The sequence below is a fragment of the Citrobacter sp. MGH100 genome (genome assembly GCF_001034465.1).
Lineage (GTDB): Bacteria > Pseudomonadota > Gammaproteobacteria > Enterobacterales > Enterobacteriaceae > Citrobacter > Citrobacter youngae.
The window spans coordinates 1-57,671 of sequence record NZ_KQ089806.1 but is presented as its reverse complement, the minus strand read 5'-3'; the positions used below and the strand labels follow the sequence as shown (position 1 = coordinate 57,671).

53 protein-coding genes and 6 tRNA genes (1 of these 59 running past the window's edge) are annotated in these 57,671 nt (G+C 53.3%); 14 read left to right on the top strand and 45 right to left on the bottom strand.

Annotated features, from left to right (window positions below):
- A protein-coding gene (gene yigL / locus SK32_RS23640) for a sugar/pyridoxal phosphate phosphatase YigL (RefSeq protein WP_048214085.1) crosses the window boundary here: on the bottom strand, nucleotides 1-226 show its start. Its footprint begins 575 nt before the window's first position; only the first 226 of its 801 coding nucleotides appear in the window; the start codon lies at nucleotides 224-226; its stop codon lies beyond the left edge, outside the window.
- A 15-nt stretch (nucleotides 227-241) separates the two neighbouring features.
- Complete coding sequence (gene pldB, locus SK32_RS23635) at nucleotides 242-1,258, bottom strand: lysophospholipase L2 (protein WP_048214084.1); 1,017 nt, start codon at nucleotides 1,256-1,258, stop codon at nucleotides 242-244.
- A 110-nt stretch (nucleotides 1,259-1,368) separates the two neighbouring features.
- On the opposite strand from pldB, the gene rhtB reads away from it, so the two are divergent.
- Entirely contained in the window at nucleotides 1,369-1,989 is a 621-nt protein-coding gene (gene rhtB, locus SK32_RS23630; RefSeq protein WP_048214083.1) for a homoserine/homoserine lactone efflux protein, read from the top strand.
- A 45-nt stretch (nucleotides 1,990-2,034) separates the two neighbouring features.
- Here the strand turns inward: rhtB and rhtC are convergent, their stop codons facing one another.
- From rhtC to pldA, 3 genes are all read right to left on the bottom strand, one after another.
- A complete protein-coding gene (gene rhtC, locus SK32_RS23625) occupies nucleotides 2,035-2,655 on the bottom strand; it encodes a threonine export protein RhtC (protein WP_048214082.1) in 621 nt (206 codons plus the stop codon).
- Nucleotides 2,656-2,718: 63 nt separating this feature from the next.
- A complete protein-coding gene (recQ, locus tag SK32_RS23620) occupies nucleotides 2,719-4,548 on the bottom strand; it encodes an ATP-dependent DNA helicase RecQ (RefSeq protein WP_048214081.1) in 1,830 nt (609 codons plus the stop codon).
- An 88-nt stretch (nucleotides 4,549-4,636) separates the two neighbouring features.
- On the bottom strand, nucleotides 4,637-5,506 hold the full coding sequence (gene pldA, locus SK32_RS23615; RefSeq protein ID WP_048214080.1) for a phospholipase A: 870 nt from the start codon (nucleotides 5,504-5,506) through the stop codon (nucleotides 4,637-4,639).
- A 289-nt stretch (nucleotides 5,507-5,795) separates the two neighbouring features.
- On the opposite strand from pldA, the gene yigI reads away from it, so the two are divergent.
- Together yigI and rarD are read left to right on the top strand one after the other, a co-directional pair.
- A complete protein-coding gene (gene yigI, locus SK32_RS23610; protein ID WP_003017917.1) occupies nucleotides 5,796-6,263 on the top strand; it encodes an acyl-CoA thioesterase YigI in 468 nt (155 codons plus the stop codon).
- 51 nt (nucleotides 6,264-6,314) lie between these two features.
- Nucleotides 6,315-7,208 carry an EamA family transporter RarD gene (gene rarD / locus SK32_RS23605; protein ID WP_003841213.1) on the top strand — a complete coding sequence of 298 codons (894 nt, stop codon included), beginning with the start codon at nucleotides 6,315-6,317 and terminating at the stop codon, nucleotides 7,206-7,208.
- A 73-nt stretch (nucleotides 7,209-7,281) separates the two neighbouring features.
- On the opposite strand, the gene corA is transcribed toward rarD, so the two are convergent.
- From corA to lptM, 8 genes are all read right to left on the bottom strand, one after another.
- A complete protein-coding gene (gene corA, locus SK32_RS23600; protein WP_003017920.1) occupies nucleotides 7,282-8,232 on the bottom strand; it encodes a magnesium/cobalt transporter CorA in 951 nt (316 codons plus the stop codon).
- A gap of 154 nt (nucleotides 8,233-8,386) precedes the next feature.
- Nucleotides 8,387-8,443: a YsgD/CorL family protein gene (gene ysgD, locus SK32_RS26565; RefSeq protein ID WP_212723238.1), complete on the bottom strand. Its 57-nt coding sequence runs from the start codon at nucleotides 8,441-8,443 to the stop codon at nucleotides 8,387-8,389.
- 148 nt (nucleotides 8,444-8,591) lie between these two features.
- Nucleotides 8,592-10,754, bottom strand: coding sequence for a DNA helicase II (gene uvrD, locus SK32_RS23595; protein WP_003017922.1), 2,163 nt, complete (start codon nucleotides 10,752-10,754; stop codon nucleotides 8,592-8,594).
- 188 nt (nucleotides 10,755-10,942) lie between these two features.
- Nucleotides 10,943-11,659 (bottom strand): 5-amino-6-(5-phospho-D-ribitylamino)uracil phosphatase YigB, encoded by a 717-nt coding sequence (gene yigB / locus SK32_RS23590; RefSeq protein ID WP_048214079.1) that lies wholly within the window; start codon nucleotides 11,657-11,659, stop codon nucleotides 10,943-10,945.
- Entirely contained in the window at nucleotides 11,659-12,561 is a 903-nt protein-coding gene (gene xerC, locus SK32_RS23585) for a tyrosine recombinase XerC (protein WP_048214078.1), read from the bottom strand. The genes yigB and xerC overlap by 1 nt, the downstream gene beginning before the upstream one ends.
- Entirely contained in the window at nucleotides 12,558-13,265 is a 708-nt protein-coding gene (locus SK32_RS23580; protein ID WP_048214077.1) for a DUF484 domain-containing protein, read from the bottom strand. The genes xerC and SK32_RS23580 overlap by 4 nt, the downstream gene beginning before the upstream one ends.
- Entirely contained in the window at nucleotides 13,262-14,086 is an 825-nt protein-coding gene (dapF, locus tag SK32_RS23575) for a diaminopimelate epimerase (RefSeq protein ID WP_040230073.1), read from the bottom strand. The genes SK32_RS23580 and dapF overlap by 4 nt, the downstream gene beginning before the upstream one ends.
- A gap of 36 nt (nucleotides 14,087-14,122) precedes the next feature.
- The gene (lptM, locus tag SK32_RS23570; protein ID WP_048214076.1) at nucleotides 14,123-14,326 is read right to left on the bottom strand and encodes an LPS translocon maturation chaperone LptM; all 204 of its coding nucleotides are present in this window, start codon (nucleotides 14,324-14,326) and stop codon (nucleotides 14,123-14,125) included.
- 137 nt (nucleotides 14,327-14,463) lie between these two features.
- On the opposite strand from lptM, the gene cyaY reads away from it, so the two are divergent.
- Nucleotides 14,464-14,784 (top strand): iron donor protein CyaY, encoded by a 321-nt coding sequence (cyaY, locus tag SK32_RS23565; RefSeq protein ID WP_003828967.1) that lies wholly within the window; start codon nucleotides 14,464-14,466, stop codon nucleotides 14,782-14,784.
- A gap of 46 nt (nucleotides 14,785-14,830) precedes the next feature.
- Here the strand turns inward: cyaY and cyaA are convergent, their stop codons facing one another.
- Nucleotides 14,831-17,377, bottom strand: a complete 2,547-nt coding sequence (cyaA, locus tag SK32_RS23560) for a class I adenylate cyclase (protein ID WP_048214075.1) — start codon at nucleotides 17,375-17,377, stop codon at nucleotides 14,831-14,833.
- A 389-nt stretch (nucleotides 17,378-17,766) separates the two neighbouring features.
- Between cyaA and hemC the strand changes: the two genes are divergently transcribed.
- The 4 genes from hemC to hemY are packed head-to-tail and all read left to right on the top strand — an operon-like array spanning nucleotide 17,767 to nucleotide 21,850.
- Nucleotides 17,767-18,708, top strand: coding sequence for a hydroxymethylbilane synthase (gene hemC / locus SK32_RS23555; protein ID WP_048214103.1), 942 nt, complete (start codon nucleotides 17,767-17,769; stop codon nucleotides 18,706-18,708).
- Nucleotides 18,705-19,445, top strand: coding sequence for a uroporphyrinogen-III synthase (gene hemD / locus SK32_RS23550; protein WP_048214074.1), 741 nt, complete (start codon nucleotides 18,705-18,707; stop codon nucleotides 19,443-19,445). The genes hemC and hemD overlap by 4 nt, the downstream gene beginning before the upstream one ends.
- Before the next feature lie 21 nt (nucleotides 19,446-19,466).
- On the top strand, nucleotides 19,467-20,648 hold the full coding sequence (gene hemX / locus SK32_RS23545) for a uroporphyrinogen-III C-methyltransferase (RefSeq protein WP_048214073.1): 1,182 nt from the start codon (nucleotides 19,467-19,469) through the stop codon (nucleotides 20,646-20,648).
- A gap of 2 nt (nucleotides 20,649-20,650) precedes the next feature.
- Entirely contained in the window at nucleotides 20,651-21,850 is a 1,200-nt protein-coding gene (hemY, locus tag SK32_RS23540; protein ID WP_048214072.1) for a protoheme IX biogenesis protein HemY, read from the top strand.
- Between the two features lie 455 nt (nucleotides 21,851-22,305).
- On the opposite strand, the gene SK32_RS23535 is transcribed toward hemY, so the two are convergent.
- The 20 genes from SK32_RS23535 to trxA form a co-directional block, all read right to left on the bottom strand.
- A tRNA-Pro gene (locus tag SK32_RS23535) sits at nucleotides 22,306-22,382 on the bottom strand.
- 41 nt (nucleotides 22,383-22,423) lie between these two features.
- Nucleotides 22,424-22,509, bottom strand: a tRNA-Leu gene (locus tag SK32_RS23530).
- Nucleotides 22,510-22,529: 20 nt separating this feature from the next.
- Nucleotides 22,530-22,605 (bottom strand) — tRNA-His (locus SK32_RS23525).
- A gap of 56 nt (nucleotides 22,606-22,661) precedes the next feature.
- A tRNA-Arg gene (locus SK32_RS23520) sits at nucleotides 22,662-22,738 on the bottom strand.
- 102 nt (nucleotides 22,739-22,840) lie between these two features.
- On the bottom strand, nucleotides 22,841-24,226 hold the full coding sequence (gene thrP / locus SK32_RS23515; RefSeq protein ID WP_048214071.1) for a bifunctional threonine/serine APC transporter ThrP: 1,386 nt from the start codon (nucleotides 24,224-24,226) through the stop codon (nucleotides 22,841-22,843).
- Nucleotides 24,227-24,504: 278 nt separating this feature from the next.
- Nucleotides 24,505-25,245, bottom strand: coding sequence for a lipopolysaccharide N-acetylmannosaminouronosyltransferase (gene wecG / locus SK32_RS23510; RefSeq protein WP_048214070.1), 741 nt, complete (start codon nucleotides 25,243-25,245; stop codon nucleotides 24,505-24,507).
- Nucleotides 25,245-26,600, bottom strand: a complete 1,356-nt coding sequence (wzyE, locus tag SK32_RS23505; protein ID WP_048214069.1) for an ECA oligosaccharide polymerase — start codon at nucleotides 26,598-26,600, stop codon at nucleotides 25,245-25,247. The genes wecG and wzyE overlap by 1 nt, the downstream gene beginning before the upstream one ends.
- Nucleotides 26,597-27,676, bottom strand: a complete 1,080-nt coding sequence (locus SK32_RS23500) for a TDP-N-acetylfucosamine:lipid II N-acetylfucosaminyltransferase (RefSeq protein ID WP_048214068.1) — start codon at nucleotides 27,674-27,676, stop codon at nucleotides 26,597-26,599. Before SK32_RS23500 ends, wzyE begins: the two co-directional genes overlap by 4 nt.
- Nucleotides 27,673-28,923: a lipid III flippase WzxE gene (gene wzxE / locus SK32_RS23495; RefSeq protein ID WP_048214067.1), complete on the bottom strand. Its 1,251-nt coding sequence runs from the start codon at nucleotides 28,921-28,923 to the stop codon at nucleotides 27,673-27,675. Before wzxE ends, SK32_RS23500 begins: the two co-directional genes overlap by 4 nt.
- A 1-nt stretch (nucleotide 28,924) precedes the next feature.
- The gene (gene rffA / locus SK32_RS23490; protein ID WP_048214066.1) at nucleotides 28,925-30,055 is read right to left on the bottom strand and encodes a dTDP-4-amino-4,6-dideoxygalactose transaminase; all 1,131 of its coding nucleotides are present in this window, start codon (nucleotides 30,053-30,055) and stop codon (nucleotides 28,925-28,927) included.
- Between the two features lie 4 nt (nucleotides 30,056-30,059).
- On the bottom strand, nucleotides 30,060-30,737 hold the full coding sequence (gene rffC, locus SK32_RS23485; RefSeq protein WP_048214065.1) for a dTDP-4-amino-4,6-dideoxy-D-galactose acyltransferase: 678 nt from the start codon (nucleotides 30,735-30,737) through the stop codon (nucleotides 30,060-30,062).
- Nucleotides 30,715-31,596: a glucose-1-phosphate thymidylyltransferase RfbA gene (gene rfbA, locus SK32_RS23480; protein ID WP_048214064.1), complete on the bottom strand. Its 882-nt coding sequence runs from the start codon at nucleotides 31,594-31,596 to the stop codon at nucleotides 30,715-30,717. Before rfbA ends, rffC begins: the two co-directional genes overlap by 23 nt.
- 33 nt (nucleotides 31,597-31,629) lie before the next feature.
- Complete coding sequence (rffG, locus tag SK32_RS23475; RefSeq protein ID WP_048214063.1) at nucleotides 31,630-32,697, bottom strand: dTDP-glucose 4,6-dehydratase; 1,068 nt, start codon at nucleotides 32,695-32,697, stop codon at nucleotides 31,630-31,632.
- On the bottom strand, nucleotides 32,697-33,959 hold the full coding sequence (wecC, locus tag SK32_RS23470; protein WP_048214062.1) for a UDP-N-acetyl-D-mannosamine dehydrogenase: 1,263 nt from the start codon (nucleotides 33,957-33,959) through the stop codon (nucleotides 32,697-32,699). The genes rffG and wecC overlap by 1 nt, the downstream gene beginning before the upstream one ends.
- Nucleotides 33,956-35,086 carry a non-hydrolyzing UDP-N-acetylglucosamine 2-epimerase gene (wecB, locus tag SK32_RS23465; RefSeq protein ID WP_048214061.1) on the bottom strand — a complete coding sequence of 377 codons (1,131 nt, stop codon included), beginning with the start codon at nucleotides 35,084-35,086 and terminating at the stop codon, nucleotides 33,956-33,958. Before wecB ends, wecC begins: the two co-directional genes overlap by 4 nt.
- 55 nt (nucleotides 35,087-35,141) lie before the next feature.
- A complete protein-coding gene (gene wzzE / locus SK32_RS23460) occupies nucleotides 35,142-36,188 on the bottom strand; it encodes an ECA polysaccharide chain length modulation protein (protein ID WP_048214060.1) in 1,047 nt (348 codons plus the stop codon).
- Nucleotides 36,189-36,200: 12 nt separating this feature from the next.
- On the bottom strand, nucleotides 36,201-37,304 hold the full coding sequence (wecA, locus tag SK32_RS23455; protein ID WP_005133353.1) for a UDP-N-acetylglucosamine--undecaprenyl-phosphate N-acetylglucosaminephosphotransferase: 1,104 nt from the start codon (nucleotides 37,302-37,304) through the stop codon (nucleotides 36,201-36,203).
- A gap of 239 nt (nucleotides 37,305-37,543) precedes the next feature.
- Nucleotides 37,544-38,803 carry a transcription termination factor Rho gene (gene rho, locus SK32_RS23450; protein ID WP_002437993.1) on the bottom strand — a complete coding sequence of 420 codons (1,260 nt, stop codon included), beginning with the start codon at nucleotides 38,801-38,803 and terminating at the stop codon, nucleotides 37,544-37,546.
- Nucleotides 38,804-38,881: 78 nt separating this feature from the next.
- Nucleotides 38,882-38,965, bottom strand: coding sequence for a rho operon leader peptide (locus tag SK32_RS26165; RefSeq protein WP_101743114.1), 84 nt, complete (start codon nucleotides 38,963-38,965; stop codon nucleotides 38,882-38,884).
- A gap of 176 nt (nucleotides 38,966-39,141) precedes the next feature.
- Nucleotides 39,142-39,471 carry a thioredoxin TrxA gene (gene trxA / locus SK32_RS23445; protein WP_001280776.1) on the bottom strand — a complete coding sequence of 110 codons (330 nt, stop codon included), beginning with the start codon at nucleotides 39,469-39,471 and terminating at the stop codon, nucleotides 39,142-39,144.
- Nucleotides 39,472-39,710: 239 nt separating this feature from the next.
- Between trxA and rhlB the strand changes: the two genes are divergently transcribed.
- Nucleotides 39,711-40,979: an ATP-dependent RNA helicase RhlB gene (gene rhlB / locus SK32_RS23440; RefSeq protein WP_048214059.1), complete on the top strand. Its 1,269-nt coding sequence runs from the start codon at nucleotides 39,711-39,713 to the stop codon at nucleotides 40,977-40,979.
- 8 nt (nucleotides 40,980-40,987) lie between these two features.
- Entirely contained in the window at nucleotides 40,988-42,472 is a 1,485-nt protein-coding gene (gene gppA, locus SK32_RS23435) for a guanosine-5'-triphosphate,3'-diphosphate diphosphatase (protein ID WP_048214058.1), read from the top strand.
- Nucleotides 42,473-42,522: 50 nt separating this feature from the next.
- On the opposite strand, the gene rep is transcribed toward gppA, so the two are convergent.
- A complete protein-coding gene (gene rep / locus SK32_RS23430; protein ID WP_048214057.1) occupies nucleotides 42,523-44,544 on the bottom strand; it encodes a DNA helicase Rep in 2,022 nt (673 codons plus the stop codon).
- Between the two features lie 84 nt (nucleotides 44,545-44,628).
- Between rep and ppiC the strand changes: the two genes are divergently transcribed.
- The gene (ppiC, locus tag SK32_RS23425) at nucleotides 44,629-44,910 is read left to right on the top strand and encodes a peptidylprolyl isomerase PpiC (protein ID WP_003017999.1); all 282 of its coding nucleotides are present in this window, start codon (nucleotides 44,629-44,631) and stop codon (nucleotides 44,908-44,910) included.
- Nucleotides 44,911-45,003: 93 nt separating this feature from the next.
- Here ppiC and ilvC read toward each other — a convergent pair whose 3' ends face one another.
- On the bottom strand, nucleotides 45,004-46,479 hold the full coding sequence (gene ilvC / locus SK32_RS23420) for a ketol-acid reductoisomerase (RefSeq protein WP_048214056.1): 1,476 nt from the start codon (nucleotides 46,477-46,479) through the stop codon (nucleotides 45,004-45,006).
- 156 nt (nucleotides 46,480-46,635) lie between these two features.
- On the opposite strand from ilvC, the gene ilvY reads away from it, so the two are divergent.
- On the top strand, nucleotides 46,636-47,526 hold the full coding sequence (gene ilvY / locus SK32_RS23415; RefSeq protein WP_048214055.1) for an HTH-type transcriptional activator IlvY: 891 nt from the start codon (nucleotides 46,636-46,638) through the stop codon (nucleotides 47,524-47,526).
- Between the two features lie 86 nt (nucleotides 47,527-47,612).
- Here the strand turns inward: ilvY and ilvA are convergent, their stop codons facing one another.
- From ilvA to ilvL, 6 genes are all read right to left on the bottom strand, one after another.
- On the bottom strand, nucleotides 47,613-49,157 hold the full coding sequence (ilvA, locus tag SK32_RS23410) for a threonine ammonia-lyase, biosynthetic (protein ID WP_048214102.1): 1,545 nt from the start codon (nucleotides 49,155-49,157) through the stop codon (nucleotides 47,613-47,615).
- A 5-nt stretch (nucleotides 49,158-49,162) separates the two neighbouring features.
- The gene (gene ilvD, locus SK32_RS23405; protein ID WP_048214054.1) at nucleotides 49,163-51,013 is read right to left on the bottom strand and encodes a dihydroxy-acid dehydratase; all 1,851 of its coding nucleotides are present in this window, start codon (nucleotides 51,011-51,013) and stop codon (nucleotides 49,163-49,165) included.
- A 60-nt stretch (nucleotides 51,014-51,073) separates the two neighbouring features.
- Nucleotides 51,074-52,003 carry a branched-chain amino acid transaminase gene (locus tag SK32_RS23400; protein WP_003018014.1) on the bottom strand — a complete coding sequence of 310 codons (930 nt, stop codon included), beginning with the start codon at nucleotides 52,001-52,003 and terminating at the stop codon, nucleotides 51,074-51,076.
- Between the two features lie 17 nt (nucleotides 52,004-52,020).
- On the bottom strand, nucleotides 52,021-52,284 hold the full coding sequence (gene ilvM / locus SK32_RS23395; protein ID WP_003018017.1) for an acetolactate synthase 2 small subunit: 264 nt from the start codon (nucleotides 52,282-52,284) through the stop codon (nucleotides 52,021-52,023).
- A complete protein-coding gene (ilvG, locus tag SK32_RS23390; RefSeq protein WP_048214053.1) occupies nucleotides 52,281-53,927 on the bottom strand; it encodes an acetolactate synthase 2 catalytic subunit in 1,647 nt (548 codons plus the stop codon). Before ilvG ends, ilvM begins: the two co-directional genes overlap by 4 nt.
- A gap of 139 nt (nucleotides 53,928-54,066) precedes the next feature.
- Nucleotides 54,067-54,165 carry an ilv operon leader peptide gene (gene ilvL, locus SK32_RS25545; RefSeq protein ID WP_001311244.1) on the bottom strand — a complete coding sequence of 33 codons (99 nt, stop codon included), beginning with the start codon at nucleotides 54,163-54,165 and terminating at the stop codon, nucleotides 54,067-54,069.
- 352 nt (nucleotides 54,166-54,517) lie between these two features.
- Between ilvL and SK32_RS23385 the strand changes: the two genes are divergently transcribed.
- On the top strand, nucleotides 54,518-56,038 hold the full coding sequence (locus SK32_RS23385; protein ID WP_048214052.1) for a YifB family Mg chelatase-like AAA ATPase: 1,521 nt from the start codon (nucleotides 54,518-54,520) through the stop codon (nucleotides 56,036-56,038).
- Nucleotides 56,039-56,062: 24 nt separating this feature from the next.
- Here SK32_RS23385 and maoP read toward each other — a convergent pair whose 3' ends face one another.
- Entirely contained in the window at nucleotides 56,063-56,401 is a 339-nt protein-coding gene (gene maoP / locus SK32_RS23380) for a macrodomain Ori organization protein MaoP (RefSeq protein ID WP_003018025.1), read from the bottom strand.
- A gap of 106 nt (nucleotides 56,402-56,507) precedes the next feature.
- On the opposite strand from maoP, the gene hdfR reads away from it, so the two are divergent.
- The gene (gene hdfR / locus SK32_RS23375) at nucleotides 56,508-57,353 is read left to right on the top strand and encodes an HTH-type transcriptional regulator HdfR (protein WP_086523519.1); all 846 of its coding nucleotides are present in this window, start codon (nucleotides 56,508-56,510) and stop codon (nucleotides 57,351-57,353) included.
- Between the two features lie 102 nt (nucleotides 57,354-57,455).
- Here the strand turns inward: hdfR and SK32_RS23370 are convergent.
- Together SK32_RS23370 and SK32_RS23365 are read right to left on the bottom strand one after the other, a co-directional pair.
- A tRNA-Trp gene (locus SK32_RS23370) sits at nucleotides 57,456-57,531 on the bottom strand.
- Between the two features lie 52 nt (nucleotides 57,532-57,583).
- A tRNA-Asp gene (locus SK32_RS23365) sits at nucleotides 57,584-57,660 on the bottom strand.
- Nucleotides 57,661-57,671 lie beyond the last annotated feature (11 nt).

The following is a 57,671-nucleotide window of genomic DNA, read 5'->3' as shown; positions in this document are numbered from 1 at the left end:
TCCCGTCAGAATCATGCACCCGCGCGCCGTTGGAGGTGATCATGTAGGTTTTAATGCCGAGGTTATCGCGAATTTGCCCCACATCAACATGATGACGACCGGTGGCAAACACGAAGTGAACACCGCGAGCCGTCAGTAGTTTTAGCGTCTCTTTGGCATAAGGGGACAAAGTATGGTCGGGAGAAAGCAGCGTACCGTCTAAATCAGACGCAACAACCTGATACATAAGAAAATTAAACCTCTAGGCAAAGCGAGTTCCGCTGGATGAGTTATGCCTGTTGAAAAAATCAACAATAGCGTTAAGCGCGACTGAGCGCATGGCGTCCTTTTCAAAAAGGATCTCATGGTACGCGCCTTTTATGACAAGCGGCTGACCTCCTTCTACAGGATGGCCCGCTGCGGCGCGGAGTTCACAAAAACGATCGTGCATGCGGTTATCCACTACACGCTCTTCTTCAGCCTGAATCAGCAGCGTCGGCGTCGCGTCGTCTCCCGCGCCAGCCAAAACCTGTTCGCCCGCCTGAATGCCTTCACGCACCCAGTGATAGGTGGGACCGCCAACGCGCAACCGCGGCTCATCAGCATAGAAGCGTAGGTTACGCCGATAGCGCTGTCGGCTATGGGTTAACGCATTCATGCCGAAGGGCAGCGCCCGCCAGCGCCCGGTTCCCATCGCATAGCCTTCGCGGATGCGCGGATGCCCTTCGGCCCAGTCAAGAATGTGGCGCACCATCCAGTCGGGAAAGCGCATCACAATACCAAACATCGGTGCACAAAGCGCGATGGCATCACACTGATTCGGGTGGCGCTGCAGGAATAACGTGGCAATCGCCCCGCCCATTGAATGCGCCAGGATATAGCGTTTTCTCCACGGGCCGGGTAGCACTTCCTGCTGCCAGAAGGCGGTTAGATCGTCGACATAGTCATTAAAGTTATCGACATGACCGCGATGCGGATCCGAAAGCATTCGCCCGGAACGCCCCTGACCACGGTGATCGATAATGAGCACGTCAAAACCAGAATGAAACAGGTCATACGCCAGTTCAGCGTATTTCACGTAGCTTTCTATGCGTCCAGGACAGACGACGATGACGCGATCGTTTTTTTCTGCATGAAAACACACAAAATGTACGGGGATATCATCCACACCCGTAAATTCCGCTTCTTCCCGCTGACGCCAGAAATCTGTCAGTGGCCCCATGGAAAAAGCAGCAAACGCGTTTTCTCTTGTTTCCCAGTCTTTTTGCTGCTGAAACATCGGGTATCCAGCCTCGCTGACCAAGTAAAATCGTTTTTTTCGCCGTCGCTGATACAACCTAACGGCAGTAGCGTATTGTGGCATAAAAATAGACAATCCGGGAGTTTCTCATGACCTTTGAATGGTGGTTCGCCTACCTGCTGACCTCTATTATTTTGAGCTTGTCTCCGGGCTCAGGCGCAATCAACACCATGACCACCGCCATCAGTCACGGCTATCGTGGCGCCAGCGCCTCTATTGCCGGTTTGCAGACCGGGCTTGGCATTCATATCATTTTGGTAGGTGTGGGGCTGGGAACGCTATTTTCACGTTCGGTGATCGCATTTGAGGTGCTGAAGTGGGCGGGAGCGGCCTATCTGATTTGGCTGGGTATTCAACAATGGCGCGCGGCGGGTGCTATCGATCTGAACACCATGGCGAATACACAATCGCGCAGCCGCCTGTTCAAACGCGCGGTCTTTGTGAATCTGACCAACCCCAAGAGCATTGTTTTTCTTGCCGCCCTGTTCCCGCAGTTTATCCTGCCGCAGGAACCGCAACTGATGCAGTACGTGGTGCTTGGCGTCACGACCATTGTGGTCGATATCATTGTGATGATCGGTTACGCGACGCTGGCCACGCGCATTGCTGGCTGGATTAAAGGGCCAAAGCAAATGAAGGCGCTCAACAAAGTGTTTGGCTCGCTGTTTATGCTGATAGGTGCCCTGCTGGCATCGGCAAGGCATGCCTGATAACGGTGCCGGATGGCGTTAGCGCTTATCCGGCCTGAAGGAAGCTTAGCGCGAAATAATCAGGTGGATACCAAAGCCCGCGAACAACGCGCCAGCAAAACCATCAATCCACTTCGCCAGACGCTGATAGCCACGACGCATTTTCGGCAGCGCAAACAGGCTGGCAACTACGGTAAACCACGCCAGGGTTTCCACGATGATCAGAGCAAAAATCCCCCAACGCGCGCCCGTTCCCACGTTATCGCCAACGAACAATGAGAAGACGGAGCCAAAATAGATAATGGCTTTAGGGTTCGCCAGATTGGTCAGCAGACCTTTCAAGAAGCTGCGTCCGCTCTGCGCCAGTTCAACCTGCGGTGCGGGTGCCGCAACGTCCTGTTTTTTAAACGCGCCGCGCAGCATCTGGTAGCCCATCCAGCACAGATACAGACCCCCACCGACCATAATAATGGTGTGCAGCCAGGCCATTTTTTCGATAATCAGATGCAGGCCGAGCAGTGCCACGCCAGCCCAGACCATGACGCCGCAGGTAATGCCCAGTACCCCCATCATCGCCTCTTTACGCGAACGGCTAACGGCCGTTTGAGAGACAAAGAAAAAATCGGGACCGGGACTCATCAGTGCAACGATATGCACCAACGCAACGGTGAAAAATAGCGTTAACATAAAAATGACTCGCGGGGGAATAGTTCAGTGAGTCACCATCCTGGCACTTTTTTGCCCGGCTGACTACTCTTCGTCGTCACCATCAACGTGTGCGCGAATAAGCGCCATAAACTCTTTACCGAAACGCTCAAGTTTACGCATCCCCACACCGTTGACGCTCAGCATTTCGCTCGCTGAAACTGGCATCTGCTCCGCCATTTCAATCAGCGTGGCGTCGTTGAACACCACGTACGGTGGGATGTTCTCTTCATCGGCAATGGCTTTACGCAGCTTACGCAATTTGGCGAACAGTTTGCGATCGTAATTACCGCCGAAGGATTTCTGCATCGCGCGCGGTTTCAGCGCCACAATACGCGGCACCGCAAGCTGTAGTGGAACTTCACCGCGCAGCACCGGACGCGCGGCTTCGGTTAACTGTAACGCGGAGTGATGAGCAATATTCTGCGTCACCAGTCCAAGATGAATAAGCTGGCGAATAACGCTCACCCAGTGTTCATGGCTTTGCTCACGACCAATGCCGTAGACCGGCAGCTTGTCATGGGCCAGCTCGCGAATACGCTGGTTATTCGCGCCACGCAGAACCTCAACGACATAACCCATACCAAAGCGTTGATTCACACGGTAAATCGTCGACAGCGCTTTGCGCGCATCCATGAGTCCGTCGTACTGTTTTGGCGGATCGAGGCAGATGTCGCAGTTACCGCACGGCTCCTGACGCCCTTCGCCAAAATAATTCAGCAGCACCAGACGACGGCAGGTTTGCGCCTCGGCAAATGCCCCCATCGCATTGAGCTTATGGCGCTCGATATCCAGCAGTTGTCCGGCGGGCTTTTCTTCGAGACAACGGCGTAGCCATGCCATATCAGCCGGATCGTAAAACAGCATTGCTTCCGCAGGCAGGCCGTCACGCCCGGCGCGGCCGGTTTCCTGGTAATAGGATTCGATATTGCGCGGAATGTCGAAATGCACCACGAAGCGTACGTTAGGTTTGTTGATCCCCATACCGAACGCCACGGTCGCCACCACGATTTGCAGATCATCGCGCTGGAATTTCTCCTGCACCTCGGCGCGTACGGCATTTTCCAGCCCGGCATGATAAGCCCCGGCGCTGATGCCCCGGCTTTGCAGACGCGCGGCGGTGTCTTCTACTTTAGCGCGACTATTACAGTAGATAATGCCGGACTTACCGCGCTGCTCTTGCACGTAGCGCATCAGCTGATCGAGCGGCTTAAACTTCTCCATCAACATGTAGCGAATGTTCGGGCGGTCAAAGCTGCTGATCTGAATTAACGGGTCGTTGAGTCCCAGCAGACGCACAATATCCAGCCGGGTGGTTTCATCCGCGGTCGCGGTCAGCGCCACAAACGGCAGGGTTGGGAAACGCTGACGTAACTGGCCCAGCGCCGCGTATTCCGGGCGGAAATCATGTCCCCATTGCGAAATACAGTGCGCTTCATCTACCGCCAGCAGCACCGGGTTCCAGTGCGCCAGGTTTTCAAGGAAGTTATCCAGCATCAGGCGCTCAGGCGCAATGTACAACAGGCGAATCTGTCCGCTGCGACAGCCTGCCATCACCTCAAGCTGCTGCTCGCGACTTTGAGTGGAGTTAAGGCATGCTGCGGCCACGCCGTTGGCCAGCAGCTGATCGACCTGATCTTTCATCAGAGAAATCAGCGGAGAAACAACAACGGTGAGCCCATTGAGCAATAATGCGGGAATCTGATAGCACAGGGATTTACCGCCACCGGTCGGCATAACGACCAGGCAGTCGCGACCGGAGATTACGGTATCAATGATTTCTTCCTGACCCGGGCGAAACTGTTGGTAGCCAAAGGTTTCCTGCAAAACCTGTTTAGCGCCCATTTCCAGATTCAACACTTCCGCCTGCGCCACATTAACCCCATTAGCCTGAAATAAAAACAGGCGCTATTTTCAGCGCCTGAGAGAGAAACTGCAATGATTAAAATACTCTCAATACCTGTCAGAAGATATCGTTAAGCATCACGCCCACACCAACACGGGTCTGATTGAAGTTATAGTCAATCAACGATTCGCCGTAACCGCTGTAAACCTGGGTGTAAAGACGCACATGCTTCGTAATGGGGTAGCTCGCGCCGATTTCAGCACCACCGTAACCGGTATTCCAGTTGTACTGGCCCTTCACACTGATGACCGCGTCACCCAGGTGATAACCCATTTTGAGCTGATAGTAGCCCATATATTTGGTGATGTCGGGGTTATCGTCAGTGCTGCCGATGACGTACCACGGCTTAACTTCCACCAGCCAGTTACCATTTTCAGCCATCAGACGAGTATAAAGACGGTTCCAGCTACGTGAAGTGGGATCGGAGCGGCCGTTGGAGTCATGGTTATAACCCATTTCGACATCACGAAGCGTCCAACCGGCAAAGCGATAGTCGGTGGCGAAACCGAGGAACAATTGCGGTTCGTAGTTGGTTTCGCGAAACGGGGAAGACTCTTCACTGTTCGAAAGCTGCCACCAGGACTTCTGGGTATAGGAACCACCGAGTACCGAATTCGGGCCTAATATCCCGCGCCAGAGCGGAAACGCCAGGCTTAGCTGAAACTTAACCTCATCTTTGCGCGCATTTTCGGACCAGCTATAGCTGCTGATCGCCTCTTTGTTCATGTCGCTGGTATTGGTGTAGATAAGATAGTTGGTGTCATAGGGATAAAGCGTGAAAGGGTTGTCATGCTCCTGCAGCATGTTGGCGATAATACTGCCTCTCACTGCTGGTGCATCATGGATCTCTTTCACTGTCGCTTCCTGCGCATACGCGGTCAACGGCAGCATGACTGCTGGTAGTAACCATCCCAGAATCGCCCGCATCGGTACTGTTCTCCTGAACCAAAATATTGATGAATTGTATAATTTTCTGACAAGTATTCTATACCCTAAATAATTCAAATTGCAGGAAGGCGGCAAGTCTGTAAACCCCAGGAGCTTACTAAAGTAAGTGACTGGGGTGAGCAGACGCTGCCAACGCACATGCAACTTGAAGTATGACGGGTATACATACTTAGCGAGTTCCTCGTTAATCATCCCGTCCTAAAGTAGAAAACAACAAATAATAATCATAATATCAACATTTCATTAACCATTGAGATGTAGGGATCGTATGTCTGCCGTACTTACTGCTGAGGAAGCGCTGAAGTTAGTGGGTGAAATGTTTGTCTATCATATGCCGTTTAACCGGGCGCTGGGACTGGAGCTTGAACGCTATGAGAAAGAATTTGCTCAATTAGCCTTTAATAACCAACCGATGATGGTCGGCAACTGGGCGCAAAGCATTTTGCATGGCGGCGTGATCGCCTCGGCGCTGGACGTCGCCGCCGGACTGGTGTGCGTTGGGAGTACGCTGACTCGCCATGAAACGATCAGCGAAGACGAACTGCGTCAGCGGATGTCACGCATGGGCACCATCGATTTGCGCGTTGATTACCTGCGTCCGGGCAGAGGAAATCGCTTTACCGCCACCAGCAGCCTGCTGCGGGCGGGTAATAAAGTCGCCGTTGCACGCGTGGAACTGCATAACGAAGAACAGCTTTATATTGCCAGCGCAACCGCCACTTATATGGTGGGGTAAGCAGCCAAAAAAAGGTAAACTGCTGTTACATTTCTGCAATGAGTTTTCCCGATGGATGCTAAACAAACGCGGCAGGGCGTGTTACTCGCTCTTGCTGCTTATTTTATTTGGGGTATCGCGCCTGCCTACTTCAAGCTGATTTACTATGTCCCGGCAGATGAGATCCTGACGCACCGCGTCATCTGGTCATTTTTCTTCATGGTGGTGCTGATGAGCATCAGCCGCCAGTGGTCGGGTGTCAAAACATTGCTCCAGACGCCAAAGAAGATCTTCCTGCTGGCGCTCTCGGCGGTGCTCATCGGCGGAAACTGGCTGCTGTTCATTTGGGCGGTCAATAATCACCATATGCTGGAAGCCAGCCTCGGCTATTTTATTAACCCACTGGTGAATATTGTGCTGGGAATGCTTTTCCTCGGCGAACGCTTTCGTCGCATGCAGTGGCTGGCGGTACTATTAGCCGCCTGCGGCGTGCTGGTACAGCTGTGGACCTTTGGATCGCTGCCAATCATCGCGCTGGGACTGGCGTTCAGCTTTGCTTTCTATGGTCTGGTGCGCAAGAAGATTGCGGTCGAAGCACAAACCGGCATGCTGATCGAAACCCTGTGGCTTTTACCCGTTGCAGCCATCTATCTGTTTGGTATTGCGGACAGCCCAACCAGCCATATGGGGCAAAACCCGATGTCGCTCAATCTGCTGCTGATTGCTGCGGGTGTCGTGACCACCATACCGCTGCTGTGCTTTACCGGCGCAGCAACCCGCCTGCGTCTGTCGACGCTGGGTTTTTTCCAGTACATTGGCCCTACGCTGATGTTCCTGCTGGCGGTAACGTTCTACGGTGAAGTACCGGGTGCGGACAAGATGGTCACCTTCGCGTTTATCTGGGTCGCGCTGGCGATTTTCGTGATGGATGCGATTTATACGCAACGACGGGTTCGTCGGAGCTAGGGGATTGCCGGATGGCGCTTCGCTTATCCGGCCTACAAAAGCACATCACCGTAGGCCGGATAAGTCACCGCCATTACAGCCAGTTCTTGCGCTTAAAGTACAGATACGGCGCCAGACCGGCGAGCATCATAAAAACAATCGCCCCAGGATAACCGAAGCTCCAGTGCAGTTCCGGCATGAACTCAAAGTTCATCCCATAGCTGGACGCCACCAGCGTCGGCGGCAGGAACACCACGGAGACCACCGAGAAGATCTTGATGATGCGGTTCTGCTCAATGTTAATAAAGCCCATCGCCGCCTGCATCAGGAAGTTAACCTTCTGGAACAGCGATTCATTGTGCGGCAGCAGAGATTCGATATCGCGCAGGATCTCACGCGCTTGCTCCAGTTGGCTGCCCGGCAAACGCGCTTTACGCACCAGGAAGTTCAGCGCTCGCTGGGTATCCATCAGACACAGGCGTACCTTCCAGCCGATATCTTCCAGTTCCGCCAGCGTCGACAGCGCTTCATCATATTCATCGCCCTGACGCCCTTCCATGATCACACGGCTGAGTTTTTCCAGGTCGCTGTAGATGTTTTCGATCTCATCCGCCAGCTGTTCAATTTTGGTTTCGAACAGGTCGAGCAACAGCTCGTAGGCGTTGCCATCCACCATCGCCTGGTTACGCGCACGCATGCGGTACAGGCGAAAGGCCGGCAGTTCGCGCTCGCGCAGGGTAAACAGACGACCTTCGCGAATAGTAAATGCGACGGTTGAGTTACCCGCGTGATCGTCGGCGTCTTCATAAAAGAAGAAGGAGTGAATGTGCAGACCGTCTTCGTCTTCAAAAAAACGCGCGGATGCTTCGATGTCTTCCAGTTCAGGGCGCGTAGCCAGATTCTGGCCCAAGTCCTTTTGCACACGGTTTCGTTCTTCGTCATCCGGCTCGACTAAATCGACCCAAACCGAACTGGCCAGGTGCTCGATCTCGTCTGCCTCAAGGCGAGTTAAACGATTGTTTTCCAGTTGAAATGCGCTCAGCATGACCGGGACTCCCAATGCAAAAAATTATCGGACAGTTCGGAGGGCACACAGAAACAAATTGGGTTTCAGACCATTAAACAGCCTGACTCAGCGCGACGGGAAAAAACAGAAGGTCGCTGACAACCGCGAAGGCTATCAGCAAAAAGGGATAGCCTTAGGAGTTGATCCTGGATGACAGGATAATGAGCCAGTATCTACTGGGTGTGTCCAAGGCGAATGTCCTCTTAGCGTAATCGTGCGCGCATGTTACGCCAGCAAAATTTTGACGTCAACACGCAACGAAACGCTAGCCTGGATAAATTACCTGCTCATCAGTAAGGCTAGCAGATCGTTACAAAATAATGATATTTTTCTGAAAGTTATACCGTTTCCAGTCGGGCATAGGCCGCCACCAGCCATTTAATCCCCTGCCCCTGGAACGCGACCTGCAAACGACTGTGCTCGCCGCTGCCTTCCAGATTGACAATGGTGCCCTCGCCAAACTTGGCATGGCGCACGCGCTGGCCAAGTTTGTAGCCGGTATCGTTTTCCGCCATTGGCGTGCCCATTCGCTGATGGCTTACCGGGCGGCTGACCGTGGCGCGCAGACGTACCTCTTCAACACACGCTTCCGGCAGTTCACCAATAAAGCGCGACGGGCGATGGTAAACCTCTTTGCCGTACAGACGACGTGTTTCGGCGTAGGTCAGCGTCAGCTTTTGCATCGCGCGGGTCACGCCGACGTAGGCCAGGCGGCGTTCCTCTTCGAGACGTCCGCCTTCGTCCAGCGACATCTGGCTGGGGAACATGCCTTCTTCCATGCCGACGATAAACACCTGCGGGAACTCCAGACCTTTCGCCGAGTGCAGGGTCATCAGCTGAACCGCATCCTGCCAGGTATCCGCCTGCCCTTCGCCCGCCTCCAGCGCGGCGTGAGACAGGAACGCCTGCAGTGGCATTAAGTCTTCATCTTCCTCGTTGTAGCTGAACTGGCGCGTTGCCGTCACCAGTTCGTCTAAGTTTTCGATACGCGTCTGGCCCTTCTCGCCTTTTTCCTGCTCGTACATCATGCGCAGCCCGGAGTCTTTAATCACCCGGTCAGTCTGCACGTGCAGCGGCATATCGGCGGTCTCCTGGGCCAGGGCGTCAATCAATTCCATAAAACGCTGTAAGGCGCTGGCGGCGCGACCCGCAAGGGCTTTTTCCTGCAACAGCTCACGACAAGCCTGCCATAACGTTAGCTGGCGGTCACGTGAGGTCTGGCGCACCACATCTAAAGTACGATCGCCAATCCCGCGCGTCGGTGTATTTACTACGCGCTCAAACGCCGCGTCGTCATTACGGTTAGCGATCAGGCGCAGGTAGGAGAGTGCATCTTTGATTTCCTGGCGTTCGAAGAAGCGCATCCCGCCATAAATACGGTACGGCATGCTGGCCTGTAACAACGCCTCTTCCAGTACGCGCGACTGGGCGTTGCTGCGGTACAGAATAGCGCATTGTTCAAGCGCACCACCGTTGTCCTGCCAGGTCTTGATACGATTGACCACAAAGCGCGCTTCATCGAGTTCGTTGAACGCGCAGTACAGCGAGATCGGTTCGCCGTCGACGCCGTCGGTCCACAGCTTTTTACCCAGACGCCCGTTGTTGTTCTCAATCAGGGCGTTAGCTGCGCTGAGGATATTGTTGGTCGAGCGGTAATTCTGCTCGAGGCGAATGGTTTCTGCGCCCGGGAAATCGGTGAGGAAGCGCTGGATGTTTTCCACCTGCGCCCCGCGCCAGCCGTAGATCGACTGGTCGTCATCACCCACGATCATCACTTTACCGGTATCGCCCGCCAGCAGGCGGATCCAGGCGTATTGAATGTTGTTGGTGTCCTGGAATTCGTCCACCAGGATATTGGTAAAGCGTTCGCGATAGTGCTGCAGGATATGCGGTTTGTTGAGCCACAGTTCATGGGCGCGCAGCAGCAGCTCGGCGAAATCCACCAACCCGGCGCGGTCACACGCTTCCTGATAGGCTTGATAAACCTTCTGCCAGGTTTGTTCAACCGGGTTACCGTAGCTTTGCAGGTGGTGCGGACGCAGCCCTTCGTCTTTCTGGCTATTGATAAACCACATCGCCTGACGCGGCGGCCACTGCTTCTCATCCAGGTTCATCGCCTTGATCAGGCGCTTGAGCAGACGCAACTGGTCTTCGCTGTCGAGGATCTGGAAATCCTGCGGCAGGTTGGCATCCATATGGTGCGCGCGCAGCAGACGGTGCGCCAGACCGTGGAACGTACCCACCCACATACCGCCCTGGCTGGTTCCCATGATCTGACCAATACGGTGGCGCATTTCCGCCGCCGCTTTGTTGGTAAAGGTTACCGCCATAATCGAGTACGGCGAGTTGTTCTCTACCGTCAGTAACCAGGCGATACGGTGCACAAGCACGCGCGTTTTACCACTCCCCGCGCCTGCCAGAACCAACATGTTGCTGCGTGGCGCGGCCACAGCCTGGCGCTGTTCGTCATTGAGGCTATCGAGCAGGTAAGAAACGTCCATTGGCACCGCCGGAATCAACAGGGCCAGTAATACACTAAGCAATTCGAGTTGCAGGAAGGCGGCAAGGGAGTTCATCCCCCGGAGCGTACTTCAGTACGTGACTGGGGTGAACGAGTGCAGCCAACGCATCTGCAACTTGAAGTGCGACGTGTATGGGCCCCTGGGAATTTATACAGAGTTGTTGGTGATTATATCAGCGAGGTCAGAGATGCCAACTGTGAAATTTCGATATGCGGCAGCAAACGGCTGTCAGCGGTGTGCATCAGGTCGGCATTTTCCGGTTTAATCCAGCAAGCCTGCATACCGCAACGGATGGCTCCCGCGACGTCTGTCGTCAGGTCATCGCCCACGTGCAGAATCTCACCCACGGGCATGTTCAGTTTTTCCGCCGCCAGCGCGTACATGTCGCTGAATGGTTTTGATCGTCCGTCGGGACCGGCGCGCAGCACAAACTCAAAGTAATCACCCAGGCCAAACAGTTCCGGCTGCGCGTTACCGTTGGTAATCGCCACCAGCGGCCATTTGCGGGCCAGCGCTTTCAGCGTGTCATGCGTCGTCTGCGGGACTTCAATGCGGCTACGCCATTTGGCAAAATTCATCATCGCCGCATTCGCCCCCATTCTGGCTTCTGCCGCTGACAAACCCGCTTCCAGCATAGCGCGCTCTACGGCACGGTGACGCCATTGGGTAACATCGTGGTAGATTTCCGGCTCGGCGTCGCGAACGGCCTGACGTAAGCGCTGGAGGTCGCTATTTTGCAGCGAACTCAGCGCCGGATGGTAATTCTGTACAAACGCGAGCGCTTCCTGCTCGGTGCGTGTGATAACGGGACGGTTATCGTAAAGAGTGTCATCAAGGTCAAAGGTGAGCGCAGAAATGCGCCCCAAAGGCCGGTAAAAACGCATTATTTCCCCCGTTTGGCGCGCGGATGCGCCGCATCGTACACTGAAGCCAGGTGTTGAAAATCAAGATGGGTATAGATTTGGGTTGTGGAGAGATTGGCATGACCCAATAACTCCTGCACTCCGCGCAGATCGCCGCTCGACTCCAGCATATGCGTCGCAAAGGAGTGGCGTAATTTGTGGGGATGTACGTGGCTGTTCAGCCCCTGCTTGATACCCCATTCAGCAAAGCGTTTCTGCACGTTACGCGCCGAGATGCGTTTGCCCAGTTTTGACAGAAATAGCGCATCGTCATCGCTGCCAAATAGCCCGCGTAGATCCAGCCAGTGCTCAATCCACGCCACCGCATTGCGGCCAATCGGCAGGCGGCGCTCTTTACTGCCCTTGCCCATCACCCACACTTCGCCGGTGTCGAGATCGAGATGTTTAATATCCAGCCCAACCAGTTCAGATAAACGCAGCCCGGCACCGTACATCACTTCCAGCATCGCACGGTCGCGCACGGCGAGGGGATCGTTGAGATCGATATCCAGCAGGCGATTAACGTCGTCGACGTCGATATTTTTGGGTAAATGGCGCGGCGCTTTGGGTGCGGAAACGCTTTTTGCCGGATTGGCGTTCAGCTCGCCCTGACTGACCATCCAGTCGAAGAAACTGCGCAGTGCAGACAGGCGCAAAGCCAGACTCGCCGGTCCCAGCCCTTTACGGCGGCTGCGCACGGCAAAACTACGAACCATGAGCGCATCACACTGCTGCCAGCTTTGCAGACCGGTTTCACCGGCTAACGCGATGATGGCATCAAGCTGACGCTGATAATTAAGCAATGTGATCGGGCTAAGCTGGCGCTCAACGCCCAGATAGCGCAAAAAGCGCGCCACATCCTGAGAAAGGGGTGAATCGGTCATACGCGTTCAATCCAGCGCTCCAGCAGCTCCGGCAACATCAGCGAGATTTCCTGCAGCAATTGCGTGCCTTGCCCCTGCTGGTAATGATTAACATCACGACTGCTAAACAGCATCACGCCAAGGGATCCATCCTGCCCGAGCATCGACATCGCGACTGAGCCTATGGCTTTCGCCTCCGGCATCATCACCAGCAATTCCGGACCATTAAGCGGCCCAAGATAGTGCTGCGACTGACCCAAACGCTGGATACGCAACGGTTCAAAAGCCTGACGGCTTAATGCCAGATGGGTGAATTTTGAGGGCGCGCCAAGTCGCCAGCGATCCGGGAACAAACGAATCGTCGCTCCCGCCAGCCCTAACTCACGCGCCCAGCGATGAAATCGCATCAGCATGTCGTCGAGACTGTTCGCGGACACCAGTCGTCCTTGCAGATTTAACAGTCGATAGAACAGGCTTTCGTTGGCATTCGCTTGTTCCATCAACAGCGCCATGTTCTCTTCCAGCACGTTGATATGATTGCGTGCCCGAGCCATATGCCATTCAACTAAAGAGACCGTGCCCCGCACCGGGTGCGGGACGCGCATCGCTTCAACCGCTTGAGCATTACGGATAAAAAACTCAGGATTACGTTGCAGATAATCGACGACCGCCCGGTCGTCCAGTTCCATGAGCGTTTCCTGTAGTTCTTCCCCTGGTTGCTTCATAAGTGAATAAATCCGTCGTAGACATGTGCCGCCGGGCCAGTCATATATAACGGATGACCCGGACCTTTCCAGGCGATATCAAGTCGACCGCCCGGTAATTCCACCCTCACTTCATCTGCCAGCAGACCCTGCTGAATACCAACCGCAACAGCGGCGCACGCCCCGCTGCCGCAGGCCTGCGTTTCACCCGCCCCGCGCTCATAAACACGCAGTCGAATATGCTCACGCTTGACCACTTGCATGAAGCCGATATTGGCGCGTTCAGGGAAGCGCTCGTGACTTTCCAGAACCGGTCCCAGTGTTTCTACCGTGGCCGTATCAACATCATCAACCTGAATCACGCAGTGCGGATTCCCCATTGAAACCACGCCGCACAATACTGTCTGCTCGGCCACTCGCATAATATAGGTCTTCTCTGCTTTATTGGCACGAAAAGGGACCTGCGAGGGTTCAAAGTTGGGTTCACCCATGTTGACCCGCACCAGCTCATCATCCGTTACGCTTAATACCATCCGGCCATTCGCGGTACTGACGCGAATATCGCGCTTATTGGTCAGCCCTTTCAGGCGAACAAAGCGGGCAAAACAGCGGGCGCCATTGCCACACTGTGACACTTCACTGCCGTCGGCATTAAAAATACGGTAGTGGAAATCCAGCTCCGGATCGTACGGAGGCTCAACCACCAGCAGTTGATCGAACCCAACACCCAGATGCCTGTCAGACAAGCGACGGATCAGCTCGGGTGAGAAAAAGACATTCTGCGTTACCGCGTCGACGACCATAAAATCGTTGCCAAGGCCATGCATTTTAGAGAATTGCATTGTTTACTCCGTTCACGCGGGTACAGAAACTTACCGTCAGTAATTCACCTGAGAAGGTCCATCACTGATTCCACGATCGTTTTTATCTGGCGTCGTAGATTGTGCTGGTGACTGAATGCTCTTCGTCGGAGGCGGCGCGTTTTTGTCTGCTGGCGGGAAATAGAGAGGTCCCTTCAGACCACAGCCCGTCAGGTTGAACAGTGTAAAAAGTACAGCGAGTGCCTGAAACACGTTTTTCATTATGGATTGCCTGTAAGTTCATGCTTTCTGTTTTCTATCATCGCAGGAGAAGGCGTAAAAGCAAGAGTTTGGCTAAAAACTGCAACGTGATTTATTCCGCGTTATACTGCGACCATCACGAAAAACAGGATAAAAAAATGAACGACAGTGAATTTCATCGCCTTGCCGACACCCTGTGGATGACCATTGAAGAACGCCTGGACGACTGGGACGGCGACAGCGATATCGATTGTGAAATCAACGGCGGCGTGCTGACCATCAGCTTCGAAAACGGCAGCAAAATTATCATTAACCGTCAGGAGCCGCTGCACCAGGTGTGGCTGGCGACCAAACAGGGCGGCTACCACTTTGATCTGAAAGGCGACGAGTGGATCTGCGATCGCAGCGGCGAAACGTTCTGGGATCTGCTGGAACAGGCGGCAACGCAGCAGGCAGGTGAAGAGGTGAGCTTCCGCTAAGTGTGATTGCCGGATAAGGTGTTTACACCGGCATCCGGCATCATGTTCACGAAAAATACTGCTGCAACAGCGGCGTGTCGTTATCCTGACTGGTTTGCGGGACTGGACTAATCGGCTGGGTGCGGAACGGGATCACCTGCGCGCGCCCGTCAGTTTTCACAATCTGATAAAACTGCGGCAGGTTAAAGTTGATAAAACTGGAGCCGTAAGTGAAGCGATCGTGCGACGATGAATAGAAACGGCTGACGTCGCGTACCAGTTCCTCTTTGCTACCTTCGCAGTGGTGATACACCTCGACCCGGTTACTCTCGTCCAGAATGTAGATGTTAAAGCCCTGCTCATCACCCGTTTCTTCGAAAAAGAACTGAATGATCCCTTCACTGGCAAATCCGTCCACCACCGACGGGAGTTTCACATGGTTGGTTTCAACCTGAACGGAAAGCCCGTGCAGTTTGTTATGTGAAATCGCGCCATAGAATTCAATCGCGTTTTCCAGCTTCTGCACCGAGACGTTCAGGCGTTCGAAGAACAGTCCCCATGTCTGGCCGGAAACACGCAGTGCTTTAAAGCGTCCGGTTTCCTGGCGCGTACTGGACAGGCGTAATTCGATGCACTCAGACACCAGTTGCTGTACGCGAGTACGAATTAAACCGCGCAGATGCTGGCTATAGCAGAAGACCTCGACGCTATCCGGCGGCGCGGCATCCTGATGCATTTTGCCCAGAATCGTTTTTAACGCTTCAATCATCGCCTGCTCGCCGTTGAAGTGCAGGGTTCGCACTTCATTCCACGAGTTGCGATACAGCAGGTCTACGCTACCCACCAGACAATTTTGCTCTTCGCCAAAGCTGAAGACATCCAGCTTACGGAAATCAAAATGCACCACCTGATTGCGAAACGCCGCCGTCGGGTCATATTCGAGGTTAACGATAATCGCCAGATGACGAATTTCGCACGGGCTGTATAGCGCTTTTGGCGTCGGTGCCGGCAGACGCAGCGGGAAGTGGTGCGACACATCAGCGACCATCTCCTGCAGCTTCGGCAAGTCGACAATACCGTTACCCTTAATAAACAAATGCGTACGCGAGGTCAGCAGACCGTTAAACCACGCCCACGCTACCAGCTTATTGAGGTAGCGGTTATATTCCAGCGGCTGATGGCTGATGATCGAATCCATGTTAGGCGCGCGGTTGTAGAGATACCAACCCGAACGGTTAGCGCGACCTGGCGGCACGTGGATAAAGGTCAGATTGGGTTCTGAGAGATCCGGTGAGATCTGCGGGTTCACCAGCGTCACTTTGCCGGGCAAGGCTTCAAATGCGGCATACAGCTTACGGGTCAGCACGCCAATATCCTGCGGACTGGCGCTGACGCTAAGATTGTTACGGCGCGCAAAACGGATCAAATTACGATAGCTCTGCATCATTGCGTCGAGCAGTTCGTTGTGCGCTTCGCGTACCTGGTCAATTTTCCAGTTAGCGCGATTATCCAGCATGGTCAGACGGGCTTCATCCCAACCCCACTCTGTCACTAACTGACTTAATACTTCACGACGCCAGCCCACGCAGGCGCGTTCACGGCTCAGTTTCTCACAGACTTTTAAGTAGAAACATCGACGCACTAAATCCAGACGCGTCGGGTCTTCGATCGCCGTGAGGTATTCGGTCACGCGCTCCAGCATCATGCAGTATGGGTCGAGACCAAAAGAGACAATCTCGCCGTCGTGCAGGCGCTGTTTAATGTCTTTCGCCAACAGGCGTGGATTGGGGTATTCCCAGGAATAGGCTTCCAGCAGCAGCGTTTTCAGCACCGCTTTGTACGGGGAGTCGATACTCTTGTACAGCTGCCAGAGGCTGGCGCCAAAATACTCTTCGGCAGAGAGCGAACTGAGCCCGCCGAGATCCAACCATTCGTTTGGCGTTAGCACCCCTTGTGCGTAGAGCGTCATGACGTAATCGTCGTAATGCTCTTCTTCGTCGCCCGGCACCATATTCCACAGAATACGTTTACCCGCGAGGCGCACAGCGGTGCGATAGAATTCATCAAGCAGCAGAATATGCTGCGTCGAGCCACAGTCCTCACCACCCAGACTGCCGCTTTCATTGTGACGGAAACGGTTTTCGTCAATCAGGAAGAAACTGACTTCCACGCCCAGCGACGCGGCCCAACTTTCCAGCAGGCTACATTTACGCTGCAGCAACTGGCGCTCTTCGCTATCCAGCCAGGATTGATGGCAGACCCAGATATCAAGGTCAGACGAACAGCTCTGCCCTACCGAAGAGGTACTGCCCATCGAGTAAACGCCGGTGATCGGCAGTTCGCCCTTTGGGGGATCCTGCGGCGACATACCGCGGTACAGTTCCAGCTCATTCAGGTAGTGGCGTTGGGTTTCATCAGGCGTGTAAAAGCATATGCCTTTGGGAACGTTACCATCGAGGTAACCCGGCATCAGTGGGTGGTGGTAGTGCAATAATGTCGGCAGCAGACTGTATACCTGCTGGAAGGCAGGTCCCATGGCAGCAAGCGCGCGATCCACACGCAGTTGATTTATGGCATCCAGTCTCTGTTTCAGAGTCTCAATATAGAGGTACAAGACGTATCGCCTGATGTTGCATCCGTCATGGTGTCGATAGCGGCGGCGCAAACGCTCACCACCCTCGTTATCAATCCGGATAAACCGTATGTCAAAAATAACCGTTACCTTTTTCACCTGCACTTTTATTAGTTACAGATGAAAAAATGGTCTAAAACGTGATCAATTTAACACCTTGCTCATTGACCGTAAAGAAAGATGCGCTACTTACAAGTGTAGCACCGTTCGTTACGTGTAAATTCCTTCATACGGTCGGGAGGTTTCTCGTCATTAATCACTGCCAGTGATGATGCAGCGCCTTTTCCCCTCACTTACGTTTGAGCGTAACGCTGACATCCCTTTGATAAGGATGTTAGGATGGTCAATGATTGATAATGACGGTAACAAGCATGTTAGACAATGTTTTGAGAATTGCCACACGCCAAAGCCCCCTTGCGCTCTGGCAGGCACATTATGTCAAAGACGCCTTAATGGCAAACCACCTCGGTCTGATCGTGGAACTGGTTCCCATGGTGACCCGTGGCGACGTGATTCTGGATACCCCACTGGCAAAAGTCGGGGGTAAAGGTTTGTTTGTTAAAGAGCTGGAAGTCGCACTACTGGAAAAACGCGCCGATATCGCCGTGCACTCCATGAAGGATGTGCCGGTTGAATTCCCTGACGGTCTTGGACTGGTCACCATTTGCGAGCGTGAAGATCCGCGTGATGCTTTTGTCTCCAATAAGTACAACACGCTGGATGAACTCCCGGCAGGTAGCATCGTTGGAACGTCCAGCTTACGTCGCCAGTGCCAGTTGGCGAAGCGTCGTCCGGACCTCATCATCCGTTCGCTGCGCGGCAACGTAGGCACTCGCCTGAGCAAACTGGATAACGGCGACTACGACGCGATTATTCTGGCGGTCGCCGGATTAAAACGCTTAGGACTGGAGTCGCGAATCCGTACTGCTCTGCCGCCAGAAGTCTCCCTGCCTGCGGTCGGACAAGGCGCAGTTGGCATAGAATGTCGACTGGATGACATGCGCACTCAGGCGCTGTTAGCGCCGCTCAACCATGAAGAAACTGCGCTACGCGTCAAAGCCGAACGTGCCATGAACACCCGCCTGGAAGGGGGATGTCAGGTGCCAATCGGCAGTTATGCCGAACTAATCAACGGTGAGATTTGGCTACGAGCGCTGGTTGGCGCGCCTGACGGTTCGCAGATGGTATGCGGAGAACGTCGCGGCGCCGCGCAGGATGCGGAAAAAATGGGTATATCTCTGGCAGAAGAACTGCTGGAGAACGGTGCGCGCGCCATTCTGGCTGAAGTTTATAACGGAGATGCCCCCGCATGAGTATTCTGGTCACCCGCCCGTCTCCCGCTGGGGAAGAGTTAGTGAGCCGTCTGCGCACACTGGGGCAGGTGGCCTGGAGCTTTCCGCTTATTGAGTTCGCGCCGGGCCGGGAACTGCCAACGCTTGCCCCCCGTCTTTCGGCGCTCACCGAAAACGATCTGGTCTTCGCACTCTCGCAGCACGCCGTCACCTTTGCCGATGCCGAGCTTCAGCGGCAAGGGGTAAGTTGGTCCACTCTCCCGCACTATTTTGCCATCGGCCGTACAACGGCGCTGGCGTTACACACCGTGAGCGGATGCAATATTCACTACCCTCTGGATCGGGAAATCAGCGAAGTCTTGCTACAATTACCTGAATTACAAAATATTGCGGGAAAACGCGCACTGATATTACGCGGCAACGGTGGCCGCGAGCTAATAGGTGAAACCCTGACAGCACGCGGAGCTGATGTCGATTTTTGTGAATGTTATCAACGCAGTGCAAAACATTACGATGGCGCAGAGGAAGCGATGCGCTGGCAATCTCGCGGCGTGACCACGCTGGTTGTCACCAGCGGAGAGATGCTACAACAGCTCTGGTCGCTCATTCCGCAATGGTATCGTGAGCACTGGTTACTACGCTGTCGGCTGCTGGTCGTCAGTGAGCGTCTGGCGCACCTCGCCCGGGAACTGGGCTGGCAAGATATTAAGGTCGCTGATAACGCTGACAACGATGCGCTGCTACGCGCATTACAATAACTCTCATAATGGGATGCCATAATGACGGAACAAGAAAAAACCTCCGCCGTGGTTGAAGAGACCAGGGAGGCCGTGGAAACCACATCACAGCCAGTCAATACTGAAAAAAAGAGTAAGAACAGCACGGCGCTGATTCTGAGCGCGGTGGCGATTGCTATTGCGCTGGCGGCAGGTGTGGGGCTGTATGGCTGGGGAAAACAGCAGGCCACTACGCAGACAGCAACCAGTGATGCGCTGGCAAACCAGCTCATGGCGCTGCAAAAAGCGCAAGAAACCCAAAAGACCGAGCTGGAAGGCATTATTAAGCAGCAGGCAACACAACTGGATGAAGCCAATCGCCAGCAGACTGCGCTGGCCAAACAGCTTGATGAGGTTCAGCAAAAAATCGCCACTATCTCCGGAAGCGATGCCAAAACATGGCTACTGGCGCAGGCCGATTTTCTGGTGAAACTGGCGGGGCGTAAATTATGGAGCGATCAGGACGTTACCACCGCCGCAGCGTTGCTGAAAAGCGCCGACGCCAGCCTGGCTGACATGAATGACCCCAGTTTAATTGCCGCTCGTCGCGCGATTACCGACGATATCGCCAGCCTCTCTGCGGTAACTCAGGTCGACTATGATGGCATTATCCTCAAGGTAAACCAGCTCGCTAACCAAATTGATAACCTGCGTCTGGCTGATAACGATACCGATGATTCACCGATGGATTCTGACAGCAGCGAGCTTTCCAGTTCCATTAGCGAATGGCGCGTCAATCTGCAAAAAAGCTGGCAGAACTTTATGGACAGTTTTATCACCATTCGCCGTCGTGATGAAACCGCCGTCCCGCTACTGGCGCCAAACCAGGATGTTTACTTACGTGAGAACATCCGTTCACGCCTGCTAGTGGCGGCGCAAGCCGTACCTCGCCATCAGGAAGAAACATACCGCCAGGCGCTGGAAAATGTCTCCACGTGGGTTCGCGCCTATTACGACACTGACGATGCGGCGACAAAAGCGTTCCTTGAAGAGGTCGATCAACTGAGCCAGCAAAGCATCAGCATGGACGTACCGGAAACACTTCAGAGCCAGGTTATTCTTGAGAAGCTAATGCAGACTCGCGTGCGTAATTTGCTGGCCCAGCCATCCACATCACCGGCTGAAGCCGCACCTGCACCAGTACCTCAGGCAGATGCTCCGGCAGCCGCGCCGCAAGGAGAATAATGATGCTAAAAGTATTGTTGCTCTTTGTGCTGTTGATCGCCGGGATCGTCGTCGGTCCGATGATAGCCGGTCATCAGGGCTACGTGCTGATCCAGACGGATAACTACAACATCGAAACCAGCGTGACGGGTCTGGTGATCATTCTGATCGTCGCGATGGTCATTCTTTTTGCGATTGAGTGGCTGCTGCGCCGTATATTCCGTACTGGTGCGCATACCCGCGGCTGGTTCGTGGGGCGTAAACGCCGTCGTGCGCGTAAGCAGACCGAGCAGGCGCTGCTTAAACTGGCAGAAGGCGACTATCAGCAGGTTGAAAAGCTGATGTCAAAAAATGCCGATCACGCAGAACAGCCGGTGGTGAATTACCTGCTGGCGGCAGAAGCGGCTCAGCAGCGTGGTGATGAAGCTCGCGCTAATCAACACCTTGAACGCGCAGCCGAACTCGCCGGAAATGATACGATCCCAGTCGAAATCGCCCGTGTTCGTTTGCAGCTGGCGCGTAATGAAAACCATGCCGCACGCCACAGCGTAGACAAACTGCTGGAAGTGACGCCACGTCATCCGGAAGTCTTGCGCCTGGCTGAACAGGCTTATATTCGCACCGGCGCATGGAGTTCTTTGCTGGATATCATTCCATCAATGGCGAAAGCGCATGTGGGTGATGAAGAACACCGTGCGATGCTGGAACAGCAGGCATGGGTGGGTCTGATGGATCAGGTTCGCGCCGATCAGGGCAGCGAGGGATTACGCGCATGGTGGAAAAACCAGAGCCGTAAGACTCGTCATCAGGTTGCCCTGCAGGTGGCGATGGCAGAACATCTGATTGAGTGTGACGATCACGATACGGCACAGCAAATCATCATCGATGGTCTGAAACGTCAGTATGACGACCGCCTGGTGCTGCCGATCCCACGTCTGAAAACCAACAACCCGGAACAGATAGAAAAAGTACTGCGCCAGCAAATTAAAGTGGTGGGCGACCGCCCACTGCTGTGGAGTACGCTTGGTCAGTCATTGATGAAGCACGGTGAATGGCAGGAAGCTACGCTCGCCTTCCGTGCCGCGCTTAAACAACGCCCGGATGCATACGACTACGCCTGGCTTGCCGACGCACTGGACAGGCTGCATCAGCCGGAAGAAGCCGCCACCCTGCGCCGTGATGGCCTGATGTTGACACTGCAGAACAACAATCCCCCGCAGTAACTCCTGAATGCCCGGTGACGCTTTCGCTTACCGGGCCTACATATTTTTCAATCGTATACGCAAAATCATTCGAGAAGCAGCTCGAAGGATTTTGTTTATGCATAAAAAAACGCCCGCTCGGTAAGGAGCAGGCGTTAAACAGGTCTGTATGACAACATAAATGGGTGCTTCACTCAACGTTATGTCCATGGTGTTTGATGAAGCTAAAGCGACATCTGTCAGTGGACGATAAGCACCGTAAACGGCTCTGCATCATTCCTGAGTTTATGAGGCCTGATGGCGAACATAAGAGATGGAATGAGCATCTACACGCATATTATTACACAGCGTATGCGGTGATTGCACTGTAAAAACCAGGGATTGCGGCTTTTTAGGACTTCATGACATTTGGGGGAGAAGAGGTACAAAAGCGAAGAACAGAAAACAAAAAACCCCGCCGAAGCGGGGTTCAAAATTGGTCGGCGAGAGAGGATTCGAACCTCCGACCCACTGGTCCCAAACCAGTTGCGCTACCAAGCTGCGCTACTCGCCGTTTTACTGCTTTTTGAATTTTTAGTTCAATTCTTTAAGTCGTGGTGCGAGGGGGGGGACTCGAACCCCCACATCCTAAGGACACTAACACCTGAAGCTAGCGCGTCTACCAATTCCGCCACCTTCGCATTTCACAACTTTAAATTAATGGGGTGGCTAATGGGATTCGAACCCACGACAACTGGAATCACAATCCAGGGCTCTACCAACTGAGCTATAGCCACCACTGCAAATCTTTTACGCGGTATTAAAACCACCGCAGCTCCGGCACCTTACTAAATGGTGCGCCCGACAGGATTCGAACCTGAGACCTCTGCCTCCGGAGGGCAGCGCTCTATCCAGCTGAGCTACGGGCGCTTAGCGCCGTTGCGGGGCTGGATATTACGGAGGTCTCGGTCTGCTGTCTAGTGCTTTTTTAAAATAAATTATCGTTTGGTCACGCTTTGTGCGTTTTGTCGCTTATTCCTGCAATTTTTGGGCTGTGCCATGACGATTCAGGCCAAAAACCTTATAAATGAGCGTCACCGCCAGTAAGAAGCCGATGCCAACAAACAGCGACATTCGGGTATCTTCATTAAAGTACATGCCGATTAATACGCAAATCAGGAACGCCATCGTCAAATAATTCGCCCACGGGAACAAAATCGAGCGGAAAGGATGACTGGCGATCGCCGCCTTATGGGCCTGACGGAAACGCAGTTGGCTTATCAGGATCACAAACCATGGCACCATCCCCGGCAGTACGCTGGCGCTATAAACATAAACGAATACACGCTGCGGGTTGGGAATGATGTAGTTCAGGCACGAACCAATCAGCAGGATGGCGATAGAAATGGCCACGCCGGCAACCGGTACGCCATGACGCGAAACTTTTCCAACAGCGGCGGGTAGTTGGCGATTCTTTGCCAGCGCATAGAGCATACGGCCACAGCTGTACATCCCGCTGTTACAGCCAGATAGCGCCGCCGTCAGGACCACAAAGTTGATAATCCCAGCGGCCGCTGTAATACCAATCCTGGCAAAAGTGAGAACGAACGGGCTGCCGTTACTGCCAATCTCATTCCACGGGAAGATAGTGACGATAACAAAAATCGCCCCCACGTAGAAAATCAGGATACGCCACAGCACTTTACCTACCGCGCTACGCAGTGTGACCTGTGGATTTTTCGCTTCACCAGCCGTGATGCCGATCAGCTCCACGCCCTGATAGGAAGCAACAACAATACACAATGCTGTCAGGAACCCTTTCCAGCCCCCCGCGAAGAAACCGCCATGCTCGGTCAAATTGCCAAAGCCGATCGCCTGACCACCGTTACCAAAGCCGAAGAAAATAACCCCTACGCCAATGACAATCATCACAATGATGGTGGTCACTTTGATCATGGCAAACCAGAATTCGATTTCACCATACAAGCGAACTGCTGCCAGGTTTGCTAACGCAACCAGTCCAACAGCAATCAGTGCGGGTATCCATTGCGCCATTTCCGGGAACCAGAACTGCACGTAGACCCCAATGGCGGTAATCTCCGAGATCCCCACCGCCATCCACATAAACCAGTATGACCATGCGGTAAGATAGCCAAAGAAGGGGCTCATGTAGCGGTGAGCGTAAACGGCGAATGAGCCGGTGACCGGCTCCAGGAACAACATCTCCCCCATGGAACGCATGATGAAGAAGACGAACAACCCAGCGACGATATACGCCAGAAGAACCGACGGTCCCGCCCATTTCAGGGTACTGGCAGCCCCCATAAACAGTCCGACGCCAATGGTGCCCCCAAGGGCAATTAATTCGATGTGACGAGCCTCCAGCCCACGCTGTAGCTCAGGTTTGTTCTCGGCCATAGATCCTCTTGTTGTGTTTGCATTGTTTCCGGTATTACCGGTTATCGTTATGGGTACATCGTTTTTTGCCATAACAGGCCATTCAGCACCGACCACTTTACGGTTGGCGCCAAAAACACCACGGCACTGCAATGATTGTGGCGAATGGTTTCTTAAAATCGCCTAAATGGCAATTAAAGCATTCAAAAAATAAATAGATTGTGCGAGAAAGCAGCGATTATGTTGTGAATAAGTAGCGCGTTTAGCATAACGCGCTACTGAACAACGCAGAGGTGATGTCAGAGATTGCCGGTATAGTGCCAGCGGAGATAACGTAATAAACGAAGTTGGCGGGTGATGCGACTTGGTTGCAGCAGCAAGCGATACAGCCACTCCAATCCCAGGCTCTGCCAGAATTTGGGCGCGCGCTTTACGTGCCCGGTGAACACATCGTAGGTGCCGCCCACGCCCATATACAGCGCATGCGGATGGACCTGGCGACAGTCGCGCATAAAAATTTCTTGTTTCGGCGAACCCATCGCCACGGTAACAAGTTGTGCGCCGCTGGCATGAATACGCTCAAACAGCGCCTGACGCTGATCGGCGGTAAAATAGCCATCCTGACTGCCAACAATATTGACGTGCCATTGTGCGCGCAGTTTTGCCTCTGTTTGTGCCAGAACATCAGGCTTACCGCCCACCAGGAATACGGGCGTTCCTTCCTTCCCGGCGCGAGCCATCAGCGCTTCCCAGAGATCGGCCCCCGCCACACGTGATACCTGCGCCTGCGGGAATTTTTTACACACGGAACGCACCACGCTGATCCCATCCGCATATTTAAACTCAGCGGCCTCGATCAACGTCCGAACCTCTGGGTTATCCTCCGCTGTCAGCATTTTTTCAGCGTTAATTGCTACCAGCGTCCCCTGCCTGAGACGTCCCCCGGCAAACAGGTAATTCAGCGCATGTTGCATATCGCGCCAGCCAATCAGTTCTAATCCGCGCAGTGAATACAGCGGCGCAGTTGTGTTATCTGTCATTACGATCCTTCAACCTGTGTCCGGGGCACCGACTTTATTCGTTTATGGATGAGTCCCGCACTATCAAACAGCCAGTACAACAATTTTGCCACCAACAGACAGACGCCGAAAATCACGAGGAAAAAAACCACTCGCGAGACAAACGAATCTAACCCTTCACGTGCCAAAACGATCATATTAAAAATGGCACCGAAACAGAAACTGTGCAAAATCGCCGACTTATAGCGATTAGTTTCCCGGTTGCCTAATTCATACAACCAGTCGAACCATTTAATAATTAGGCCGACGACAATCGCGCCTAACGGTATAAACAGCGCCCCGCCCATCACCACCAGCGAACCAATTAACGTCGGCGAAATCGCCAGCCCCGAGTGGTTATTCAACACTTCCCAGGTAAAGTAGTTCGCTGAGTTGAGAACAATGCCAGGTCGTCCCGGCCACAGCCAGGAAGGGATAAAGACGTAGAAGTCACGAACAATCGGTGCCAGTCCCTGAAACTCAATATTGTGGTAATTTTGCAGCAATAGCGCCAGATTCTCCCACGGCGAGAAGGTATCGCGCGTGAGGTACAGGAAAGTATAGAACGCCTCATCACCGCTGACGTTCATCCCGTAGCGCTTCAGCGCCAGCCAGAACATCCCGACAATACCCAGGACGCCCGCCGCGGCCAGCATCCACAGCGAAATCCAGCCGCGAATAATGCCGATAAACAGGAAAATGGCAAACGCGATAATAATATTGGCGCGGGTTCCGCCAACAATCATGTACGTCAGCAACCCAAATGCAACGGTACTCACCAGGAAGAACAACCACGCTTTGCTGTCCTGACGCAGGAAGTAGACCACCAGCATCGCCGGAATGAAGAAGTAGAAGAAGCGTTTCAGAGCCACCCCGGAGACTTCACTGGAGAAAATCTGGCTATAGGATTGCAACCTGAACAGCAGGAAACCGTTGTGCATAAAGAAAATGCCCACGCTCACCAGCGCAATCGCCATCAGGATAATCCAGGTCAAATGTGCTTCAACGCGATTGATGGTAAACAGCGGTTTGCGCGTTCTCTCCGGGCTCCGTTTCCGCAGGCGTGTTTTATAGGTCACATAGTACACTGCGTAGAAGCAGGCAGCGGACAGCAACGCCTGCAGCAAAATTTCCGGCGGGGCCACCGCCACATCAAAGCGAAATACCAGCACGCTGGTCAACGGAAAACCAAAGAAAAACGTCAATAAGAACAGCAATGAGAAGAAGACATTGAAGTTAAACCGCACGCGTCGGAATTCAAACCAGGTCAGCGTGGCGATAAACAAAGTCGAGAGCAGCCACACCACCAGCAGACCGCTGAATTGCATCAGACTCATACGGTTTCTCCTGAGGCAATGCGCAGCGCGTTATGCCACGGTTGCAGATAATTCGGGCTAAAGAAAGTAATTGCACTTTTATCAACCGATGCCAGTTGGCGCTGCGCCTCGCGTACGATACCTTCATTGAGTACATCTGTCGTAAACAGAACCGGGATGTTTTGCTCTGCCATATCCTGCCAGAATGGGTTTTCACGATTGAGCACGCACGGGATCCCCGCCTGAATCAGCAGACACAATGTACCAATCCCCTGCTGACGGGCAAAGATAAAGTAACCCAGATCGCACTGACGCAGTAGCGCCAGATAGGCATCAAACTCCAGCTTTTCACTGAGAATTTGCAGGTTATCGGCGCTAAATAACGCCAGACCCGCCTGGCGCACTTCTTCAATATAGCCTGCATTATTTGCCGGGTAACCCATTGGCACAATCACGTTAACCGTGTCGCCGAACTGCTGATGGACAGCACGCAGCGCGGCAATATGCTCATTACTGCGATCGCCAGAGTTTCCGACCAGGATCGTCATTTTCCCGCGTCGCTGGCGCTCATTGCTCATATTGTTCAGCGACGGATCCATACGGGTTGGGAAATAGAGCAATTCCCCGCGAACACGCGGATGCAGCTCAGCGAAATAGCTCAGATCGCCTCGCGTGGCAAAGACACAACCCACGCGGTTTTGTGCCATTCGGCGAATCGGGTAAAACAGACGGAATTTCAGCCCACTGGAGACTTCATACAGATCGGCACCCCAAATATGCCAGTAAAACTGCTCAGGCTTAATCCCCCCGCTCAGCAATGCCAGCCACAGACTAGTATTGAACTGCCCATGAAAGAAGAAACGCTGCTGGCGATCCGTCTTAGCTTTGGCGATAACGGCCTCTGCCAGCGCCTTTTTTCCACCGTAGAAACTCAGTGATAACGCCGGGTAGCTCTCGCTAAATCCCGTATCCTGACCGGCAACCATAAACACGCGCGCGTGCTCACTTGTTGCAGCCAACGCGTCGTTGAAGAACCGCAGCACGGTTTGGTTATGGTGAGGGATATCCGATCCCAGAACGTGAATCAGTACAGTCATACCCGCCTACGCCAGAGTAAAAACACGCCACAACAAAGAGAAAAATAGACGATGTACGTTGCCATATAGGCCTGTGCCGCGCCCAGAGCACCGTGCGCGGGGATCAACCAGTGGGCAAATGCCGTCAACAAAATGAACTGGCTAATTTCGGCCAGAATATAAAACCGCAGCGAGGCCTTCGCGATCACCAGATAGCCAAATACGTAGGCACCCACTTTCAGTACATCCCCCACCAGTTGCCAGGCAAACAAATCACGCATGGCGGTGAATTTAGCGGAGAAAAGCAGCCAGATAGCAAAATCACGTAACAGCCAGACGGTAAAACTCGCGGCGGCAACTGCCGGTAATACAAATTTCAGCGATTTGATAACTTCACGCGTGATGTCGCGCTTTTCAGTCAGGCGAGACAGTGTTGGCAGCAGATACACACTGAATGAAGCGGTAATAAATTGCAGGTACGCATCAGAGATACTGCTCACCCCCTGCCAAATCCCCACGTCATCCCAGCTGTATTGCACCGCCAATAGGTTTCGCATCATCACATACGCCACGGGCAGCGTCACAGAGGTAATGAGCGCCATCAACGTAAACTTGCTTAGCTGCCCTGCCAGACCGTTATCCCACGAGGGCTTCAGGTAATGCAGAGGAATAGTGCCACGCTTAATCAGCATGATGGCTGCAGGGATAACCACCAGCGCTGGCACCAGCGCCAGCCCCAGCAAAGCACCTTCGTATCCGCCCAACCGATAGCAGCCGTAGTAGGCCACGACGCCGACCAGGCTGCCAATAATCAGCGATAGCGCATTACCTGCGGCATCGCGGAATCCTTTCATCAACGCCAGCAACAGGTTTGCCCAGGCAATCCCCATCTGTACCAGCGCAACCAGGCGTACCAGCCCCTGAAAATGCGTATGACCAAACAATCCCTGACTGATAGGCGCTGCTGCCAGCAAAAAAATCGCCGCCATCAGCGTAGAGAATCCCAACACCATTGCGGATGATGTCCCCACCACCTTACGCAACCGCGCCGGGTCATCATGGTGCTGCGCAACGTATTTCGTGACGCCGTTGAAAATCCCAGCGCCCGCCAACACGCCAAGCACGGTGACCATCTGACGGAAGTTTCCCGCCTGGCCCACACCCGCAGGGCCGAAAGAGACCGCCAGCAGTTTTACCACCAACAAACCCGCACCAATTTTTACCAGCGTACTGGTAGCCGTCCACAAGGACGCTTTAGCCAGCGACATATCAGGAGAAGTAGTTGAGTAAGGTCGTAATTACTGTGCGCTGGTTCACCAGCGACAGGTTATAAAACAGCGGCAGACGCAGCAGGCGTTCACTCTCTTTGGTGGTGTAACGATCGACTCCGGAAAACACGCCGAATTTATCGCCAGCCGGACAATCATGCAGCGGAATATAATGGAATACCGCCATAATTTCGGCTTCTTTCAGGAAGTTAATCAACGCCGTGCGATCGTCAATATCACGCAGCTTGATATAAAACATATGGGCGTTCTGCGCACAACCTTCCGGGATGGCGGGTAAATCAATACGCCCGGCACGCGCCAGCGGTTCGAGGGCATCATAATAATTCTGCCACAGCACCAGGCGCTGATGATTTATACGCTCTGCCGCTTCCAGTTGCGCCCACAGATAGGCAGCCTGGAGATCGGACATCAAATAGCTGGAGCCAATATCACGCCAGGTATATTTATCAACCTGACCGCGGAAAAATTGACTGCGATTCGTCCCCTTTTCACGGATGATTTCTGCACGTTCAACTAATTTACGGTCGTTGATCAGCGTCGCCCCGCCTTCACCGCCTGCGGTATAGTTTTTGGTTTCATGGAAGCTAAAGCAGCCAATATGCCCAATGGTCCCCAGCGCACGGCCTTTGTAGGTCGACATTACGCCCTGAGCAGCATCTTCTACCACGAACAGGTTGTATTGTGACGCCAACGCCATAATGGTATCCATTTCACAGGCAACCCCGGCGTAGTGCACCGGCACAATAGCGCGGGTTTTCTCGGTGATCGCCGCTTCAATCAGCGTTTCATCAATGTTCATGGTATCCGGGCGGATATCGACAAAGACGATTTTTGCGCCACGCAGCACGAATGCGTTCGCGGTAGATACAAATGTGTAGCTGGGCATGATGACTTCATCGCCGGGCTGGATGTCCAGCAATAATGCCGCCATCTCCAGTGATGCGGTACAGGAAGGCGTCAGCAGCACCTTCTCACTGCCAAAATGCTGCTCCAGCCATTGCTGGCAACGGCGGGTAAAACCACCATCGCCACACAGCTTGCCGCTGCTCATCGCTGACTGCATGTATTCAAGCTCGGTTCCCACCACCGGCGGTGCGTTAAATGGAATCATTTTGTCACCTGTATAACCAGTACGCGGTGCTTTCCACATTTGCACCGCTCTGTATATAACGTTTAAGCGCGGCGGTGTTGCCCATCTGGGTCGCCACCCGCAATGTTGTTTTACCGCGAGCCTGTGCCCAGCAAAGCGCAGCCTGCATGAGTTCGGCACCCGCACCACGACCAGCCAGTAAGCCAATACGTGCATCAGTATCATTGACGTCACGTAGTGAGACATAACCGCGAATCCCACCTGTCTGTGTACGAAAAATGAGGCACTGATGATCGAACGTGCCCAGCACAGCGTTTTCTATCCACTGTGCATAAAAACGCGCACTGGCCTCCACGGGATACCACGGTGCGCGGAAACGACTTTGGGCGAACGCCTCTCCTGCCAGTCGACGCAGCAGCGGAATATCCGCAGCTTGCGCCACCTGTGCACCGGGATTTTCACGGGCGCACGTTACCGGCAGAACAAAGTCCATCTCACCTTCGACCAGTGAAAAGCCCAACTGCTGTAAAGCATCTAATTCATACGTATTTGCAGCAGGAATTTTTGCCTGCACCCGTTCCCAGCGCTGTAAAACTTCTGCTGTCAGGATCGGTGCGTGCGGGTCAAACCGTACGATGGCGCTATTCACGCCAAAGAACGTATTTTCCCAATCCAGAGACTCAATACTGGCGCGGACGGGCACGGAGAAGCTCCAGCAAATATTGGCCGTAGCCTGTTTTAGCCAGAGAGCTGGCGGCACGTCTAACACCTTCATCATCCAGCCAGCCATTACGCCATGCTATCTCTTCCAGGCAGGCGATTTTAAAGCCCTGACGTTTCTCCACCGTCTGCACAAACGTGCTCGCTTCAATCAGACTGTCGTGCGTACCGGTATCCAGCCAGGCAAAGCCACGGCCAAGCAATTCAACGGTCAGATTGCCATCGTCAAGGTACATCTGGTTAATGGAGGTAATTTCCAGTTCCCCACGCTCAGAAGGTTTCACGCGCTTTGCGTATTCCACTACCTTACTGTCGTAGAAATAGAGTCCTGTCACCGCCCAGTTTGATTTTGGTTCTTTCGGCTTCTCTTCCAGCGAGACTGCGCGAAAATTGTCATCAAACTCAACCACACCGAAACGCTCAGGATCCATCACCTGATAGCCAAATACCGTCGCACCTTGTGTTCTGGCAGCGACGTGGCGTAGTTTTGGACTAAATCCCTGACCAAAGAAGATATTGTCCCCAAGCACCAGACATGATGGTTCGCCGTTAAGGAACGTTTCACCAATAATGAATGCCTGTGCTAAACCATCCGGGCTGGGCTGCTCTGCATAATGCAGTTCAATACCGAACTCAGAGCCATCTCCCAGCAAACGCTGGAAATACCCTTTATCTTCCGGTGTGGTAATAATGAGGATCTCGCGAATTCCCGCCAGCATCAGTACCGATAGCGGGTAATAGATCATGGGCTTATCGTAAATAGGCAATAGCTGCTTCGATACGCCGCGCGTAATGGGGTACAGGCGAGTGCCTGAGCCACCTGCCAGAATGATACCTTTCATATGATCCCTCCTCCGGGCGCCAAAACCAGGCTGTTAGCCCTTCAGGCCCAAACGCTCACCCTGGTAGCTGCCATCCTGCACGGGTTTCCACCAGGCCTCATTTGCCAGATACCATTGCACGGTTTTACGCATGCCACTTTCAAACGTTTCCTGCGGCACCCAGCCAAGTTCACGCGCAATTTTCGACGCATCAATGGCATAGCGCAGATCATGGCCTGGGCGATCTTCAACATAAGTGATCAATTCACGATACCGCATAACACCTTTTGGTTTTTGCGGTGCCAGTTCTTCCAACAAGCTGCAAATCGTTTCGACCACGTCCAGGTTTTTACGCTCGTTATGACCACCAATATTATAGGTCTCGCCAACCGCGCCTGTAGTCGCGACGCAATAGAGCGCCCGGGCATGATCTTCCACATACAGCCAGTCACGAATCTGCTGTCCGTTGCCGTACACCGGCAGAGGTTTTCCCGCCAGTGCATTGAGAATCATCAGCGGGATCAGTTTTTCCGGGAAATGGTAGGGCCCATAATTGTTGGAGCAGTTAGTCATTAACGTTGGCAGCCCGTACGTACGTAGCCAGGCACGTACCAGATGATCGCTGCTGGCCTTTGACGCGGAATAAGGACTACTCGGTGCATACGGCGTTGTTTCGGTAAAGAAATCATCCGTAGAATGCAGGTCGCCGTACACCTCGTCGGTTGATATATGGTGGAAACGAAACGCCTGCTTTTTATCATCGGCTAACACATTCCAGTATGCGCGAGCGGCTTCCAGCAACGTGTAGGTTCCGACAATATTGGTTTCAATAAATGCGGCGGGGCCATCGATAGAACGATCAACATGACTTTCTGCCGCCAGGTGCATCACGCAATCCGGCTGATACTGTTGAAACACGTTGTCGAGCGCCAGGCGATCGCAGATATCAACTTGTTCAAAGGCAAAACGGGCATTCTGTGCAACCGGCGCCAGCGACATCAGGTTTCCGGCATAGGTTAACTTATCAACCACTACCACGGCATCCCGAGTCTCATTAATGATGTGACGCACAACCGCTGAGCCAATAAATCCTGCACCACCGGTAACCAGAATTCGTTTCATTAGCGCCAGACTCCTTTGGTATCAACCACGTATTGCTGGTGAACCGCATCGCCTTTAATCGCTTTAAATTCATTATGGTCAACCAGCATCACCAGCACATCGGCGCTTGCCAGCGCATCGTCCAGTTTCGCCAGTTGGCACAGGCCATCCAGTTTTTTCGGCAACTGATGGATATTCGGTTCAACCACCAGCGTCTCGCCGCTGTGCCAGCGTGCGATACTTTGCGCCACCCCCATTGCCGGGCTTTCACGTAAATCATCAATATTCGGTTTGAACGCCAGACCAAAACAGGCAATTTTTACGTCGCTGGCACGTTTATTGGTCTCCGTCAGACAATCCGCTACAGCGGCTTTTACCCGATCGACAACCCAATGAGGCTTACTATCATTTACCTCGCGCGCGGTGCGGATCAATCTCGCCTGCTGCGGGTTCTGCGCCACAATAAACCACGGGTCGACCGCGATACAGTGCCCGCCAACACCAGGTCCAGGCTGCAAAATGTTAACCCGCGGGTGACGGTTCGCCAGACGGATCAGTTCCCAGACGTTAATCCCCTGATCGGCGCAAATCAGCGACAGTTCATTAGCAAAGGCGATATTGACATCGCGGAAGCTGTTTTCGGTCAACTTGCACATTTCTGCAGTGCGGGCGTTAGTCACCACACATTCACCTTCGAGGAAGATGTTGTACAGTTCGCTGGCGCGCATAGAACAAACGGGGGTCATTCCGCCAATCACACGGTCATTTTTAATCAGTTCAACCATCACCTGGCCTGGCAGCACGCGCTCCGGACAATAAGCAATGTTCACGTCAGCCTGTTCCCCCGCCTGCTGCGGGAAAGTCAGATCAGGGCGCATTTCTGCAAGCCATGCTGCCATCTGCTCCGTTGCCCCGACGGGTGACGTCGATTCAAGGATCACCAACGCCCCTTTTTTCAGCACCGGCGCAAGCGACTTCGCTGCGGCTTCAACATAGACCATATCGGGTTCATGCTCCCCCTTGAAGGGGGTCGGCACAGCAATCAGATAAGCGTCTGCTTCAACAGGTGTCGTAACCGCACGCAGAAAGCCATTTTCGACTGCTGTTTTCACCACAGCACCCAAATCAGGTTCAACGATGTGGATTTCACCGCGGTTAATGGTATCCACCGCATGTTGATTTACATCTACGCCAATAACATGTTTTTGACGGGAAGCAAAAGCGGCCGCCGTCGGCAGTCCGATATAACCCAGCCCAATGACAGAAATGGTCGTAAAACTCATAGCGATATCCGATTATTTTTTAACGCGTGTAAAATGCGGCCACACGCCTGCCCATCACCATACGGATTATGGGCGCGGCTCATGGTCTGATATTCATTTTCGTCATGCAGCAAGCGCGTGACTTCTGCCACAATACGCTGAGGGTCAGTCCCAACCAGACGTACTGTGCCTGCGGTAATGGCTTCTGGCCGCTCCGTTGTTTCTCGCATCACCAACACAGGTTTGCCCAGAGAAGGGGCTTCCTCCTGAATCCCGCCGGAATCGGTAAGGATAAGCCAGGCATGATTCATCAGCCAGACGAATGGCAGATAGTCCTGTGGCTCAATCAGAATCACGTTCTCAACATGACCCAAAATACGATTTACCGGCTCGCTAACGTTGGGGTTCAGGTGTACGGGATAGACAATCTGTACATTCTGATTAGCCGCGGCAATTTCCGCCAGTGCATGGCAGATTTGCTCAAAGCCGCGACCAAAGCTTTCCCGACGATGACCGGTTACCAGGATCATCTTCTTATCCGCATCCAGGAAAGGATAGCGCTCAGCCAGTTCAGCGCGCAGTGCTTCATTTCCGAGTACACGATCGCGAACCCAGATCAACGCATCAATAACCGTGTTCCCCGTGACAAAAATACGGTCATCCGGAATGGTTTCACGCAACAGGTTTTGGCGTGAATTTTCAGTTGGGGAAAAGTGATACATTGCCAGGCGCCCGGTCAGTGTACGGTTTGCCTCTTCCGGCCAGGGAGAATAGAGATCGCCAGTTCGCAACCCAGCCTCAACATGCCCCACCGGAATACGCTGATAAAACGCGGCCAGGCTGGTCGCAAGGGTTGTTGTTGTATCACCGTGGACTAGCACCACATCAGGTTTGAACTCAGCGAGGATTGGCTTTAATCCTTCCAGAATTCGACAGGTAATTTCTGTCAGTCCCTGACCTGGCTGCATAATATTGAGATCGTAGTCAGGTACGATGGAAAAGAGGTGCAATACCTGATCGAGCATCTCCCGATGCTGTGCAGTGACGCAAACTTTCGCGTCGAAATCAGGATCTTTAGCCAGCGCATGAACCAGAGGAGCCATCTTAATGGCCTCCGGTCGCGTACCAAATACAGTCAGTACTTTCACATCGATTCTCTTCGGATTGGCAGTGAGAGCCCAGCCCCTCACTGCAACGGTATTGCTAAATCGAACGGCGACGGGTTAACGCGACACCAGCACCGATCAGGGCCCCAACGATGCCCCACATAATCATCAGGAAGGCACGACGTGGGCTATCACGTTTTACCGGTTCTTCCGGCGTCCGCAAATAACGATAGGTCTGAAAACGCGGATCCAGGGTCGGTCCTACGTTCAGCGTGTTCAGCATGGCTCTGTTTTGAAAATAGTCCATATCAAAATCTGGGCCAACAGATTGCAGGTTTTCGAGTCGCGCCTGCAGCATAGGGCGTCCGAGTAAAAACAACTCAGAATCAGGCAACTCTTCAGCAGGGACATCAGTAGAAGTACGCGAAATATTATGCTGCTCAGCAATTTTGAGCGCTTGTTCAATGTTATGAACACGGCGAGAGAAAATCGATTTTGCTACCTCTTCCTGCCGTTTGACCTGCGCTTTCATTTGCACCGTCCGCGCAGCCCATGCGCCTTTCAGCTCATCGTTCAGATGACGTGCTGCACGCTGGCTGGCAAAGGCCACGTACTGGCGCAGAAGATTGTTGGCATCAGGTGCCGTTTCCGCAATAAGCTTCACGCTGTCATTGGTGTTCCGCAACGCATCACCAGGCATAAACTGAATGTTGTTGATCAGTTCATCCAGCAGCGCGGCATCGGCTTTACTGTTTCCGACCATACGCTGCTTGTAATAATCAGTCTGCTGCCAGAATTCACGGCGCGTATCCCAGGAGGCAAGCTGCATGATAAATTCTTTATAGGCTTCATCCATCACCGACGGCTGGTCCGTTGATGCGAGGCTGGCCTTAATATCCAGGTTGCGCAGGAACTGTTGTTGAGAGTAATAGCCCCCCAACATATTCACCGTAGGCTTGTCTGAAATAGCCGTTGCGCTCCACTCCTGACGGGCGAAAAAAGTATAGGCGAGAGCAACAAGTGCAAATGCGAGCGCCATACCGACAATCCACACCTTCCCTGCCCATAAGGTACGAAACAACCCACGGATATCCAGTTCATTTTCAGCGCTCATGGCGTCTTCCCCCGGTAATGGTTGTGTCATCGCATCCTCAATTCACTTGGTTAAGTTTGGTTTGCCTTCACGAATTCTTCGCAGTCTGCGCTTCACTCGCTTGATAAATCTCGCCACTTTCCAGGCACGCTTGATACAGTATCCGTAGAGGCCAAATGCCATTAAAAACAGCACCAGCATGGCCCATTCCGGAACCAAACGGAAATATTCAGCCAGCACACCGATCGATGCCAGCACGGCCGCCGCCAGCGTAATCAGAACAAATGCCTGGCGGGAAGTAAACCCTGCCCGCATCACCAAATGATGAATGTGCTGGCGATCGGCTGAGAACGGGCTCATGCCCTTACGCAAACGGCGGTACATGATCGCCACCATATCCATTAACGGGATGGCGATAATCCACAGTGCGGTAACTGGGCTTATAGGATGTGTTTTGCCCTGCGTGGTTTCCAGCAGGATCCAGATGATGGTAAAACCAATCAGCGTACTGCCAGCATCACCCATGAAGACTTTATAACGGCGCCCAAGAACGCCCAGGTTCAGCAGAATATAAGGCAGAATGGCGGCGATCATCGCAAAACACCATACGGCCAGACTCGTCTGCCCATCGAACCACAGGATAAACCCCATCGCCGCGAATGAAACGCTGGACAGCCCACCTAACAGGCCGTCAATACCGTCCACCATATTGAAAGCATTAATTGCCGCCCAGACGGCAAACAGCGTCAGTAAATAGCCAAACGGGCCAAGAATCATCTCCCAGGGGCCAAAAATATACCCAAGGCTAAGAAGATAGAGTTTGCCAACCGACATCATGATAATGCCGATCGCGGCCTGGATAGTTGCGCGGATTTTTACACTGATATCAAAACGATCGTCCAGCGCGCCAACCAAAACCAGCACGCCGGCACAGGCCAGATAGAGAGAAGCATGCGGGATGTAATAATCAGCAATCACAAACGTAAAGCAAATACCTGCGTAAGCCGAAATCCCCCCAACCAGCGGGATCAATCCTTGATGCCGTTTGCGAAAGTTGGGTTTATCCACTAAACCAATCTTTTTTGCGACCTTACGCGCAAAGAAAAGAAACAGTGTTGTGAATAAAAAAATACTGATGAGATCAGTGCTTACTGTCAGTAAATTCACAATGCATGCTCTCAGAGAAAATTAATAGCAGAAGTATAACCACGAAGACCTTTATTCAGAAGGGAAACCCGTCTCCATATCCGATGGTTCTGTATAATTATCAACCACAAGATACAAATTACGAATCTTTTTCAACCTGGCGGTATGTCATACCGTATTATTGTTATTGTGTCGTTAAGATTACAGGCATAAAAGCAAAACGCCACGTAAAAACGTGGCGTTTTCGGATGATGCCTGAATTATGAGCGCTTCATCATATCGAAGAAGTCATCATTGGTCTTCGTCATCGCCAGCTTGTTAATGAGGAACTCCATTGCATCAATTTCACCCATCGGATGGATGATTTTGCGCAGGATCCACATTTTCTGCAGCTCTTCCTGGGTGGTAAGCAGCTCTTCTTTACGGGTACCGGAACGATTGTAGTCGATAGCCGGGAAGACGCGTTTTTCAGCGATCTTACGAGAGAGATGCAGTTCCATGTTGCCGGTACCTTTAAACTCTTCGTAGATAACTTCATCCATTTTAGAGCCGGTATCGATAAGCGCAGTCGCGATGATGGTCAGGCTGCCGCCCTCTTCCACGTTACGTGCCGCACCGAAGAAACGCTTCGGACGGTGCAGGGCGTTGGCATCAACACCACCGGTCAGGACTTTACCGGAAGCCGGGACCACGGTGTTGTACGCACGCGCCAGACGCGTGATGGAGTCGAGCAGGATGATAACGTCTTTCTTATGTTCAACCAGACGTTTCGCCTTCTCGATTACCATTTCCGCAACCTGAACGTGGCGAGATGCGGGTTCATCAAAGGTAGAAGCCACCACTTCACCTTTAACCAGACGCTGCATCTCGGTCACTTCTTCCGGACGTTCGTCAATCAGCAGCACCATCAGCACACAGTCCGGGTGGTTGTAGGCAATGCTCTGCGCAATGTTCTGCAGCAGCATGGTTTTACCCGCTTTTGGCGGTGCCACAATCAGACCACGTTGGCCACGACCGATCGGCGATGCCAGATCCAGTACGCGCGCCGTTAAGTCCTCGGTAGAACCATTACCACGCTCCATACGCAGACGGGAGTTTGCGTGCAGCGGCGTTAAGTTTTCGAAGAGGATCTTGTTACGGGCGTTTTCCGGTTTGTCGTAGTTAACTTCGTTAACTTTCAACAGCGCAAAATAGCGTTCACCTTCTTTTGGCGGGCGAATCTTACCAGAAATGGTATCACCAGTGCGGAGGTTGAAACGGCGGATTTGGCTTGGAGAAACGTAGATGTCATCAGGACCGGCGAGGTAGGAGCTGTCTGCAGAGCGGAGGAAACCAAATCCATCCTGCAATATCTCCAGCACACCGTCACCAAAGATATCTTCGCCACTCTTTGCGTGCTGCTTCAGGATGGCAAAAATAATGTCCTGCTTGCGCATACGAGCCAGGTTTTCAAGGCCCATATTTTCGCCGAGAGTGATCAGCTCAGAAACCGGCGTATTCTTTAATTCGGTAAGATTCATAATGGTGTGAGTTCTTAAACTTGGGGTAAATCTCGAACTTAATGTTGTGAATGGTATGGCAGGGTCATCCATGCCTGTTTACGGCCATCGACTCATGTCTGTTCGCTGTCTGGTCACAGGAAAGTACGCAGAACTGAAACGACAAGACGGATTGAGTGACAAGGCCCTGAATCTGTCTACTTCTCGCACGAGAAACAACGGGAAGTATTGGATAAAGCTAGATTCAAACTTAATAAGGTATGTTTAATACGAAGTCAACACTAACTTAGCACGACTCAAGTCGGGCGTCCAGTCATCCGAATCATTTCGAAGTATGGCCGCCCGATCATGATACTTCCTTACGCTAAGTTAGCGTCGAGGAACTCTTTCAACTGACCTTTGGACAGCGCGCCGACTTTAGTCGCCGCAACTTCGCCGTTTTTAAACAGCAGAAGGGTCGGGATGCCACGAATACCATACTTCGGCGCGGTGCCTGGGTTTTGGTCAATGTTCAGTTTAGCAACCGTCAATTTGCCCTGATATTCGTCAGCGATTTCATCCAGAATCGGAGCGATCATTTTGCACGGACCGCACCACTCTGCCCAGAAATCAACGAGGATAGCTCCGTCCGCTTTGAGTACATCCGTGTCAAAACTGTCGTCAGTCAGGTGAATAATTTTATCGCTCATAATAACTCCACAGGAATAAGCCTGGTGTGTTGGTGTTTACACATCATCCTTCAAGCCGCCTTTTTGTTGGCTGTGCGCTGCGTCCTGGTCACGTACTCAATACGCGTCTTTGGACCCATTCACTTGCCATCTCGACGCATCATGAATGAATTGTGTACAGTATTAACCAACTAAAGGTTGACTTTATTTCACCGGATACGCTTTCGTAAAGCAATAGTAAGCTGATATTCTACCACACTATGAGCAAAACACATTTAACAGAACAGAAGTTTTCCGACTTCGCCCTGCACCCGAAGGTGATAGAAGCCCTTGAAAATAAAGGGTTTCATAACTGCACGCCCATTCAGGCTCTCGCGCTGCCGCTTACGCTGGCAGGCCGTGATGTTGCAGGGCAGGCGCAAACCGGTACCGGAAAAACGATGGCGTTCCTGACGTCAACGTTTCATTATCTTCTCTCTCATCCCGCGATTGACGATCGCAAGGTGAACCAACCGCGTGCGTTAATTATGGCGCCAACGCGTGAGTTAGCCGTGCAGATCCACGCCGACGCCGAGCCGCTGGCACAGACCACCGGTCTGAAATTAGGCCTGGCTTATGGCGGCGACGGTTACGACAAACAGCTGAAAGTGCTGGAAAGCGGCGTCGATATTCTTATCGGCACGACCGGTCGTCTTATCGACTACGCAAAACAGAACCATATCAACCTGGGCGCGATTCAGGTCGTGGTGCTGGATGAAGCCGATCGTATGTACGATCTGGGCTTTATCAAAGATATCCGTTGGCTGTTCCGTCGTATGCCGCCAACCACCCAACGTCTGAACATGCTGTTTTCTGCAACCCTCTCTTATCGCGTTCGCGAACTGGCGTTTGAACAAATGAATAACGCCGAGTACGTTGAAGTCGAACCGGAACAGAAGACGGGCCACCGTATTAAAGAAGAACTCTTCTATCCTTCCAACGAAGAGAAAATGCGTTTGCTGCAAACGCTGATTGAAGAAGAGTGGCCAGATCGCGCCATTGTTTTTGCTAACACCAAACATCGCTGTGAAGAGATCTGGGGCAGTCTTGCTGCTGACGGACATCGCGTAGGCCTGCTTACCGGTGACGTGGCGCAGAAAAAACGCCTGCGTATCCTTGATGAGTTCACCCGTGGCGATCTCGATATTCTCGTCGCAACCGATGTCGCGGCGCGTGGCCTGCACATCCCAGCCGTAACGCACGTGTTTAACTATGACCTGCCGGATGACTGTGAAGATTACGTCCACCGTATTGGTCGTACAGGTCGTGCAGGCGCAAGTGGTCATTCTATTAGCCTGGCTTGTGAAGAGTACGCGCTGAATTTACCTGCAATCGAGACCTACATTGGCCACTCGATTCCGGTCAGCAAGTACAACCCGGACGCGCTAATGACTGACCTGCCAAAGCCGCTGCGCATGACGCGCCCACGCCCAGGCAATGGCCCGCGTCGTACCGGTGGTGCTCCGCGTAATCGTCGTCGTTCAGGTTAACGTAAGATATGCTCACAACCACTTCGCTGTACGCCGCAATCGATTTAGGCTCGAATAGTTTTCATATGCTGGTTGTACGCGAAGTGGCGGGAAGCATCCAGACGCTCACGCGTATTAAACGCAAGGTGCGTCTGGCCGCTGGACTCAACAGCGACAACATTCTCTCCGCTGAAGCCATGGAACGCGGCTGGCAATGCCTGCGCCTGTTTGCTGAACGTCTGCAGGATATCCCGCAACCGCAAATCCGCGTGGTCGCCACGGCAACATTGCGCATCGCGGTAAACGCCGATGTCTTTATCGCCAAAGCGCAAGAGATCCTCGGCTGCCCTGTCCAGGTCATCAGTGGTGAAGAAGAAGCACGACTGATTTATCAGGGTGTCGCCCACACCACTGGCGGTGCCGATCAGCGTCTGGTCGTTGATATTGGCGGTGCCAGTACGGAACTGGTTACCGGCTCCGGCGCCCAAACAACCTCTCTGTTCAGCCTGTCAATGGGCTGCGTTACCTGGCTCGAACGGTACTTCACCGATCGTAATCTGGCGCAGGAAAATTTTGACGAAGCCGAGAAAGCGGCGCGTGAGGTTCTGCGCCCGGTCGCCGACAAACTGCGTTTTCATGGCTGGAAAGTTTGCGTTGGTGCCTCCGGTACCGTCCAGGCGTTGCAGGAAATCATGATGGCGCAGGGTATGGATGAGCGCATTACGCTGGCCAAACTTCAGCAGCTTAAGCAGCGTGCTATCCACTGCGGTCGTCTGGAAGAGTTGGAAATCGAAGGGTTAACGCTGGAACGCGCACTGGTGTTCCCCAGCGGGCTGGCAATCCTGATCGCGATTTTCACTGAGTTGAATATTCAATGCATGACCCTGGCCGGCGGCGCACTGCGTGAAGGTCTGGTTTACGGTATGCTGCACCTGCCTGTCGATCAGGATATTCGCAGCCGTACGCTGCGTAATATTCAGCGTCGCTTTATGGTTGACACCGATCAGGCGAACCGCGTCGCACAGTTGGCTGTACATTTATTCGATCAGGTGAAAGATGAGTGGCATCTTGAGGCCATTAGCCGTGAACTGCTGCAAAGTGCCTGTCAGTTGCATGAAATAGGGCTGAGCGTGGAATATAAGCAGGCACCGCTGCATGCCGCCTGGCTGGTGCGTAATCTCGATCTTCCGGGCTTCACTCCCGCGCAGAAAAAGCTGTTAGCCACGCTGTTATTAAATCAGACCAACCCAGTCGATCTCTCTTCGCTCCACCAGCAAAACGCCGTGCCGCCGCGCATCGCGGAGCACCTTTGCCGTTTGCTACGCCTGGCGATCATCTTCGCAAGCCGCCGCCGTGACGATTTAGTGCCACATATCACCCTGCAAGCTCAGGATGAAGATCTGACGCTAACGTTGCCGGAAAGCTGGCTGGAACATCATCCATTAGGTAAAGAGTTGATCGATCAGGAAATCCAGTGGCAAAGCTATGTCCACTGGCCGCTGGAAGTGCGTTAGATGCTGGCTGCCGGATGGCGCTCACGCTTATCCGGTCTACCAAATAAATATTACTTCTCTTTGGCTTTCGCCATCATTGCCCGGATATTCGCAATGCTGGCCTGCCCCTTTTGCATCCGCTCCTCAGCGCTCACCACTTTACGCTCCTGTTCCCAGATAACGTCATCCTGTGGCAGTTCCAGCAGGAAGCGGCTTGGCTCCGGACGCACCAGTTCACCGTACTGACGGCGTTCTTTGCACAACGTGAAGATAAGCTCTTTCTGTGCACGGGTAATGCCGACGTAGGCCAGACGACGCTCTTCATCAATGTTGTCTTCATCGATGCTGCTCTGATGAGGTAAGAAGCCCTCTTCCATTCCCACCATAAACACATAGGGGAACTCCAGCCCTTTTGAGGCATGTAACGTCATCAACTGCACCTGGTCCAGCTCTTCTTCACTCTCTCCACGCTCCATCATGTCGCGCAGGGTAAAGCGGGTAACGACCTGGGTCAGGGTCATTGGCTCTTCCAGCTCACTGCCTTCCAGCATCTCCGTCATCCAGCTGAACAGCGTGTTGACGTTCTTCATACGCATTTCTGCCGCTTTCGGGCTCGGCGAGGTTTCATACAGCCAGGATTCGTAATCAATGCCATGGATCAGGTCACGCACGGCAGCAATCGGTTCACGCTCCGCGAGGCGCTGGATTTCCCCCAGCCAGTGCGTAAAGCGGGTTAGAGAATCATAACCGCGGCCGGTCAGCGTCTGGCTTAGACCCATATCAAAGCTGGCAGTAAACAAGCTTTTATTACGCGTCATCGCCCACTCACCCAACTTTTGCAGTGTGGCCGGGCCGATTTCACGTTTTGGCGTGTTGACGATCCGCAAAAACGCGCTGTCGTCATCCGGGTTGCTCAGCACACGCAGGTAGGCGAGCAGATCTTTGATTTCCGGACGCGAGAAAAATGATGTCCCCCCGGAAATTTTGTACGGGATGCGGTTTTGCATCAGGAATTTTTCGAACACCCGTGACTGGTGGTTGCCGCGATACAGGATCGCATAGTCCTTATACTGCGTCTTATTCACAAAGTGATGAGCAATCAACTCCCCGGTCACGCGTTCCGCTTCATGCTCTTCGTTGTTGGCACTCAGTACTTTCAGCTCAGGTCCGTAGCCCAGCTCAGAGAACAACCGCTTTTCAAAGACGTGAGGGTTGTTAGCAATGAGGATGTTCGCCGCCTTCAGGATACGCCCGGAGGAACGGTAGTTTTGCTCCAGCTTCACCACCTGTAGCGCCGGAAAATCTTTGCTCAGCAGCACCAGGTTTTGCGGACGCGCGCCGCGCCAGGAGTAAATCGACTGATCGTCATCACCCACCACGGTAAAGCGCGCACGTTGCCCCACCAGCAGCTTCACCAGCTCGTACTGGCTGGTGTTGGTATCCTGGTATTCATCCACCAGCAGGTAGCGGATTTTGTTCTGCCAGCGCTCGCGCACCTCTTCATTACGCTGAAGCAGCAACGTCGGCAGCAGGATCAGGTCGTCAAAGTCCAGCACGTTGCACGCCTTCATATGCGCGTCGTACAAACCATAGCAGTGCGCGAAAATACGATCGCGTTCGCCTTTAGCGCTGGCCGCTGCCTGCGCCGGGGTCATCAGATCGTTTTTCCAGTTGGAGATCGTTGAGATCAGCTGTTGAAGGATAAGTTTATCGTCTTCAATTAGCCCTTCGGTCAGTTCCTTAAGCAGAGCCACCTGGTCGGTATCGTCAAACAGCGAGAAGTTCGACTTCATCCCCAACGCCGCAAATTCACGCTTGATGATATCCAACCCCAACGTGTGGAACGTGGAGATCATCAATCCACGCGCCTCTTTACGACCCAGCGTCTGCGCCACACGCTCTTTCATTTCACGCGCGGCCTTATTGGTAAAAGTCACCGCCGCGATATGCCGCGCCTGATAGCCACAAACGCGGATCAGGTGCGCAATTTTATTGGTGATAACGCGCGTCTTTCCGGAACCCGCCCCCGCCAGCACCAGGCAAGGTCCTGTGACAAATTCGACGGCTTGTTGTTGTCCGGGATTCAAACGCATAAAGATCACTCAATGAAAGTCAGGAGGGGAAATTTAGAGCATGGTAGTATAGCCAGCCTCAACCACCCCACTCAAGGCACGATCATGGCAAAAACAGCAGCAGCAGTGCATATCCTTGTTAAAGAAGAGAAACTGGCTTTGGATCTTCTGGAACAAATTAAAAACGGTGCCGACTTTGGCAAGCTGGCGAAGAAACACTCAATCTGCCCATCAGGCAAACGCGGCGGTGATTTAGGCGAATTCCGCCAGGGCCAGATGGTCCCGGCGTTCGATAAAGTCGTCTTCTCTTGCCCGGTGCTGGAGCCAACTGGCCCGCTGCACACGCAGTTCGGTTACCACATCATTAAAGTGCTGTACCGTAACTAATAAAAAAGCCGGGTGGCGGCTGTCGCCTTACCCGGCCTACATTCTTGGCTAAATAGTAGGTCGGGTAAGCGCTAGCGCCACCCGACAATCTATTTAACCCGCTACCGCAATACGCTTCATATCCGTCATATAACCACGCAGTTTCTTACCAACCTGCTCGATAGCGTGGCCGCGAATCGCTTCGTTCACATCACGCAGCTGCGCGTTGTCTACCGCACCTTCGGCAATCGCTTTGCCCAGATCGCCGGTCTGCAGAGTGGTCATGAACTCTTTCAGCAGCGGTACGCAAGCGTAAGAGAACAGGTAGTTACCGTATTCTGCGGTATCGGAGATAACCACGTTCATTTCGTACAGACGCTTACGCGCGATGGTGTTCGCGATCAGCGGCAGTTCGTGCAGTGATTCGTAGTAAGCAGACTCTTCGATGATGCCAGAATCAACCATGGTTTCGAACGCCAGCTCAACGCCCGCTTTCACCATCGCAATCATCAGAACGCCTTTATCGAAGTACTCCTGCTCGCCGATTTTGCCTTCAAACTGCGGGGCGGTTTCGAACGCGGTTTTGCCGGTCTCTTCACGCCAGGTCAGCAGTTTCTTATCGTCGTTGGCCCAGTCAGCCATCATGCCGGAGGAGAATTCACCGGAGATGATGTCGTCCATGTGTTTCTGGAACAGCGGTGCCATGATCTCTTTCAGCTGTTCGGACAGCGCATAAGCGCGCAGTTTTGCCGGGTTAGACAGACGGTCCATCATCAGCGTGATACCGCCCTGCTTCAGCGCTTCGGTGATGGTTTCCCAGCCGAACTGAATCAGTTTTTCCGCATAAGCCGGGTCAGTACCTTCTTCCACCAGCTTGTCGAAGCACAGCAGAGAGCCCGCCTGCAGCATACCGCACAGAATAGTCTGCTCGCCCATCAGGTCAGATTTCACTTCTGCAACAAAGGAGGATTCCAGTACGCCAGCACGGTGACCGCCGGTTGCCGCAGCCCAGGCTTTAGCGATCGCCATGCCTTCGCCTTTCGGGTCGTTTTCCGGGTGGACGGCGATCAGCGTCGGTACGCCGAAACCACGTTTGTACTCTTCACGCACTTCGGTACCCGGGCACTTCGGTGCCACCATCACAACGGTGATGTCTTTACGGATCTGCTCGCCCACTTCGACGATATTGAAACCGTGGGAGTAACCCAGCGCCGCGCCGTCTTTCATCAGCGGCTGTACGGAACGCACAACGTCGGAGTGCTGTTTGTCTGGCGTCAGGTTAACCACCAGGTCAGCCTGCGGGATCAGTTCTTCGTAGGTACCTACTTTGAAGCCGTTTTCGGTCGCTTTACGCCACGAAGCACGTTTCTCAGCGATCGCTTCTTTGCGCAGTGCGTAGGAAATATCCAGACCGGAGTCACGCATGTTCAGGCCCTGGTTCAGACCCTGAGCGCCACAGCCGACGATGACCACTTTTTTACCCTGAAGGTAGCTTGCGCCGTCGGCGAATTCTTCGCGGCCCATGAAGCGACATTTGCCCAGCTGAGCCAGCTGCTGACGCAGATTCAGTGTATTAAAGTAGTTAGCCATGATGGTGTACTCCGTGATGTTGTGTTGTGGTGCTTATTATTCGGTTCGCTTTTGCGAGAATGAACCCACTATATGACAGGAAATTTATTGCGGAAATTGATATATTCACAACGTCACATTGCAATATCTGCAACGTCAAAATAAAGAGGTTCGCCGGTGGATTTACGCGATCTGAAAATGTTCCTGCATCTGGCGGAAAGCCGCCATTTTGGCCGCAGCGCGCGGGCGATGCACGTCAGCCCCTCCACGCTCTCCCGGCAAATTCAGCGTCTTGAAGAAGACCTCGGCCAGCCGCTGTTTGTCCGCGATAACCGCACGGTGACGCTCACCGAAGCCGGTGAGGAGCTGCGCGTGTTTGCCCAGCAGACGCTGCTGCAGTATCAGCAATTACGCCATACCATTGATCAACAAGGACCGTCGTTGTCCGGTGAACTGCATATCTTCTGCTCAGTGACTGCCGCCTACAGCCATTTACCACCGATCCTCGACCGCTTCCGCGCCGAGCATCCGTCGGTGGAAATCAAGCTCACCACCGGTGACGCGGCTGATGCAATGGAAAAAGTCGTCACCGGCGAGGCCGATCTGGCAATTGCCGGTAAGCCCGAGACACTGCCCGGCGCGGTGGCATTTTCCATGCTGGAGAATCTGGCTGTGGTATTGATAGCGCCAGCACTGCCCTGCCCGGTGCGCAACCAGATTTCGGTGGATGAGCCAGACTGGTCAACGGTGCCGTTTATCATGGCCGACCAGGGGCCGGTGCGCCGCCGCATTGAGCTGTGGTTCCGGCGCAATAAAATCAGCAACCCGTCGATTTACGCCACCGTGGGCGGCCACGAGGCGATGGTGTCGATGGTGGCGCTGGGCTGCGGCGTAGCATTGTTGCCAGAAGTGGTGCTGGAGAATAGCCCGGAGCCGGTACGTAACCGCGTGATGATTCTGGAACGTAGCGACGAAAAAACACCGTTCGAGCTGGGCGTATGCGCACAAAAAAAGCGGCTGCATGAGCCGCTTATTGATGCTTTCTGGAAGATATTGCCAAATCACTAGCCGCCGAACGGCGGCGCAAGCACCTTAACCGGCAGAGAGTCAGGGCGCAGGCCAGACAGGCGCAGTGCCGTCAGGCTCCCCAAACATTACCCCGCGAGAAAAAAACGAAACGCGGGGTTATGTGTTTCATCATGACAGTCATAGCCCAGTTCGTTCAGCCGCGTTTCGAAATCAGGTTCATGCTCACCCAACTCAAACGCCGCCAGTACACGGCCGTAGTCAGTTCCATGACTGCGATAGTGGAACAATGAAATATTCCAGTGCGTCCCCAGTGTATGCAGAAACTTCAGCAGCGCCCCCGGCGATTCCGGGAATTCGAAGCTGAACAGCCGTTCCTGCAAGGGTTTCGACGGACGTCCACCGACCATATAGCGCACGTGCAGCTTCGCCATTTCGTCGTCAGACAGATCCACCACACTGTAGCCGCCGTCACTAAGCAACTGGAGGATTTCTTTACGTTCTTCCAGACCACGGCTCAGGCGTACGCCGACAAAAATGCAGGCATCTTTGGCATCAGCAAAACGGTAGTTAAACTCAGTAACCGAGCGCCCACCCAGCAGTTGGCAGAATTTCAGGAAGCTGCCCTTCTCTTCCGGGATGGTCACCGCCAGCAATGCTTCACGTTGCTCCCCCAACTCGCAGCGTTCAGACACGTAGCGCAGGCCGTGGAAGTTAACGTTCGCACCGGAAAGCACATGCGCCAGCCGCTCACCGCGAATATTGTGCTGGGCGATGTATTTTTTCATTCCCGCCAGCGCCAGCGCGCCCGATGGCTCAGCCACGGCTCGCACATCTTCAAACAGGTCTTTCATCGCTGCGCAAATAGCATCGCTATCAACGGTGATAATGTCGTCGAGGTATTCCTGGCACAGACGGAAGGTTTCATCACCAATGCGTTTGACCGCCACGCCTTCAGCAAAGAGACCGACGCGCGGGAGATCAACCGGATGACCGGCATCCAGCGCCGCTTTAAGGCAGGCGGAATCTTCAGCTTCAACGGCGATCACTTTGATCTGCGGCATCAGCTGTTTGATCAGCACCGCAACACCTGCCGCTAATCCGCCACCACCAACAGGCACGAATACGCGATCGAGATGAGCGTCCTGCTGGAGCAGCTCCAGCGCCAGCGTGCCCTGCCCGGCAATCACCATCGGATGATCAAACGGTGGAACCCAGGTAAAACCCTGCTGCTGTGACAGTTCAATCGCTTTGGCTTTGGCTTCATCAAAATTCGCGCCGTGCAACAGCACTTCTCCGCCGAAGCCGCGAACGGCATCGACTTTGATATCGGCGGTAGCCGTTGGCATGACAATCAGCGCCTTCACGCCTAATCGCGCAGAAGAGAACGCGACACCCTGAGCATGATTACCCGCCGATGCGGTGATGACCCCATGCGCTTTTTGCTCTTCGGTCAAGCCCGCCATCATGGCATAGGCACCGCGTAGCTTGAAGCTGTGAACGGGTTGACGGTCTTCGCGCTTCACCAGAATGACGTTATCGAGGCGCGAAGAGAGCTTTTCCATTTTCTGTAGCGGCGTTACCTGTGCCGCTTCGTATACCGGCGCACGCAGTACCGCTCTGAGATACTCAGCGCCCTCAGGAGCACCGGATAGAGGTTGTGAATCCGCCATGGTCATTATCCCCCGAGCTTCGACTTATCGCGCACCGCACCTTTGTCGGCACTGGTTGCCAGGCTGGCATAGGCGCGCAGTGCAAAGGAGACCTGGCGCTGACGATCTTTTGGCGTCCAGGCTTTGTCACCGCGAGCTTCCTGCGCTTCACGGCGCGCAGCGATTTCCGCATCACTCAGTTGCAGTTGAATGCCACGATTCGGGATATCAATGGCAATCATGTCACCATCTTCGATAATCGCGATATTACCGCCGCTGGCTGCTTCCGGAGAAACGTGACCGATGGAAAGCCCCGAAGTACCGCCGGAGAAACGACCATCGGTAATCAGCGCACAAGCCTTGCCGAGCCCCATCGATTTCAGGAAGGTGGTTGGGTAGAGCATTTCCTGCATGCCTGGCCCGCCTTTCGGCCCTTCGTAGCGAATCACCACCACGTCGCCCGCCACCACTTTGCCGCCAAGGATCGCCTCAACCGCGTCATCCTGGCTTTCGTACACTTTCGCCGGGCCGGTAAATTTCAGGATGCTGTCATCCACACCTGCGGTTTTCACAATACAGCCGTTTTCCGCGAAGTTACCGTACAGGACTGCCAGACCGCCATCTTTGCTGTAAGCATGTTCCAGCGAACGGATACAGCCTTCGGCGCGATCGTCATCCAGCGTGTCCCAGCGGCAGTCCTGCGAGAACGCCTGAGTGGTACGGATGCCCGCCGGGCCAGCGCGGAACATCTTTTTCACCGCGTCATCTTTGGTCAGCATCACGTCATACCGATCGAGCGTTTGCGGCAGCGTCAGCCCCAGCACGTTTTTCACGTCGCGGTTCAGCAGTCCGGCACGATCCAGTTCGCCTAAAATACCCAGTACGCCGCCTGCGCGGTGCACGTCTTCCATATGGTATTTCTGCGTGCTCGGCGCCACTTTACACAGCTGTGGGACTTTGCGGGACAGCTTGTCGATATCACTCATTGTGAAGTCGATTTCCGCTTCCTGCGCCGCCGCCAGCAGGTGCAGAACGGTGTTGGTGGAGCCGCCCATGGCGATATCCAGCGTCATGGCATTCTCAAACGCCGCCTTGCTGGCAATGTTGCGCGGCAGCGCAGAAGCATCATCCTGCTCATAGTAGCGTTTAGTCAGCTCAACGATGCGTTTACCCGCGTTAAGGAACAGCGTTTTACGGTCGGCGTGAGTCGCCAGCATCGAACCGTTACCCGGCTGCGATAAACCCAGCGCTTCGGTCAGACAGTTCATCGAGTTTGCGGTGAACATCCCGGAGCATGAGCCGCAGGTCGGGCAGGCGGAACGCTCAACCTGTTCGCTTTGTGAGTCAGAGACTTTCGGGTCCGCGCCCTGAATCATTGCATCAACCAGATCGAGCTTGATGATTTGGTCAGAGAGCTTGGTTTTCCCGGCTTCCATCGGGCCACCAGAAACAAAGATCACCGGAATGTTCAGACGCAGGGAGGCCATTAACATCCCCGGGGTGATTTTGTCGCAGTTGGAGATGCAGACCATCGCATCGGCGCAGTGGGCGTTAACCATGTACTCAACGGAGTCAGCGATCAGCTCGCGTGACGGCAGTGAATACAGCATGCCCCCGTGGCCCATGGCGATACCATCATCCACAGCAATGGTGTTGAACTCTTTCGCTACGCCGCCAGAGGCTTCGATTTGTTCGGCAACCAGCTTACCGAGATCGCGCAGATGGACATGGCCTGGCACAAACTGGGTAAAGGAGTTCACCACAGCGATAATTGGTTTACCGAAGTCGTCATCGGTCATCCCGGTGGCGCGCCACAGTGCGCGGGCACCCGCCATATTACGGCCGTGGGTGGTGGTAGCAGAACGATACTTAGGCATGCTTGATTAACTCCCGTCTGTCTAATAATTGGGACGGTGCGTGCCGTCCCAAATTTATGTTTATTGATTAACCTGATCCAACCAGCCGTATTTATCTTCCGTTTCACCGGTGAAGAGACCAAAGAAGGCCTGCTGGATGCGTTTGGTGACAGGGCCGCAGCGGCCTTCGCCCACCTGAATACCATCGACGCTGCGTACGGGCGTGATTTCGGCTGCGGTACCGGACATAAACACTTCGTCGGCCAGGTACAGCGATTCACGGGACAGCACCTGCTCACGCACTTCGATATCGAGATCTTTCGCCAGCTTAATGATTGCGTCACGGGTGATACCTGGCAGCGCGGAGGAGGTAAACGGCGGGGTAAACAGAATGCCGTCTTTTACTTCAAACAGGTTTTCACCCGCGCCTTCAGAGATGTAACCATTCACATCCAGAGCAATACCTTCCTGGTAACCATGACGACGCGCTTCGCTACCCACCAGCAGCGAAGACAGATAGTTACCACCAGCCTTAGCAGCGGTAGGGATAGTGTTTGGCGCAACGCGGTTCCAGGAAGAAACCATCGCATCGATCCCCTGTTCCAGCGCTTCAGCACCGAGGTAAGCCCCCCACGGGAACGCGGCGATAATCACGTCGGTGGTGTAACCCGCTGGCGGGTTAACGCCCATCCCCACATCGCCAACAAACACCAGTGGACGGATATAGGCGCTGGTCAGATTGTTTTTACGAATCACCTCACGGCAAGCTTCCATCAGCTCATCAACGCTCTGAGAAACCGGAAAACGATAGATCTTGGCTGAATCACGCAGACGCTGCATATGTTCGCGATGACGGAACACCACCGGCCCTTTGTGAGAATCGTAGCAACGGATGCCTTCAAATACAGAAGTACCGTAGTGCAGCGCGTGGGACATCACGTGAACCTTCGCGTCTTCCCAACGAATCATCTCGCCATTAGACCAAATGTAATCAGCTTTTTTCGTCGTCATTTTTCTTCCTTTTGCGCTCAGGCGCGGATTTGTTGTGATGTGGTTGTGCTCTGGCAGATGGCAACATGTGCAACGTCCACCAGTTTACTTAACTGACTAAACAGTAAGTCGACCGACCGGGGGCTGGCAACGGTCAATTCGATATTTATATTCTGCGCATCGCTGGCGGCTTCCATATTCATGGAGCACACCTGAAAACCACGATGGCGTACCACGCGTAAAACACGTTCTAACGTTTCCGGATTGAAACGAGCCTCAACGGCGACCTGATGTTGCATCATGATAATTTCTCCAGCATTTCTGAGTTACTGGCACCTGGCGGTACCAGAGGCCAGACATTCTCAAGTTCGTCGATTGAGACATGAAGCAGGTATGGCCCCTCGCTGTTCAGCATGGTGTCGAGTGCCGCTTCAACCTGGTCTTTACGGGTGATGTGCTGACCAGGTATGCCGAAGGCGCTGGCCAACATGAGGAAATCGGGGTTATCGGTAAGGGTGGTTTCGCTATAACGTTCCTGGAAAAACAGCTGCTGCCATTGTCGCACCATGCCTAACCGCTGGTTGTCGAGTAAAACTATCTTCAGCGGCAACTGCTTGCGTTTTACGGTGCCGAGTTCCTGTACATTCATCATGAAGGAACCGTCACCGGAGATACAGATTACCGTATCGTTCGGGCGAGCAACCTGTGCGCCAACCGCGGCAGGTAAACCAAAGCCCATCGTACCCAGGCCGCTCGAGGTGATGAAATTTTCCGGGCGGGTATAGGTCATATGCTGTGCAGACCACATCTGATGCTGGCCAACATCCGTCGTAACAACGCTATCCGCTGGTTTACGGTCCGACAGTTGTTTTAACAACAACGGTGCATAGATGGCCTCACCCGGATGGTCGTAGCGCCAGGTATGCTCTGCTCGCAGTTCTGCACTGTGCTGACGCCATTCGTCAATCTTCAACGTCTGCTGTAATGCCGGCAGCAGCGAATTTAAATCGCCCTGCAGGGCCACATGCGCCTGGCGCAGTTTGTTCATTTCTGCCGGGTCGATATCCATGTGGATCACGCTGGCGTTCGGTGCGAAAGTATTCAGCTTACCAGTCACCCGGTCATCAAAACGCGCGCCAACTGCAATCAGTAAATCACACTCTTGCACCGCGAAATTTGCCGCTTTAGTCCCGTGCATACCCAACATGCCCAAATAGTATGGGTAGTCAGCATCTACTGCGCCCAGACCTTTCAGCGTGCAAGCGACAGGCATTTGAGTAAGCGCAATAAACTCACGCAGGGCCGGAACCGCCTGTGCCATACCTACGCCGCCACCAACGTACAGAATAGGTTTCTGCGCCTGCGCCAGCATGTTACGCGCCTGCTCAACGTCAGCGTGCGGAAAAGCCTCAACGTTTTCGACGGTCGTAAAATACGGCTCCAACGTACCGCTGGCTAATTGGATATCTTTCGGGATATCCACCAGAACCGGACCCGGGCGACCGGAATTCGCCACGGCGAAGGCCTCAGCCATGATGCGCGGCAGCTCTTCCAGTGACTGCACCAGGAAGCTGTGTTTGGTGCAGGACAGCGACATACCAAGCACGTCCACTTCCTGGAACGCATCCGTTCCGATGAAAGGTGATGCCACCTGGCCGGTGATCGCGACCACTGGAACAGAATCTAACAACGCATCGGCAAGTCCGGTGATCAGGTTGGTAGCACCAGGGCCGGAAGTGGCGATACAAACACCGGTTTTACCCGTTGCACGGGCATAACCAATCGCCGCCATCGCCGCACCCTGCTCGTGTCGGCACAACAGGTGCTCTACGCCGCCGTCATACAATGCATCGTAAACCGGCATAATTGCGCCACCGGGATAACCAAAGACGGTTTGAACCCCTTGTGCACGCAACGCATGTACCACCCACTGTGCCCCATTCATAGTTACATCCCCGCCGTAAATCTTGAGAAACAGAATTTTATGCTGTCGTTCACTTTCTGCTCCTCGTTTAAGTTTTTAAGGTCAAAAAAAACCCCCGGACCTTTCGGTGCGGGGGTCTTAGTTCGTTAAGGCTTGTTTTCTAAGCCTTTCCTCGTCCAAGTGCAGCCCCGCACGGTGGGATAATAATCACCACCACGCTAATCACGACCAGGCTAATCACTCGTAGAAGGGCTGTCATTTTTGTATTTTCTTGCATCTTGTTCGAAGGAATACCTAAAGAGTTACCATAGAATTTGCGAATAGCACAAGATATTTTTGTTTTCATTTTTCTGACGCCGTTAACGGTTTAGATAAATATCGTTGTTTTTTATACAAAAAATATAAAATGAAAATATTTCACGTTTCAGCGCATCAGCACCACCTGCGATCTCTTTCCTCGGCACACTTATACGCATTTGCGAGCGAGATTCCAGACATGGGGCAAGCAATTCCTGATTACACAAAAACACAGGAATAAGCATCTAAAAACATCAATTATGCAGAATCTTGCTGATATCTATTGCGACATAATATTCCCATCAGGAGGGGTTATGTCACTATCGATTGTTCACACACGCGCCGCCCTCGGCGTGAATGCACCAGCCATTACCATCGAGGTACATATTAGTAATGGCCTGCCTGGTTTAACCATGGTGGGGTTACCTGAAACGACAGTGAAAGAGGCTCGCGATCGGGTACGTAGTGCAATTATTAATAGCGGGTATGAATTCCCGACCAGGAAGATAACCATCAACCTGGCTCCGGCTGACCTCCCCAAAGAAGGGGGGCGATATGATTTACCTATCGCTGTTGCGCTTCTGGTCGCTTCTGAGCAGCTTACAACCCATAATCTCGACACCTATGAGCTGGTAGGCGAATTAGCGCTTACAGGCGCTTTACGCGGCGTTCCAGGCGCTATATCAAGCGCAACCGAAGCGATTCGTGCAGGCCGGAGAATCATTGTCGCTAAAGAGAATGCCGCAGAGGTTGGTCTAATACACGGCGAAGGGTGCCTGATTGCCGATCACCTGCAGGCGGTATGCGCATTCCTGGAAGGAAAGCATGATTTAGACAAACCGCAATCTGCAGACTTTACCGCCGAACCTTCACCAGAGGATCTCAGCGATGTTATCGGTCAGGAACAGGGTAAACGAGGGCTGGAGATCACCGCCGCTGGTGGTCACAACCTCCTGTTTATCGGCCCGCCTGGTACGGGCAAGACCATGCTGGCCAGCCGTCTCAGAGGACTGCTTCCTCCACTTAGCAACGATGAGGCGCTGGAAAGTGCAGCGATCCTCAGTCTGGTTAATTCCGATACGATACAAAAACAGTGGAAGCAACGCCCTTTTCGTTCTCCCCATCATAGTGCTTCATTAACCGCAATGGTGGGGGGTGGTTCTATTCCCGCACCGGGAGAGATCTCCCTGGCACATAACGGTATATTATTTCTGGATGAATTACCTGAGTTTGAGCGACGCACGCTGGATGCACTGCGCGAACCCATTGAGTCCGGACAGATACATCTATCCCGCACCAGAGCAAAAATAACCTATCCCGCGCGCTTTCAACTCATTGCTGCAATGAATCCAAGCCCGACAGGCCATTATCAGGGGAATCATAACCGCTGTACCCCAGAACAGACTCTGCGCTACCTCAATCGGCTGTCAGGACCATTTCTTGACCGCTTTGACCTCTCCCTCGAAATTCCCTTACCGCCACCCGGCATACTCAGCCAGAGCGTAGTGAAAGGTGAAGATAGCGCAACGGTGAAGCAACGCGTCATCGCTGCACGAGAGCGTCAGTATCGGCGGCAAAATAAGTTAAATGCGTATCTGGACAGCCAGGATATCCATAAATTTTGCATGCTTCGCAGCGATGATGCGCACTGGCTTGAGGACACGTTAGCTCGTCTTGGATTGTCCATCCGCGCCTGGCTACGCCTGATAAAAGTCGCACGTACCATTGCGGATATTGAACAGTGCGACCATATCACCCGCCAGCACTTGCAGGAGGCCGTTGCTTATCGGGCGATAGACAGGTTATTAATTCACCTGCAGAAATTACTGGCATAAAAAAAGGGCTTACGCCCTTTTTTATTAATCATCAGATTCGGTGTAGTCTTCTGCACCTTCCACCTGAGGTTTCCCGCCAGACAGCGTGTGGAAGCGTTTTGGACGCTTAATGCGCGTCATGTATTTAGACCACACGCGTTCAGCTTCGGTAACTGGCTCACGTTCACCACGGCATACCGCAACAAACAATTTTTCTTCTTCAGTTACTGGCTCACGTTTACCCAGATCCAGCTCGTTGAAGGCATAGCCATGACGCTCAAGCAGCTGTGCCTCTTTAATGGTGAAATCACCATGACGGGAGAATCCGCGGGGGTAATATTTATTGTCGAAATATCGATTAGTCGTCGTAAAGCTTTCCGCCATCCTGCACGCTCCTAATTCTTTGGCCGAGCTATTTATGGCGCGGAGTATTAGTTACGCTTGACAGAGCGTCAAACAAAAGATTTAAATCATCACGACAAATAATTTTATGGAGCGCGTTGTGGATACGGAATTGTTAAAAACTTTCCTGGAAGTTAGCCGGACACGCCACTTTGGTCGGGCAGCTGAAGCGCTCTACCTGACCCAGTCGGCAGTGAGTTTTCGGATCAGACAACTGGAAAATCAACTGGGTGTGAACCTGTTCACCCGACACAGAAACAATATTCGTTTGACCGCTGCAGGTGAAAAATTATTGCCTTACGCTGAAACGCTGATGAATACATGGCAAGCAGCACGTAAGGAGGTCGCGAATACCTCACGGCACAACGAGTTTTCGATCGGTGCCAGTGCATCCCTTTGGGAATGCATGCTCAATGACTGGTTGCGGCGTTTATACCAATCTCAGGAGCCACAATCCAGCCTGCAGTTTGAAGCGCGAATCGCTCAGCGCCAGTCGCTAGTAAAGCAGCTCCATGAACGACAGCTGGATCTGTTAATTACGACCGAAACCCCAAAAATGGACGAATTTAGCAGCCAACTGTTGGGATATTTCACGCTGGCGCTCTATTGTAGCTCTCCATCGCAAACCAAAGATGGACTGAATTACCTACGCCTGGAATGGGGACCGGATTTTCAGCAGCACGAAGCGGGATTGATTGCTGGAGATGAAGTGCCGGTACTTACCACCAGTTCTGCAGAACTGGCAAGACAGCAACTTTCTGTAATTAAAGGGTTTAGTTGGCTTCCCGTCAGTTGGGCCAGAACCAAAAGCGATCTTCACACAGTTACTGACAGTGCGACTCTTTCACGTCCGTTATATGCGGTTTGGCTGCAAAATAGCGACAAACATGCACTTATTCGCGATCTGCTGAAAACAAATATTTTGGAAGATTAATGAAAACGCTGGCAAGGATGCCGGGAAAAAATGAACTGGAAGATCCAGAATATGATGTTCAGGTAAAAAAAAATCCTTAGCAAGGATGCTAAGGATTGTTTCTGGCAGGGGCGGAGAGACTCGAACTCGCGACACCCGGTTTTGGAGACCGGTGCTCTACCAACTGAGCTACGCCCCTAAATTTTCTTATCATTAAGCCTGCTACTAAGCAGGCTTAATTTTCTAATAAGTGGCGGAACGGACGGGACTCGAACCCGCGACCCCCTGCGTGACAGGCAGGTATTCTAACCAACTGAACTACCGCTCCACCGAATTTCT

What these genes read in the sequence shown, in the direction of transcription:
- ilvC (WP_048214056.1), bottom strand. Translation starts at nt 46,479, where the DNA reads ATGGCTAACTACTTTAATACACTGAATCTGCGTCAGCAGCTGGCTCAG.
- wzxE (WP_048214067.1), bottom strand. Translation starts at nt 28,923, where the DNA reads ATGTCGCTGGCTAAAGCGTCCTTGTGGACGGCTACCAGTACGCTGGTA.
- rep (WP_048214057.1), bottom strand. Translation starts at nt 44,544, where the DNA reads ATGCGTTTGAATCCCGGACAACAACAAGCCGTCGAATTTGTCACAGGA.
- SK32_RS23500 (WP_048214068.1), bottom strand. Translation starts at nt 27,676, where the DNA reads ATGACTGTACTGATTCACGTTCTGGGATCGGATATCCCTCACCATAAC.
- gppA (WP_048214058.1), top strand. Translation starts at nt 40,988, where the DNA reads ATGCTCACAACCACTTCGCTGTACGCCGCAATCGATTTAGGCTCGAAT.
- maoP (WP_003018025.1), bottom strand. Translation starts at nt 56,401, where the DNA reads ATGGCGGAAAGCTTTACGACGACTAATCGATATTTCGACAATAAATAT.
- dapF (WP_040230073.1), bottom strand. Translation starts at nt 14,086, where the DNA reads ATGCAATTCTCTAAAATGCATGGCCTTGGCAACGATTTTATGGTCGTC.
- ilvL (WP_001311244.1), bottom strand. Translation starts at nt 54,165, where the DNA reads ATGACAGCCCTTCTACGAGTGATTAGCCTGGTCGTGATTAGCGTGGTG.
- wecC (WP_048214062.1), bottom strand. Translation starts at nt 33,959, where the DNA reads ATGAGTTTTACGACCATTTCTGTCATTGGGCTGGGTTATATCGGACTG.
- thrP (WP_048214071.1), bottom strand. Translation starts at nt 24,226, where the DNA reads ATGGCCGAGAACAAACCTGAGCTACAGCGTGGGCTGGAGGCTCGTCAC.
- ilvA (WP_048214102.1), bottom strand. Translation starts at nt 49,157, where the DNA reads ATGGCGGATTCACAACCTCTATCCGGTGCTCCTGAGGGCGCTGAGTAT.
- pldA (WP_048214080.1), bottom strand. Translation starts at nt 5,506, where the DNA reads ATGCGGGCGATTCTGGGATGGTTACTACCAGCAGTCATGCTGCCGTTG.
- ilvG (WP_048214053.1), bottom strand. Translation starts at nt 53,927, where the DNA reads ATGAATGGGGCACAGTGGGTGGTACATGCGTTGCGTGCACAAGGGGTT.
- SK32_RS23580 (WP_048214077.1), bottom strand. Translation starts at nt 13,265, where the DNA reads ATGAAGCAACCAGGGGAAGAACTACAGGAAACGCTCATGGAACTGGAC.
- xerC (WP_048214078.1), bottom strand. Translation starts at nt 12,561, where the DNA reads ATGACCGATTCACCCCTTTCTCAGGATGTGGCGCGCTTTTTGCGCTAT.
- SK32_RS23385 (WP_048214052.1), top strand. Translation starts at nt 54,518, where the DNA reads ATGTCACTATCGATTGTTCACACACGCGCCGCCCTCGGCGTGAATGCA.
- rfbA (WP_048214064.1), bottom strand. Translation starts at nt 31,596, where the DNA reads ATGAAAGGTATCATTCTGGCAGGTGGCTCAGGCACTCGCCTGTACCCC.
- rffG (WP_048214063.1), bottom strand. Translation starts at nt 32,697, where the DNA reads ATGAAACGAATTCTGGTTACCGGTGGTGCAGGATTTATTGGCTCAGCG.
- corA (WP_003017920.1), bottom strand. Translation starts at nt 8,232, where the DNA reads ATGCTGAGCGCATTTCAACTGGAAAACAATCGTTTAACTCGCCTTGAG.
- pldB (WP_048214084.1), bottom strand. Translation starts at nt 1,258, where the DNA reads ATGTTTCAGCAGCAAAAAGACTGGGAAACAAGAGAAAACGCGTTTGCT.
- lptM (WP_048214076.1), bottom strand. Translation starts at nt 14,326, where the DNA reads ATGAAAAACGTGTTTCAGGCACTCGCTGTACTTTTTACACTGTTCAAC.
- SK32_RS23400 (WP_003018014.1), bottom strand. Translation starts at nt 52,003, where the DNA reads ATGACGACGAAAAAAGCTGATTACATTTGGTCTAATGGCGAGATGATT.
- wzyE (WP_048214069.1), bottom strand. Translation starts at nt 26,600, where the DNA reads ATGAGTCTGATGCAATTCAGCGGTCTGCTGGTGGTGTGGCTGCTCTCG.
- cyaY (WP_003828967.1), top strand. Translation starts at nt 14,464, where the DNA reads ATGAACGACAGTGAATTTCATCGCCTTGCCGACACCCTGTGGATGACC.
- rffA (WP_048214066.1), bottom strand. Translation starts at nt 30,055, where the DNA reads ATGATTCCATTTAACGCACCGCCGGTGGTGGGAACCGAGCTTGAATAC.
- hemX (WP_048214073.1), top strand. Translation starts at nt 19,467, where the DNA reads ATGACGGAACAAGAAAAAACCTCCGCCGTGGTTGAAGAGACCAGGGAG.
- ilvM (WP_003018017.1), bottom strand. Translation starts at nt 52,284, where the DNA reads ATGATGCAACATCAGGTCGCCGTTGAGGCTCGTTTCAATCCGGAAACG.
- wzzE (WP_048214060.1), bottom strand. Translation starts at nt 36,188, where the DNA reads ATGACACAACCATTACCGGGGGAAGACGCCATGAGCGCTGAAAATGAA.
- uvrD (WP_003017922.1), bottom strand. Translation starts at nt 10,754, where the DNA reads ATGGACGTTTCTTACCTGCTCGATAGCCTCAATGACGAACAGCGCCAG.
- hdfR (WP_086523519.1), top strand. Translation starts at nt 56,508, where the DNA reads ATGGAGCGCGTTGTGGATACGGAATTGTTAAAAACTTTCCTGGAAGTT.
- yigI (WP_003017917.1), top strand. Translation starts at nt 5,796, where the DNA reads ATGTCTGCCGTACTTACTGCTGAGGAAGCGCTGAAGTTAGTGGGTGAA.
- rarD (WP_003841213.1), top strand. Translation starts at nt 6,315, where the DNA reads ATGGATGCTAAACAAACGCGGCAGGGCGTGTTACTCGCTCTTGCTGCT.
- hemD (WP_048214074.1), top strand. Translation starts at nt 18,705, where the DNA reads ATGAGTATTCTGGTCACCCGCCCGTCTCCCGCTGGGGAAGAGTTAGTG.
- hemY (WP_048214072.1), top strand. Translation starts at nt 20,651, where the DNA reads ATGCTAAAAGTATTGTTGCTCTTTGTGCTGTTGATCGCCGGGATCGTC.
- rhtC (WP_048214082.1), bottom strand. Translation starts at nt 2,655, where the DNA reads ATGTTAACGCTATTTTTCACCGTTGCGTTGGTGCATATCGTTGCACTG.
- trxA (WP_001280776.1), bottom strand. Translation starts at nt 39,471, where the DNA reads ATGAGCGATAAAATTATTCACCTGACTGACGACAGTTTTGACACGGAT.
- wecG (WP_048214070.1), bottom strand. Translation starts at nt 25,245, where the DNA reads ATGACAGATAACACAACTGCGCCGCTGTATTCACTGCGCGGATTAGAA.
- rho (WP_002437993.1), bottom strand. Translation starts at nt 38,803, where the DNA reads ATGAATCTTACCGAATTAAAGAATACGCCGGTTTCTGAGCTGATCACT.
- yigB (WP_048214079.1), bottom strand. Translation starts at nt 11,659, where the DNA reads ATGCGTTTTTACCGGCCTTTGGGGCGCATTTCTGCGCTCACCTTTGAC.
- rhtB (WP_048214083.1), top strand. Translation starts at nt 1,369, where the DNA reads ATGACCTTTGAATGGTGGTTCGCCTACCTGCTGACCTCTATTATTTTG.
- ppiC (WP_003017999.1), top strand. Translation starts at nt 44,629, where the DNA reads ATGGCAAAAACAGCAGCAGCAGTGCATATCCTTGTTAAAGAAGAGAAA.
- hemC (WP_048214103.1), top strand. Translation starts at nt 17,767, where the DNA reads ATGTTAGACAATGTTTTGAGAATTGCCACACGCCAAAGCCCCCTTGCG.
- ilvD (WP_048214054.1), bottom strand. Translation starts at nt 51,013, where the DNA reads ATGCCTAAGTATCGTTCTGCTACCACCACCCACGGCCGTAATATGGCG.
- rhlB (WP_048214059.1), top strand. Translation starts at nt 39,711, where the DNA reads ATGAGCAAAACACATTTAACAGAACAGAAGTTTTCCGACTTCGCCCTG.